We start from the raw sequence: 57,671 nt of genomic DNA, 5'->3' as shown, positions 1-57,671 counted from the left end.
ACTTTTAATGCGGCTTTAATTAGACCTGTTTGATTGATACCATCACTACCCGCTTCAGACTCAAGCTCAGGTAATGGCGACTTCGTTACAGAAAAAGCAAGCACACCAATAAATAAACCTAAACCAATGTATGGCGTAATTAAACTATTAGCCATGCCATCAATTTGCTCTTGTGATAACTCAGTACCTACTAAACCAGAAAAGCCACTCAAAATTAAAGCGCTAAATACGATAGGAGCAACAACACCTGCACCTTTATTTAAAATACCACAAATACTGACTCGCACAGCCGCTGATTCTTCTGGCCCACATTTTACAATATAAGGATTTACAGCGGTCTGCAGTAATGTTTGGCCTGCGCCCATTACCAGTTGAGCAACAAGAAACAATGCAAACATTTGGGTTTTAGCAGCAGGAATAAACAAGAAACACGCAAACATCATGGTTGCTAAACCTAACGCCATGCCTTTTTTGTAACCTACTTTTCGAATAATTGCAGATGAAGGTAACGCAGTAAATGTAACTGCAATATAAAAAGAGAATAGTATTAATGAAGCTTGAAACGGACTTAATTGTAATACTTGTTTTAAATAAGGCATTAAAGAGCCATTCATCCAAGTAACAAAACCAAGTATAAAGAATAATCCCGCTACAATGACCATCGGAATGGCATTGCTTTTTGAATTGATTTGAGTATCCACTGTCGCTTCCATAAACTTCTTCTTATTTAACATTTGAGTTTAAAACAATTAACTTAAAATCTAGAGAAAATTTTAAATTTGATTGCCGTTAAAGTGTTTTAGCCATTTTATAAAATTACTTAATTCATAAAAGAATCACAGTATTAACACAAAATGACAGCGCTATCATAAAACTTTACGTGAAAAAATGTTGTTTTACTAGCTTAAGATGAATAATTATTCGCCAAGAAAAAGGGGCAATGTGCCCCTTAATTTATTAGCATTGAATTAACATATTAATTTACAAAGGTAATTCGACTAACAACTTCATCATTCAAGCGGCTTCTTAGCGCTACTTTTTGTTGCTCTTTAACACTGATCGGAGCAGTGTATAAATTCCAAGAAGCCCCATTGTCTAAACTATATTCAATTGCCAAATAATCAAATGCAGCATTGGCCTTCAGTTTCCCCTGCTCAATCACGCCACCAGGTACAGGTAGATTAGGTTTCACCCCACCTTTAGCCATTTTTGTTAATTCTTTTACTGCAAGTGCGGCAGAAAATTCAGCAAAGTCTTTACTGCGCGCAATCGAATCAGGTTTTTGACCTTCCCAATCGGCTTTATGCCAAGCACGCTCTGCCACTGACAATAAACGAGGGAAAATCATTGCTAATACTTGGTCTTCAGTACGAATTGTTTCAGACCAAACTTGCCCTTGGATCCCTAAAATATTTTCAGGTTTCTCCAACTTAGGCATAGGGCGGCCCACTAACGCCTCTAAATTCTCTATTTTTTCACCTGTGCGAGTAAAATCCGCATTCGCGTAAACATCATCAGGCATGTAACCAAATGCTTTTTCTGTATTTGTGGCGCGCGTTGCCCAGTAATAACCGCGCTCTTCAGGGTGCGCTTCATAAGGGTGATCAAAATATAAATGCGTGCCGTGTGACATCACAACTTGGTAACCCGCATTTGCTAAACGATAAGCCCGATCTGCAACCCCCCATTCCCAAATGTTATCCCATACGTTAGCGGTAAACACAGGATTTGGCATTTCATCACGATTAAATGGATTAGTGCGGTCATACATTAAACCATCTTCCCATGCGCCGGGTGCAATACCACGCTTGTAAAGCATTTTAGCTATTCGCTGGGTAAAATAAGGTTTTAAGTCAGCAACTCCCGATACACCATTGTTTGGATCAGCAAAAATAGCCTGACACGCAGGTGATCCAGTCCAAGATCCAGCACCGACTTCATCGCCACCAAAATGTAGATTCGTTAAACGCACACCTGCTTCACGGTACATTTGCTGTAATTCATAAGTCACTTTATCAAAAAATTGATAGCTCGAATCTAAACACACATTTACCGAATTATCTTTGTATAGCTGTACAGTTTCATAAATAGAAGTATCGGCTGGATCACTTAACAAATAAGCAGTTGCTGCTGATGACTGTAATACCCCGCCTTCGGCATCAGTTGCAGTTGCTTTAATTGAACCCACTCGTAATTCTTTTTCTTGTTTTAACAATTTACGATAACGCGCTTCCATCGCTTTAATTGAAGCACGAGCATGTCCAGGCCCTTCAATTTCAGGAATAATATTGACATGACGGGCAGCTGCAAATTTAAGTAATTCAACAAATTCAGCGCGGGTTAAATAACCATTTCCAGACCCTGATTTATGTGGCCCAGTGCCAAGTTGTGTTAACAAACATTCGTTTTCAGCCAAATCAAAACAACGATATGCGCCAATTTCAGTTAGCTCAGGCAAGCCTGGGATTTCTAAGCGCCAACCTTCATCTTCAGAAAAGTGCCAGTGTAATTTATTAAGCTTATAACGCGCCATTTGCTCAACCAGCTTAAACATTGCGTCTTTGCCATGATAATTACGCGCATTATCGTAATGCATACCACGCCAGTCATAACGAGGGCTATCTTGAATCTCAACACGGGGCAGTGTCACTGAGCTGCTAGCATCGGCAGGGATCAGTGCTAATAGACTTTGTAAACCATAAAATGCGCCTGCGTTATCACTGCCAATAATAGTAATTTTATCTTTATCAAGGTTTAAACGATAACTTTCACTTTTGCCCTTATTCACTTTGGCGTCAACTTTAATGTCAATTACAGGGTGATTATTGACTGCTATATGATCTGGTTGCGCCGTTAGCGTCAGTTGATGATTTTTAGTTAAATCCTCAACAAATACCGCAACCTCTGCTGTCAAACGCCCTGCAAAACGTATCTGCCAGTTATTATCTAAAGTCACTTCTCCACGATTAAAATCAACTTGCTGGGGCATTGGGATTATGCGTTTAAGTGCAGCTTCTTGTGACACAGTGTATTTTTTATTAACTAAATTTGCTTGATAGCGATTGGCAGCATCTGCAATCACTGAAAGATCTTTTGGCTGGTCGAATTTTTTAAGCTGATTTTCACGCTCAAATGGCGCAACAAACGCTTTCATATCTTCAGTATCAGTATTGGCAAATACTTCTGTTTTATTACCCGAAACCATAAAAGCACGAGGCATAAAATCGGTATAAGACACGATATAAGCACCTGCTTCATAGTTAAAACGCAGCGTTGCACCTTTAGCCAAACCAGCAAACTGTTTGTTCGGTACAATACGGTGCAAATCACCATTAACATGCTCTATCTTTAAACCTGGATTATCCACTCGAGTAATTTTACGAATTGAGTGAATATAAATTTGCCAATCACTTTCACCTTTAGGTAATGCAACGTTTGAACCATTCGCAAGGCTTATTTGGCCAATAAAACCGCCATCTTTATTATGAAAATTATCGACGACAGCAAATTGAAATTGCGTATTTTGAGTAAACTCTTGTAATGCTTGCTGACTTAATTGACCTTGTGCAAACAAAGGTGCCGAAACAAACAAGCTTGCGATAATGCTTTTTTTAAAATGCATTAATGGAGCCTCCTAAAGGTGTAGTGCGCTCTAAAATTAGAGTCACTATAGATGATATATAATTATTGGTTTGATTCATCATAAACAAATCAAAATGACAGCGCTATCTTTGAAAGGCAAATAAAAGCTGATTTTTTTCTGAATCAGTAAAGAAGATAAATAAAATACTCTTTATAAAATAAATAGTTAATAAATATTTTTTAAAATTAACTATTTATATCTCCCCTTTGTAAGTAACTAAAACTTATCTGCAAGACTAAAATTAGTTTTAGAATATTAAGCAGATAAAGTAGGACGTGGATTATTGTGATATCACCGAGCATCTCCACTTTTTTATTTGCTAATAAAAAGCCCAACTTACGTTGGGCTAATAACTAAATCGATAATAAAAATAAAAGATTACCAAATTTTAACGCGCTGCTCTGGCGCAACGTACATTTTATCTTCTGCTTTTACTGCAAATGCTTGATAAAACTCAGGCATATTAGACAAAATACCAATAACACGGTATTGGCTTGGTGAATGCGGATCGGTCATTAAGCGATTGCGAAGTTCTTCATCACGATAATTACGACGCCATACTTGCGCCCAACCCATAAAGAAGCGTTGTTCACCCGTAAAACCATCTATTTCAGGCGCTTTATTGCCTGATAGTGACATTTGGTACGCTTTATAAGCAACAGTTAAACCACCTAAGTCACCAATGTTCTCACCTAATGTTAAAGAGCCATTTACATGCGCATCATCAAATGGTTTGAAGCCATCATATTGAGCTATCAGTTTTGCGCCACGCTCTTGAAACTGAGCTAAATCGGTTTCATTCCACCAATCGCGTAAATTGCCATCGCCATCATATTTTGCACCTTGATCATCAAAACCATGACCAAGCTCATGACCAATCACCGCACCAATTGCACCATAGTTAACCGCATCATCCGCAGCTAAATTAAAAAATGGCGGTTGTAAAATAGCGGCAGGGAAAACAATTTCATTATTCACTGGATTGTAATACGCATTAACCGTTTGAGGTGTCATGAACCACTCACTCCGATCAACTGGTTTACCTAATTTGCCACTCATATCGGCATAGGCCCACTGGCTATGACGAATAAAATTACCAACTAAATCACCAGCTTTAATTTCAAGCGCAGAGTAGTCTTTCCATTTATCAGGATAGCCAATTTTTGGCGTGAATTTATTGAGCTTTTCTTTGGCCGCAACTTTAGTTTCGGCACTCATCCACTCTAATTCATCAATCGCAACCCCGTAAGCCTTGATTAAGTTATTAACCAATACACCCATACGTTGTTTTGCTTCTGGTGGAAAGTTATCTTTTACATAAACTTTACCCAAGATTTCACCCAGCACATCATTTGCCGAATCAACCGCTGTTTTCCATCGAGGTTGCTGCTGCTCAACCCCACGCAGTGTTGTGCTGTAAAATGCAAAATTTAAATCAACAAACTCATCACCCAACTTACTTGCATAGGTATTTACAAAGTGAAAGCTTAAATAATCTTGCCAAACCGTTAAGTCAGTTTCGGCATAAATACCTGCAAGAGCGGCTAAATAACTAGGCTGACTAACAATCAACTCTTTTACATTCAGATTCGATTGCGCTAAAAACGCCGCAAAATCAAAATCTCCAAGTAGCGTATCCACTTCTGCTGTTGTTAACTTGTTATATGCTTTGGTTGCATCACGGTTTTCAACTCGAGACCACTGTGCAGTCGCAAGTTTAGCTTCAAGTGCAATAATATTTTTTGCAGCATCAGCAGCATTTTCATCGCCAGCTAGCGCAAGCAGTTGAGTAATATATGTTTGATATTGTTCGCGAATTTTTGTGAATTTCTCATCATTTTTAAGATAATAATCACGATCAGGTAATCCTAAACCCGATTGAAAAACATATAGCGCATATTCGCTTGATTTCTTCTCATCGTTATTCACATACCAAGCAAATGGGGTATTACTGCCTTTAATTCGCAGTTCAGCCATTAAACCAGCAAGCCCTTTTTTATCTGTTAGCGCTGCTATATTAGCTAAGTCGGCTTTTAAAGGGTCGAATCCTAATTTATTCGCTGTCGACTGGTCCATAAAGCTTTTATAAAAATCACCTAGCTTTTGCTCATCGCTACCAGCTTTAACCGTGGCATTTGCTGCTGCAGCTTCAATTACTTTTTTAAGTGCTGCTTGTGAATTATCATACAACTGAGTAAACGAGCCATAATTAGATTTATCGTCTGGAATTTTTGTATCACGCAGCCATACACCGTTTACATGCTGGTAAAAATCATCTTGTGCACGCACAGCGTGATCAATATTTTCTAACTCAATGCCCGATACAAGCGCGGCTTTAGCCTCATTAACAACCATAGTATTCGCTGTTTTTGTTGCTGTTGCTGTTGCTGTTGCTGTTTTAGCTTGCTCACCACACCCGGTAAGACCTAATGCTAAGGCGACACTGGTCGCTAAAAAGGTAACTTTTTTCATTATTATAAAATCCTAGAATGAGTTATTAATCGACATTCAATTAATAGCAAATCATCATAAAGAGAAATAACAACACTGGAAACGATTTTTTTACATTGTAAAAAAATCAAGGCTGGTTATGGCTTTCGACCTGATAAAACTCATACTTTTTAAGCAACTGCTGATAAGCGTCTGAGCCTTTATAAATGTTTAGTTTCTCGTTAAATAAATCTTTTAACGCACTGTTTTTAAAACCTAGCTGATACTTGCTGACAGGGAATAAAGTATGCACATTAACCTTATCCATTTGATTTTGATTTGAATAAGCGCGGCTTAAATAATTAAAAATATTAATATCCATCACTACAACGTCGGTACGACCTTTAAGCAGCATCTCGACCTGATGCGCTTGGTCTGGCAACTCCTGATAAAACAGTGATTGTTTCACTGCTCGGCCATACTCATACCCTAAAACTACCTTAGCATTTTGAAACGCAACGACAGAGTAGTTAGCCAAATCTGCAACAACATTAATAGTTAAGTGACGTTCTTTTAGGCTTATCGCCACATTATGATAGCTGATATAAGGAATACTTAACTGCTGCTTTTTGATATCCATACGAGGGTTAATTGTCATTGCCAAATCAGTTTCCCCCTGATTGAGTAAATAGGGTGAGCGGGCAAAAGGTACATAAATAAATTTAAGCTGATAGCCCAATTGATTAAAAATAGCTTTAACCAATTCAATTTCGAAACCACTATCATCTTGCTCAATGACATAAGGAGGCTTTGACCAACCAACGCTGACATCCAAAATCGGTTGTTCTGAAGCGATTGCCGATGCACCCAAACTAAGCCATAACATCGCCAAAATAACGTAATTAAATTGCCTCATGCTTATTTATGGTGTCCCTATATAATTTATCAGCAGCATAGAAGATTATTATGGCACTAAAAGATAAAATAAAATGATTATTTTATCAGTTCAATGAGCTTTGCTAAAATTGGTACATTAGCAGCTGGAAATTGAAAGTTATCAAGTTTATCAATCGCTACCCATTGACCCTGCTGACCTTCTAGTCCAATTGGCTCACCACTAAAATCTTCAACTAAATGAATATCAAGCTGTACCGCTTTATCACCATAATCATGATGAATTTCCATAAACGGACTCGAACTTTGTACATGTATATCAACTTCTTCAATTAGTTCACGTTGCAGTGCTTGCGTAACCGTTTCGCCTTTTTCAACTTTACCACCCGGAAACTCCCACTTCCCGCCTTGATGTTTATCGTCAGGCCGTTTACAAATGAATATATCTTGTTCACGTTTAATAATTCCAACCGCAACATGAACCACTTTTTTATCCGGATTTATTGTACTTTCCATTACATTCTCTAGTTAATTTTTCACAATAAAAAAGCGACCGAAGTCGCTTTTTAAACAATGGTAATGATTATTTCAATTTACCATGGCATTGCTTGTACTTTAAGCCTGAGCCACATGGACAAATATCATTACGACCCACTTTAGGTTCAGCGCGAACCATACTTGGAGCCTGTGGTGCTTCACCACCAACTTGCTCAGCTTCTTCATGCTGATACTGACGCTCAACATTTTCAGCACGACGACGTTGCGCTTCAACAGCTTCAACATCTTCTTCGGCGCGCACTTGGACTTTACTTAAAATGCTAACAACATCAATTTTTAGATCTTCAAGCATTTGCGTGAACAATTCAAACGATTCACGTTTATATTCTTGCTTTGGATTTTTTTGCGCGTATCCACGTAAGTGAATACCTTGACGCAAATGATCCATTGCCGCTAAATGATCTTTCCAATGTTGATCTAAGCTTTGCAGCATGATTGCTTTTTCGAACTGGCGAAGTACTTGAGCTCCCACCATTTCTTCTTTATGTTGATAAGCAGCTTCGACACTTTGTTCAATGCGTTCGCGTAGCTTTTCTTCAAACAACTTATTGTCTTCATCAAGCCATTGCTGCACAGGTAAATCAACTAAGAAATCAGCTTTTAAGCAATCTTCTAAGCCTTTAATATCCCACATTTCAGCCAATGACTGTGGTGGAATATAAAGATCTATCTTATTGTTTAATACGTCTTTACGAATTGCCGCAATCGTTTCAGAAATATCACCTTCATCAAGTAATTCGTTACGTTGTGAATAAACAACACGACGCTGATCATTGGCAACATCATCAAATTCAAGTAATTGCTTACGGATATCAAAGTTACGCGCTTCTACTTTACGCTGGGCGTTTTCAATGGCGCGGTTCACCCATGGATGCTCAATCGCTTCACCACGTTCCATACCTAACTTGCGCATCATATTAGTCATGCGATCACCAGCAAAGATGCGCATCAATGAATCTTCCATTGATAAGTAGAAACGGCTTGAACCTGCATCACCTTGACGACCTGAACGACCACGTAACTGATTATCGATACGGCGTGATTCATGACGCTCAGTCGCAATAATATGCAAACCACCAGCAGCGATTACTGCATCGTGAGTTTCTTGCCATTGTTGCTTAATTTTTGCAATTTGCTCGTCAGTTGGGTTTTCTAACTTAGCAATTTGTGCTTGCCAGTTACCACCTAACACGATATCAGTACCACGACCCGCCATGTTAGTGGCAATCGTTACTTTACCTGGTAAACCAGCGTCAGCAACAATATCAGCTTCTTGCGCATGGAACTTAGCGTTTAGTACATTATGTTGAATTTTTTCTTTACGTAAGAACTGTGACAAGTACTCGGAGCTTTCGATTGAAATAGTACCAACAAGAACAGGTTGGCCACGTTTTTGACAATCGATGATATCTTTTAAGATTGCTTCGTACTTTTCTTCTTGAGTTAAATAGACTAAGTCAGCGCGATCATCACGGATCATTGGCTTATTAGTTGGAATAACCACAGTGTCCAATCCATAAATTGATTGGAACTCAAACGCTTCAGTATCTGCAGTACCCGTCATACCCGACAGTGTATTGTAAATACGGAAATAGTTTTGGAATGTAATTGATGCTAATGTTTGGTTTTCATTTTGAATTTTTACACCTTCTTTTGCTTCAACAGCTTGGTGTAAACCTTCAGACCAACGACGCCCTTCCATTGTACGACCTGTGTGCTCATCAACAATGATAATTTCATTGTCTTTTACCACATAGTCGACATCTTTTTGGAATAATTTATGAGCGCGTAAAGCCGCATAAACATGGCTTAACAAGGTAATGTTTGCCGCAGAGTAAAGCGACTCACCATCTTGCATTAATCCACGCTCAAGCAACAAGTCTTCAACTTTAATTTGACCACGTTCGGTCAAATGAATTTGCTTACCCTTTTCATCAATCGTGAAATCACCATCGCCTTCAACCCCTTCTTCGTCTTCTTTTTCTTGACGAGTTAAGAGTGGAACGATTTTATTAATTTCAATGTAAAGCTCTGAGCTATCTTCTGCAGGGCCAGAAATAATTAATGGGGTACGTGCTTCGTCGATTAAGATTGAATCCACTTCATCGATAACAGCGAAGTTGAGTGCGCGCTGAACACGCTCTTCAGGTGAAAACGCCATATTGTCGCGTAAGTAATCAAAACCAAACTCATTGTTAGTACCGTAGGTAATATCAGCTTGGTAAGCGATTTTCTTTTCGTATGAGTTCATACCCGGAACATTACAACCAACACTTAAGCCTAAAAACTCAAACAATGGACGGTTTGTTTGGGCATCACGTTTGGCGAGATAATCATTCACCGTAATAACATGAACACCTTTACCACTTAAACCATGTAAGTAAGCTGGAAGTGATGCGGTTAAGGTTTTACCTTCACCGGTGCGCATTTCTGCGATACGACCTTGGTGCAATACCATGCCACCAATCATTTGCACATCAAAGTGACGCATATTAAATACGCGTTTTGATGCTTCACGGACAACAGCAAATGCTTCTGGCAGAATCTCGTCAAGCGTTTCACCATCATCAAAACGCTTGCGGAATTGTGCAGTTTTTGCTTTTAATTCGTCATCTGTTAATGCTTCAATTTGCGACTCTAGTGCATTAATCAGCGCCACTGTTTTTCTTAAATTTTTAATGGTGCGATCATTGCGACTACCAAAAATTTTGGTAAGTAAATTAGCTATCATGATAAAACCGTTACAACCCTTGTTTTTGTCAGCCTCTGCTAACGCCTAATTTGCACTTGTGCGATATACAGTACGTAGTGGATTGGTAGCTTCGCCATTATTTAATAACTCATAATGAACATGGGCGCCTGTCGAACGTCCCGTATTACCCAATTCAGCTATCGCCTGCCCTTTTTCAACTACATCACCAACCTTGACTAAAATGGTACGATTATGGCCATAACGTGTTGCGACTCCTTGGCCATGGTCAATTTCAACTAAATTACCATAACCACTGCGCTCGCTCGCCCATGTGACCACTCCTGCACCTGTCGTGATGACAGCATCACCTTCTATTCCAGCAAAATCCAATCCTTTGTGCATCGCAGGTTCCCCACTAAATGGATCTTTGCGAACACCAAAATAAGATGATAACCACCCCTGTGTAACAGGTTTACCCGAAATTTGTGAACTTTCTTCTATATGGTGATTCATTAACACAGATTCAAGTAGCGACATTTTATGCGCTTGACTGGCTAGCGCCAAGTCTATTTGATCAATTTCTTTGAATACATCCAATGCAACCCATTGTGAAGACGCAATATCTTCCGTTGCAGGACCACCTTGAGCTACCGATTGCAGCATATCGTATTCATTTTCGGGAATACTCGCAACCTCAGCTAATTTTTCACCCAATGCTGCAAGACGATTAACTTCACCTTGTAATTGAGCCAATTTCATTTGATACGCCAATAAGTGATCTTGGGTTTTAGCCCGCAAATTTACTACATCAGTATTATGCTGTTGATATTCAGCCTTGACTTTTTGTAGGCTTACGGCAACATGCTCTCGCTCTTTCGTTTGCGCTTGCCACTGGTAGACGTTGAGGACTACACTGACACTTAACAAGACACAGACAAAGCCGCATCCCCATGCGATCGGATTAAAGGGACGCACAGTCGCTTTTTTTACTTCAATTAAACTCATAAGTACTACGTTGCTCACTATGGCTAAAGACAGATATGCACCAAAAACCTTGGATGATCTTATGGCAAATATGTCGAGCCGAATGTCATCTTATATTGGTAAAAGCCAACAGCTTAATCACCATCAAGAACTACTGACACAGTGTGTCGGCGCCACTATGGCGCAAAAATGTCGCATAAGCAACTATCGAGATTCAATCTTAATAATTGAAGCACAGTCAGCTGCGGTCGCTATGCGCTTAAATTATATGAAGATGAGTATCTTATCTGATTTACGCAAAAATGGTTTGCCTGAACTGAGCCAAATAAAAATTCAAACCTCACCTCATGCCGCTGCCAATCAGCGTGCTCAAGAACAAAAAGCACAACCTGTGGTAAACAGCAGAGTATTAAGTCAACAAACAGCCGATTCATTACTCGAAGTGGCAGAACATGCCCCAGCATCACTCAAAGCAAAGCTCGAAAAACTAGCCGCTCATGCCAATAAAGCCAAGCGTTAATTAATCAAAGTTAATCGTTAATCTCACCTGACTTGGCATAAACCTATCATTTAGATATAAAAAAAGCTGACTAAAGTCAGCTTTTTTTATATTGCTATGAATTATGCGTGTGCTAATTCAAGACCTGGCGCAGGCATAGTCACGGACTCATCAAAGGTCGCCCATTGCCATGCCGACTCAGTTGCCATTAATTTGCGTAGTAACTTGTTATTTAAATCATGACCTGACTTAAATGCTGTTACTTTGCCAAGTAAATTGTGACCTGTCATAAATAAGTCACCAACGCAGTCTAAAATTTTATGCTTAACAAACTCATCAGCATAACGAAGTCCATTTGGATTAAGTACTTTGTACTCATCTAATACCACTGCGTTATCCATGCTGCCACCTAATGCGAGGTTATTTGCATGCATATATTCAATGTCTTTCATAAAGCCGAATGTACGGGCACGGCTTATCTCTTGGGTAAAGCTTTGTGCTGTAATGTCTAAACCGATACGTTGACGGCTGTCATTAATTGCAGGGTGATTAAAATCAATCTGAAAATCAATGTGAAAACCATCATAAGGTTCAATTTCGGCCCATTTGTCACCGTCTTCCACACGTACTTTCTCAGTAATGCGAATAAAGCGCTTGGCAACTGCCTGCTCTTTGATACCCGCTTTTTGGATCAAGTAAATGAATGGTAGCGCACTACCATCCATAATTGGCACTTCAGGACTATCTAATTCAACAACAAGGTTGTCGATGCCTAAAGCAGCAATCGCAGCAATTAAATGCTCAGTAGTCGATAAGCGCACGCCATCTTTATTGATTAAACAAGTACAAAGTTGAGTATCGCCCACGGCTTCAGGTGTCGTGTAAAAGTCCACAACCGGATCAAGGTCAACGCGACGAAATACAATCCCAGTATTCGCTGCGGCAGGTCGGAGAGTTAAAGAGACCTTTTCTCCCTTATGAAGCCCAACTCCTATGGTACTAACTAACTCACCAATTGTACGTTGTTTAATCATAGGCTAAATCGCTTATTCTATGGTTTAAAATAAATGGTCGCGGATCTTAGCATAACTAAGACCAGCTGACAATTACCCTGTCTATTTATTAATCAGCTTGTTTACGTAAAAAAGCTGGAATATCAAAATAGTCGCCTTCAGCTTGCTTTTTAGGTGCCGCTGTCGGCTCTTTCACTACAGGCGCTTCAACATTACTTGAAGTTTGCTGTGTACTGGTCTGACTTGCAAAACTAGGCACAAACATACCTGGATTTGAAGAGACATCAGAACCTGCAACTTTTTTGGCACTGCTTTCTACAATACCAAATTGTGGTCGACGATCACCGCCTAAACCAGTTGCTACAACTGTTACACGTAACTCATCGGTCATTTCAGGATCAATAACAGCACCCACTACAACCGTTGCATTTTCTGATGCAAGCGCTTTAACGTGATTACCTACTGTTTCGAACTCTTCAATCGCGATATTCATACCCGCTGTGATATTAACTAAAATACCTTTTGCACCAGTTAAATCAACGTCTTCTAATAATGGGCTTGAAATTGCAGCTTCTGCAGCCTCTTGCGCACGATCAGGACCTGTTGCTGATGCCGTTCCCATCATCGCAGTTCCCATTGCTGACATAACAGTTCGTACGTCGGCGAAATCCACGTTAATTAAACCTGAGCGGGTAATTAGTTCTGCAATACCTTGCACAGCACCATAAAGCACATCATTCGCTTTTGCGAATGCATCTAATAATGTCGTACCTTTGCCCAAAACCTTAAGCAATTTATTGTTAGGAATTGTAATAAGTGAATCTACAACTTCCGCAAGCTCCGCAATACCTTGATCTGCGGCGGCTGCACGTTTTTTACCTTCAAAGTCAAATGGGCGAGTGACCACTGCAACGGTTAAAATCCCCATCTCTTTTGCAAGTCTTGCAACCACAGGGGCTGCACCTGTACCAGTACCACCGCCCATACCAGCGGCGATAAAGACCATGTCAGCACCTTCAAGACTGGCACGAATGGTATCAATGTCTTCTTCAGCAGATTGGCGACCTATATTTGGATTGGCGCCCGCTCCTAATCCAGACGTAATTTTAGTACCCAACTGCACCGTAATATCAGCAGACGATTTACGTAACGCTTGAGCGTCCGTATTTGCAGTAATAAAACGCACGCCTTCAATTTGGCGTTTCACCATGTGTTCAACAGCATTACCACCGCCACCGCCCACACCGATGACTTTAATGACAGCTTCTTCGCTGTGCTGTTCCATATAATCAAACATATTCACTCTCCGACTAGAGTTTAAAATTCACCTTGGAACCATTTAGTGACACGGTTCCACCAATTTGCGCTTGTACTTTCTGTAGATTTTCGCGCATTGGCTACTTGCATCGTACGGCCATATTGTAAAAGCCCTACTGCTGTAGCAAATGACGGATCATTTACATAGTCTGAAAGACCAACCATCCCGATTGGACTACCGACACGTGCAGGCATTTGAAAAATTTCTTCTGCTATTTCCAACGCATAGGCCATCTTTGCTGTACCACCAGTAAGAACAACACCGGCAGCTATTTGTTCTTCTAGGCCTGAGCGGCGGATTTCTTCCATCGCTAATTCAAATAGTTCTCTAAAACGAGGCTCAACAACCTCCGCCAAAGTATGACGCGACATGATTCTTGCAGGTCGCCCACCCACACTTGGGACTTCTATAGTATCCTCTGTGCTAGCCCTTTGGCTACTTGCACATGCATATTGCACTTTAATTGCTTCTGCGTGTGAAATTGGGGTACGAAATATCTTTGCGATATCACCCGTTACCTGATTTCCAGCAACAGTAATTACGGCCGAATGACGTAACGAGCCATTGGTATAAATTGTGATATCCATGGTGCCACCACCAATATCAATCACCGCAACCCCTAATTCTTTTTCATCTTCAGTTAATACTGAATAACCCGATGCCAAAGCCGAAAATATAAGTTGGTCTACCTGCAAACCACAACGCTCAACACATTTCTCAATATTTTTCGCCATATCATTAGAGCAGGTAATAATATGTGCTCGGGCTTCCATACGTACACCACTCATACCGAGCGGGTTTTTAATACCTTCTTGCATATCGATACTGTATTCTTGTGGCAAAGCATGCAGCATTTTACGCTCAGCAGAAATTGGTACTGATTTTGCGATATGTATGACATTTTCGATGTCATCAGGACCTACTTCAGCATTATTTATTGCGACAACACCATTTTCGTTTTGACACTGAATATGCTTGCCAGAAATACCTAAATAAACCGAACTAATACGACAGTCAGCCATAATTTCGGCGGCATCGATTGCACGTTGAATTGATTCTGATACTAAGTTCAAATCATTCACGCCACCTTTGTCCATACCGTGCGACACTTGTGTGCCAACACCAACAATACTTATTTTGTTATCTGCTGTAATTTCGCCAACCGTCGCAACGACCTTAGATGTGCCCACATCAAGTCCAATTACTAGATTACGCTCCGCTGACTTCGTCATGCTTTACTCTTTTGTTGTTGTAATTGTTGAGATGACAATGGCTTCCAGCTCACTGCCAATCCAGTATCATACCTTAAATCGACCACATCGACCTCTGCATCCTTGCGTTTTAACATATAGGGATACAAATCGATAAATCGCTGTACCCGCTGCGCTTTTTCTTCGCGACCTAAATTTAACTTTATGCCGTTATCTAACCAAAGCTGCCATGAGAAACGCTCAGACAACGCTAAACTGATTAGCTTAAAATTATTGATATAAAACAGTTCATGAAACTGCTGAAACGTTTGCCACGCTTCTTGCTCGCTACCTTCTGGACCAAATAAGCTAGGTAAACTTTCTTTTATCGAGCTTTTGGGCGCTTGAAATGCTTCACCATAATTATTTAATAATTGGTCATCATTCCAAATTGCCACAGGTACGTGTTCTACCACGTACACTTTTAATGTATCTGGCCATTGTTTACGAATGGAAGCGCTTGCAACCCAAGGTAATTCAACAACTTGCTTTTGAACTTCGTTCACATCTAGCTCAAAAAAGCTCGATAAATCTGCTTTTCGGATCGCAGCTAAAATTTGTTGCTCCGATGTATGCTCTGGCAAACCTAATACAGTTACTTGTTTTATCTGACTATTTTTATCACTTGCCATCCAGTTACTGACCGCAACAAAGCTTTGAGCAAGTAAAATCACAATAAACAAAAAGAAACCCAATCCAAAAACCAGCGACCAATCGATGCGCTGTTTTAAGTGATTTAAGGTTTCTAGAAATTGTTTCATATTAAAGCGTTTGCTCCAATATATTTATAACTAATTGACTGAAATTCATACCATTTGCCTTTGCTGCCATAGGTACTAACGATTTCTCTGTCATGCCTGGCACCGTATTTACCTCAAGCAGGTAAAATTGCCCTGCCTGATCGCGCATTGCATCAACTCGACCCCAACCACTGGCACCAACTAACTTAAATGCGTGCTGTGCTAACAGCTGTAAATTTTCCGTTTCTGATTGGCTCAGCTCTGCGGGGCAATAATATTGTGTACTGTTCGCTTGATATTTTGCTTCATAATCATAAAAACCACGCGGCGTCACCATTTCAACAATCGGTTGTGCGACTCCTGAAATCATAGTGACGGTAAATTCGCGCCCGGTAATCCACTTTTCAAGCATCACAGTGTCATCAAAACGAAACGCATTACTGATGGCTTCATTTAATTCACTGGCGGTTGCTGCCTTTGCCATACCAATGCTTGATCCTTCATGAGCTGGCTTTACCATTACAGCGCCAAATTCGTTAATAATGGCTTGGCTATCAAACTGCGCACCTTGCTCAACTACAACAAACTCAGCCGAGCTTAAACCGCGGGCTTTAAATAGCTCTTTGCAACGTACTTTATCCATTGCTAATGCTGAACCTAAAACACCACTACCGGTGTAAGGTAAACCTAAAAACTCAAGTGCACCTTGAATGGTGCCATCTTCACCACCACGGCCATGCAAAGCAATAAAGGCCCTGTCGGTTTGTAAACTCTTAAGATCGAATAAATTGCGCTCTGCAGGATCAAAAGCAAATGCATCAACACCTTGCGATATCAAAGCATTTAATACAGCTTGGCCCGAACGTAATGAGACATCGCGTTCTGCTGAACTACCACCCATTAGTACTGCTACTTTGCCAAATTGTTGTGGATTCATGCCTTCACCTGTTTTAATTTTTCAATATCTAATTGTGTTTCTGCCAGCACTTTAACTAACTGACCAATATTCCCCGCTCCTTGAGTGAGGACTAAGTCATTGCCTTGCAGCACTTCGCTAAGTACCGATGTTAACTCGCTAGGGCCTGAAATATACACAGGCTCTTTGCCACGTTGGCGCAAACTACGACACAAACTTTTACTGTCTGCACCAGCGATTGCTTGCTCGCCTGCAGGATAAACTTCAAGCAGCAGTAATAAATCAACTTCAGCTAAAACCTGCACAAACTCTTCATATAAATCACGGGTGCGAGTATAACGATGAGGTTGATAGGCCATCACTAAACGTTTATCAGGCCAACCTTGACGGGCAGCTTTTATAGTCGCAGCAACTTCCGATGGATGATGGCCATAATCATCAACCAACATGATATCTCCACGCTCGGTTGCAAAATTACCATAATGCTCAAAACGACGGCCAATGCCTTCGAATTTGGCCAATGCACGAATAATTGCATCGTCTGCTATGCCTTCATCTTTAGCAACTGCTATGGCTGCAGTTGCATTAAGCGCATTGTGTAAACCGGGCATATTCAATTTGACATTTAAGCTATGCCCCTGCTTATCAGTCACCACAAACTGACTTGTATTGCCCGATTGAACAAAGTCACTCATGCGGTAATCCGCTTGGCTCGATTGACCATAAGTTAAAAACTTTCGACCAAAACGCGGGATCAACTCTTTGACCACTTCATCATCACAGCACACTACAGCTAAGCCATAAAAAGGTAAGTTATGGATAAACTCAATGTAGGTATCTTTCATATTTTCGAAATCACCTTGATACGTATCCATATGATCCGCCTCAATATTGGTGATAACTGATACCATTGGCTGTAAATGTAAAAATGAGGCATCACTTTCATCGGCTTCAGCAATTAAAAAGCGGCTTGAACCAAGCTTCGCGTTTGTGCCAGCGCTATTTAATAATCCGCCAATCACAAACGTAGGATCGAGCTCTGCTTCGGCAAATACACTCGCAATCAAACTGGTCGTGGTTGTTTTTCCATGCGTGCCCGCGATGGCAATACCATGGCGAAAACGCATTAATTCGGCCAACATTTCAGCTCGGCGTACAATGGGCGTGCGGTTATGTTGCGCAGCAATTATTTCTGGATTTTTTTGATCAATTGCACTTGAAACCACCACCACACTTGCGTCATCAACATTACTTGCCTGATGACCAATAAAAATTTTGGCGCCAATGCCGGCTAGTCGTTTAGTCATGGCGTTATCGGCAATGTCTGAGCCGGTAATTTTATAGCCTTCATAGGCGAGTACTTCTGCAATCCCACCCATACCCGCGCCACCTATGCCAATAAAATGGATAGATTCAACACGTCGCATCGCGGGTAATTTACTTATTTGATTCACTTAATTCTCTTTCTCTTTTTAATGGCTCAATTGTTGACAAAAATTCGCAACTTGCTCAGTTGCATCGAGCTTAGCTAATGCTTTAGCTCGCACGGCCATTTCACTAATTAATTCATTATTTTCAACATAGGGTCTGAGCATATTCACTAAGACCCCGGTTTCCATATCACGCTGTTGCAATAATAATGCGGCTTGATTATCCACTAAATACCCTGCATTTGCAGTTTGATGATCATCCACAGCGTGCGGAAATGGAATAAATAATGCCATTTTACCTGCCGCAGCTATTTCACTCACAGTGAGTGCACCCGCTCGGCAAACCACAATATCAGCCCATGCATAAGCAAGGTCAATATCATCAATAAACTGCTCCACTTTGGCTTCCAGTGCTAATTTATTATATTGCTCAGTTACCCCACCAAGCTGGCCTTTACCGGTTTGATGCCAAATTGATAAAGGTTTTACTTGTTGAAGTTCTGCAAATACTGCAGGCAGTTGTTCGTTCAACGCACTGGCACCTAAAGAGCCACCTACCACTAAAATTTTGCAATGCTCTGACTCAAATTGATGACCAATTGCTGATACACTCCTTCTCACCGGATTGCCAACCAAAGTAGCAACTCCGTCTTCAAAGGCACTTGGAAAAGCAGCACACACTTTGTTCGCCATTTTGGCTAATAATTTATTACTTAAACCGGCGACTGCATTTTGCTCATGCACAATCAGCGGGATACCTAAACTTTTAGCAGCAATACCAGCAGGACCTGTCACATAACCGCCCATGCCTAGTAATACATCTGGGCGCTCTTGTTGCATAACTTTACGCGCTTGCCAAATTGCTTTTAACACCATAAAAGGAGCAACGAATAGGCGTTTTAAACCATTTCCACGCACGCCTTTAACTTCAATAAAACGGATTGCGATATCGTGTTTAGGAACAACTTGCGCTTCCATTCTATCAGCGGTGCCAAGCCAAACCACTTGCCAACCTTGCTGTTTTAAATACTCTGCAACCGCAATACCTGGGAAGATATGCCCACCAGTACCACCTGCGACGACCATTAGCTTTTTGGTCATTTCTTTCGCCCTCCGGTCGCTTGGCGTGTTGCCATATTTACTTCAAAATCAATGCGAAGCAGCACACCTATCGCTATCGTCATTACCATTAAACTCGACCCACCATAAGATACAAAAGGTAACGTTAATCCCTTGGTTGGCAATAAACCGGCACTTGCACCAACATTAACTACACTTTGAAATGCAATCCAAATACCGATAGCCAAGGCTAAATAACCTTCGTACTCTTTGCCCGCTTTTAAAGCTTTTTGACCGATATTAAATGCGCGATAAACCAAAGTACCAATCACTAATAAAATACTGACCACACCAATAAAACCAAGTTCCTCGCCTATCACTGCAAAGATAAAATCGTTATGTGCTTCAGGTAAATATTGTAACTTTTGCACACTATTACCTAAGCCTTGCCCAAACCAACCACCGCGGCTGTAGGCCATTAAGGACTGAACTAACTGATACCCTTTGCCAAATGGGTCATCCCAAGGCTCTAAAAAACTTACAACTCGCGCCATACGGTATGGTTCAAAAATAATTAGCAGCGTCACTAAGCCTGCACCAGTCATAATTAGGGCTAAAAACTGCCATACTTTTGCGCCAGCTAAAAACAACAAACCCACGGTAGTGACAAACATCACTAATACCGTGCCTAAATCAGGCTGCATTAAAATTAAAAAGGCATATACCGCAAATACAATCATAGGCTTAGTGAAACCTTTGATATTTTCTTGCACCTCTTCACGTTTACGTACTAAATAACCAGCGATGTAACTAAAGAAGCAAAGCTTGGCAACCTCAGCCGCCTGCAAGCCAACAGGGCCAATAGGGATCCACCGTTTTGAGCCATTTACTTCACGCCCAACAATTAAGACTAAAATCAATAAACCCAAGCCTACGAATAACAAAGGCATGTTAAAGCGTTTCCACCACGTCATTGGGATGCTGGTACTAAACCAAAATAAGATAAAACTCATACCTAAAAACATGCAGTGACGAGTGGTAATGTGGTACGGATTATTATAAATGCGCTCAGAAACAGGCATTGATGCGCTATTAACCATCACAAAACCAATCCCAACAAGTAGCAGCACGCAATACACCAAACTTGTATCAAACAAGCTATCTGATTTTTTTGCAAAAAAACGGGATTGAATTTGCTCAACTAAGGTCATAATTCTTCCTCAGTCACACAGTGGACAAAATCATCACCTCGCGCCATGTAATTGCTGTACATATCTAAACTCGCACAGGCAGGTGCCAGCAGTACATTATCACCTGAGGCTGCGAGTTTTTTGGCACACGCCACCGCTTGAGCCATCGAGCTGACAAAATGCGAACCGGCTTTTAGCGCAGCTAATGCTTTCCCATCACGGCCAAGACAAATTAGCTCAGTGACTTGCGCTGCAAAATAATACTGAAGTGGACTAAAATCGGCACCTTTACCGTCACCACCGACAATTAAAATCAAACGTTTATTTGGACTGTATAAACCTTCTATCGAACTAATACACGCGCCTACATTGGTCGCTTTTGAGTCGTTGTAAAAGTTCACGCCATCAATTTGAGCCACAAATTGGCAGCGATGGGCAAGCCCGGTAAAAGCCTTAAAACTAGTTGAATAAACAAATGAATCGATATTAAACGGTTTCAATAACGCCATCACAGCAAGGGCATTAAGCTGGTTGTGTTTGCCAACAATCGTCAAATCGCTTACAGGTAAAATCGTTTGCTGTTGATAGGCAAAAAATGAGCCTGACTCATCATGTTCTAAGTGATAATCGCTACCAGATTCGCCAAAGCTTAACGTGGCTTTAGCCTCATGTGGATACGTCAGTAAATCAGCTTGGTTATACACTGCCCATTGTGCATTACGATAAATAGTCTGTTTTGCGGCGTAATACTCATCCATGCCAGCATATCTATCCATGTGATCTTCACACAAATTAAGGATGGTCGCACTGATAGGAGCCAAACTAGTAGTGGTTTCTAATTGAAAACTTGAGAGTTCAAGTACAAATACATCAATCTCACTGGCAAATAAATCCAGTGGCGAAATACCAATATTACCAGCTAAACCAACGTTGTAACCGGCATCAGCCAAGACCCTAGCAGCCAATGTCACCACGGTTGATTTACCATTAGAACCGGTTACTGCAACAACTGGTTTATCGTTTATACGCGCAAACAGCTCAATATCACCTATCACTTCGACATTAGCAGCGATTGCTTGTTGTACTTCATGAGTACTAAGAGCAATGCCTGGGCTGATAATGATCATATCAACCTCTGTCAGTGGTGCTTGCGATAAAGAGCCAAAATAGCAAACCAAATGAGGAGCCTGGGAGGTTAACCATTCAGCTCCTGGCGGCTTTGCGCGACTATCAACTACAATCGGATTAATCGTTTGACCTAGCAGAAAACGCACTGTGCTCAGACCGGAAACACCGAGCCCAAGCACAATTATTTTTTTTGTTTTCAACCGCGTTAAGTAATTCATTTATCTTATCTTTAACGTCGCCAAGCCAGCTAAAACCAAGACCACGGAGATAATCCAAAAACGCACTATCACCCGAGGTTCAGGCCACCCTTTTAATTCATAATGATGATGTATCGGAGCCATTCTAAAAATTCGTTGCCCCCTTAATTTATAGGAACCAACTTGTAAAATAACCGACACGGCTTCCATCACAAACACACCGCCCATGATGATAAGCACTAACTCTTGGCGCACTAAAATAGCAATAATTCCCAAAGCACCTCCTAGCGCAAGCGAACCAACATCACCCATAAATACTTGCGCTGGATAAGTATTGAACCATAAGAAACCCAATCCCGCGCCAACAATAGTGGTACAAACAATCACCAGCTCACTGGCTAGAGGAATATGCGGAAGGTGTAAATACGCTGCATAATTAATGTTACCGGTGACATAAGCAATAAACGCTAATGCTCCCGCTACTAAAATTGTTGGCACAATTGCTAAACCATCTAATCCATCGGTCAGGTTTACTGCATTTGAGGTACCGACAATCACAAAATAACTCATCACAATAAAGAAAATACCCAGTTGCGGTAGTAACTCTTTAAAAAATGGCACCACCAGTGATGTTTCTGCGCTTAATGTTGCAGTGCTGTATAAAAATATCCCTGTTGCTAACGCAATGACTGATTGCCAAAAATATTTCCACCGTGCAATAAGGCCTTTACTGTCTTTACGCACTACTTTGCGATAGTCATCAACAAAACCAACTACGCCTAACGATCCAATCACAAATAAAGTCACCAATACATATTTGTTACTTAAATCAGCCCATAACAAGGTGCTTGAAAAAATTGAAGCCAAAATCAAGATCCCACCCATAGTAGGAGTTCCTGATTTAACTAAATGGGATTCCGGGCCATCGGTGCGAACCGTTTGACCTATTTGCATATCTTGCAAATAGCGAATGACTTTAGGACCAAAATATAACGAGATAAGTAAGGCAGTTAAAATGCCTAAAATAGAGCGGAATGTCAGGTATGAAAAAACATTAAAACCTGAATAGTACTGTGTTAAATATTCCGCTAACCAAACTAGCATGGTTGTGCTCCATTATTATTTTTATGTTGAGCACTGGCGACAATATCTTGTACCAATAACTCCATTCGTGAACTACGAGAGCCTTTTACCAAAATAGTAATCGGTCCTTCAACGTGAGCAATGTCATTTAAAATCGCTGCTAATAACTGTTGGCGAGAAGAAAAGTGCAACCCTGCTTTTTGATAAACATCACTGGCATAACGGCTTAATACCCCTAAGCTGTAAAAAGTATCAATTCCCTTTTGCTGCGCATAAAGCCCAACTTCCTCGTGGTACTGACGCGCATCAGCCCCCAATTCACCCATATCACCAAAGGCAAAAATTTGATGACCTTCAATTTGGCCAAGTAAGTCTATCCCTGCTTTAACCGACTGCACATTCGCATTGTAGGTATCATCAATCACAGTCAAGCTATCATTAACTTCAATTAAATTAACTCGTCCTTGTACCATGGGCATAGATGCCAAGCCTTGGGCAACGTGTGCAAGCGTCACACCTAAGGGTAAGGTCAGCGCACAGGCAATCAACGCATTGGTTATATTGTGCTTTCCAGCAATAGGAAGTTGCACCGCAATACGCTCTGTTGGAGTGCATAAATCAAAACCTGCGCGACCTAATTTATCTAAATGAATATTTTCAGGCCAGACATCAAGTTGTTGGCTCATTGAAAATTGGCATAGAGTGCTTTTATCAAGACTTGTCAGCCAATAGTCGACATAAGGACTATCTGCATTAATAACCGCTATACCACCAGCTTTCAAACCGCTAAAAATCTCACCTTTGGCTTGTGCCACCCCATCTAAACTACCAAAACCTTCAATATGAGCAGCGGCAACATTACATACCACGGCTACATCTGGTTTAACCAAATCGGTAGTGTAAGCAATTTCACCAATATGATTTGCGCCCAGTTCAATCACCGCATATTGATGTTTAGGCTCAAGGCGCAATAACGTTAATGGCACACCAATATCGTTATTAAAATTACCTTTTGTAGCCAAAACCTCACCGTGCTGCGATAAAATAGCGGCACACATTTCTTTGACTGTGGTTTTTCCGACACTTCCTGTAATTGCGATGGTTTTAGGATTTACTTCGGCCATAACAGCAGCCCCTAATTTCCCTAATGCCAACCGAGCGTCGGGCACAATAAACTGCGGTACTTGAACCTTAACTGAATGATCAACAATCACAGCAACAGCACCTTGTGCAACGGCTTGCTCAACAAATTTATGACCATCAAAATTTGGCCCTTTAATTGCTAAAAAAACCTCACCTGCTTTTATCGTGCGTGTATCGGTGTTGATATTTAAAACTTGCTGATTTTGCCCTTCGAAAGACACAGCCAAAACGCTTGCAATCCAATTTAAGTCCATTGGGATCATTGGCCATATCCTTTTAAATATTTTACTACTTGAGCTCGATCGCAAAACGGCAATACTTGCGTTCCGATCAGCTGATAATCTTCGTGGCCTTTACCTGCAATTAAAATGACTTCCTCAGGCTCTGCCTGTTCAATCGCCATTTTTATCGCCTGCTCACGATCTTCTTCACTTAAAACATGAGTGGTGTCATTAAACCCTGCCAAAATATCCGCAATGATAGCTTTTGGGTCTTCATTACGCGGATTATCACTGGTGACAATTATTTTATTTGCAAAACGCTCGGCAGCCTGCGCCATCAGTGCTCGTTTTCCTTTATCGCGATTACCACCGCAACCAAATACACACGTCACTTTACCTGGTACATGTAGCTGTAACGCTTGCAACGCCAGCGCTAAGGCATCAGGAGTATGGGCATAATCAACCACACAAGTTGGTTTGTTCGCTTCGCTAAATGGCTGCATTCGCCCTGCTACAGGTGATAATTTACTCACCGCCTGAGCTAACAAATCGATTGAATAACCAAGCGCCAACAAGGTCGCAAATGCAGCGGCGAGATTATAAAGATTAAATTGGCCATATAAAGGGCATTTTATCTCTGTATTACCCCAACTGGTGTAAAACTGTGCACTTAAACCATCCCCGCTGTATTGCACATCATCAAATAAAACATAACGCCCAGTATGGGTAGTCGTTTTACCTTGCCCATAAACTACAGCATCCATAAGTTCTGGTTGCATCAACCATAACTTGGCAACTTCATCATCTTGATTTATAACTGATATTTCAGGATTACACTCAGTAAACAGCATAAGTTTAGCATCAGCATAACTTTGCATATCACCATGATAATCAAGATGATCGCGTGATAGATTACTAAATACTGCCGCTTTAAATCGCGTACATGCAACACGCCCTTGCACTAAACCATGAGAAGAGACTTCCATCGCAACCACTTGATGACTTGCTTGATGCAGTTGCCCCAAAATAGCTTGTAACTCAACTGACGATGGCGTGGTATTGGCAAGCGCATTTAGTTTATCGGGATGACCCCAACCTAATGTGCCAATCACCGCACTTTTACTGCCACAGACTTGTGCTAAATAGGCAATCATGCTGGTAATTGTTGACTTACCGTTGGTACCCGTTACGCCAATTAAAGCTAATTCTTCACTCGGCTTGCCATAAAACTGAGCACTCAATTGCGCCAGTTTTTTATCTAACTGAGCCACTCTAATTATTTTATCGGAAGCAAAAGTGCATTCGCATTGCTCATCAACTAACGCAATCGCCGCACCATTAGCCAGTGCAGACTCAACAAATAAACCACCATCTTGGCTATGGCCTTTAATGGCGATAAAGGCATCACCGGTTTTTATTTTACGGCTATCGAGCACTAGATGTTGCACATCTATGGATTCATGGCTGATAGCAAAACGCGCTAATATTGGGGCAAGATCAGCCATCATTGCTCTCCGAATCTAAAGTGGCAAATGTTTCAAGATCCGGTGCTACATTAAGCATACGTAATGCACCTGACATAATTTCCGCAAAGGCTGGGCCTGAAACAGCACCACCATAATACACATCACCACCGGGCTCATTAACCATCACAACCACAGCTAAACGCGGGTCTGATACTGGACCAACACCGGCAAAATAACCTACATATTCATCACCATAACCACCCGCTACGGCTTTTATCGAGGTACCAGTTTTACCCGCTACACGATAACCATCAACCTTAACGTTGGGCGCTGTGCCGCCTTGTTCAAAAACACTTTCCATCATTTGAACGACAGCTTTTACATTATGCTCTTGCATAATGCGCTCTCCAGGCATGGGGTCTTCTTGCTTTAAAATAGTTAGAGGGCGAGAAATACCACCAGAGCCGAGCGTGGCATAAACACGCGCTAATTGTGCAGTACTAACAGAGACCGCATAACCATAAGATAAAGTAGCTATTTCAAAGTCAGACCATCGACGATCTGGCCGATACAACCCACTACTTTCACCTACCATGTTAGTGCCGGTATCTTCGCCAAAACCCGCTTTTTGAAAAAAACGCACTAGATAGTCTTTTGGCAATGTTTGTACAATTTTAGCAACACCCATGTTGCTTGATTTTTTTAAAATTTCGCGCAACGTCATTTCTTTATTATTACGAGGATCGGTGACAAGACGACCACCTACCCGCATCCAACCCGGATGAGTATCAATCACTTCATCAATCGCAATCGAGCCATATTCAAGCCCAGCTAATACCGATAAAGGTTTTACGGTTGAACCTGGTTCAAATAAATCGGTCACAGCTCTATTACGACGTTTATGCGGCGCAGAGTCAGCTAAATTATTCGGATTAAATGATGGGCTGTTCACCATAGCCAATATTTCGCCAGTTTTAACATCCACCACCATCGCAGAGCCCGATGTAGCTTTAAAACTGAGAACCGCTGATTTCAGCGCTTTATAGGCAATTCCCTGAATACGCTGATCAATACTTAAGGTAATATTTTCAGGCTCAATACGCTCGCGCTCATCAAGCACTTCTATTTCGCGCCCTTGCGCATCTTTTCGTACTGTGCGACGGCCATCAGCACCGGTTAATGCTTTATCAAATAAATTTTCAATCCCTTCAATCCCTTCGCCATCAATGTTAGTAAAACCAACAACATGAGCAGAGACTTCACCTGCAGGATAATAACGCTTCGATTCATCTAATAAATGAATACCAGGAAGGTTTAAATTATCGATATAGTTGGCAACAGCGGGAGTAATTTGGCGTTTTAAATATACATAACGGCGACTTAAGTCATCACGTAAACGATCATTAATTTCATTTTGTGGGCTTTGCAAAACTTCAGCAAGTTCACGCCAACGCGGGTCATTGTGATAAATTTCGGCGCTGCGTTTAGCTAATTCGGTCGAATTTTTTTGCAATGCATCAATATTTTCACCCTGCTTTTTGGCAAGTTTTAATACTTTTTGTTGCAATGATTTTTCAAGCGCTTTTGGGTCTGCATACACACTTACAACCGGCACACTGACAGCAAGCTCTTTACCATGACGATCAAAGATCATCCCACGCTGGGCATGTAATGCTTCAACCCGTAAAGTACGTTTATTATTTTCATCGATCGCCATATCCGGTTCTAAAATTTGGATATAAGCAGCACGAGAAGCCAAAGCAACAAAAACAGCAGCTATAACAATAGAGACGAGGAAAAACCGCCATGCTATAAAGCTTGAAGCTACTTTTTTTCGTTGGCCGTCTGTCATGGCAGCATTACCACCTGTTCATCTTTACTATCGGGTCGTTTCATTTGTAATTTTTTACTAGCGATCTCTTCGATACGCGCATGTTGTGCATAAAACTCTTGCTCAACTAATAAGTAACGCCATTCCAAATCAAACTCATCACGTTGTTGTAATAACTTGTCTTGCTTCATCAGCTCTTGGCGGGAAAAGTGCGTCACTTGCACCACCGCCAAAGCAGATAAAAGAATAAGAAAAAGCAGCCCCGAAGTGAACTTCTCCCTAAAAAGTCTCCCCGCAATTTCTGCAAAGAGGTTGGGTTGCCGAATTATCGGTTTTTGGCTCACCCTAACCTCTCGGCTATGCGAAGAACGGAGCTGCGCGCACGGCTATTTCGGGCAAGTTCTTCTTCGCCCGGTTTAATCGCTTTACCAATTGCTTTTAACGTTAATTTTTGTTGTAACTGAGCATTCGTTAATGGCAAACCACGTGGTAAAGCTTCGCCTTTACTTTGCTTTTTAATAAATTGTTTAACGATACGATCTTCCAGTGAGTGAAACGAGATCACTACCAAACGACCACCGGGTTTTAATACTTCTAATGAGGCACTTAATGCCGTTGTAATCTCTTCAAGTTCACTGTTTATATAAATACGAATAGCTTGAAATGCACGCGTTGCAGGATGCTTGTGTTTATCTTTCACAGGCACAGCCTCATCAATCAACTTCGCCAGTTGTGCTGTGCTTGTGATAGGGGTGTGCACGCGCGTTTCTAAAATTTTATGCGCAATACGACGACCAAATTTTTCTTCACCGTACGTTTTAATTACCCAAGTGATCTCTTCTAAATCTGCGACCGCTAGCCACTCTGCTGCACTTCGCCCTGCACTTGGGTTCATACGCATATCAAGCGGGCCATCTTTCATAAAACTAAAGCCGCGCTCAGCATCATCAAGTTGTGGTGAAGACACACCAATATCTAATAAAATACCATCAACTTTACCGATTAAATCAGCTTCTTCGGCAACCAGTTTAATTTCAGAAAAGGTATTATGTGCGATAGAAAAACGAGCATCATCAGCAAAACGTTGAGCTGCCTTGATCGCTTGCGGATCGCGATCAATGGCTTGTAATCGGCCATTTTCACCTAATTTTTTCAGTATTTCACCCGAATGACCGCCACGGCCAAAGGTACCATCGATATAAATGCCATCCGGTTTGATGTCCAATGCGTCAATGGTTTCTTCCATTAATACTGAAATATGTTGAAAATTCTCTGACATTAGTCGTTGTTAGCCTTATTTATAAGTTTTCGATTAAATTCAAATATCAAAAAGAGAAGTCTTGCAGGCGCTCTGTTAATTCAAAATCGCCCTGCTGCTCTTGGGCAATATCTGCCTGCATTTGTTGTTGCCAGCTATCTTCATCCCAAATTTCAAATTTGTTCAATTGACCCACTAACATCAGTTTTTTATTTAAGCCTGCGTGTGCCCGTAGCGGTGCCGAAAGTAAAATGCGGCCATTCTTGTCAACCTGACAATCCATCGCATTCCCTAATAACACTCGCTGCACTCGGCGTTCGTGTGGATTCATATTTGAAAGTTTTAATAATTTACTTTCAATAAGTTGCCACTCGCTTAATGGGTAAAGTAATAAACAAGCCTGCTGTAAATCGACCGTGCAAACCATTTGCCCTTCACAATCTGCTTGCAACAAAGTGCGGTACTTGGTCGGAATGGCCAAGCGCCCTTTATCGTCAAGACTGATTGAAAACGCACCACGGAACATAAACTGGCCTATTTGTTGTTATTCGATCCTAAAAGATCCACTTTTACCCACATCTTACCACGAAAGTACAGTTTAGGGCTTGACAAGCCAATTTGTCAAGCAATCAAAAAGTGAAAATCGCCCTGCTAAGCCAGAAAAAATAAGGCTTCTAGCGAAGCTTATGAATTAAGTGGAAAAAAGTGGAGTGATACTAAAAAAGAAGGCTTTTGACGTTTTTTTATTCGAAGGACTGGATTTATCGCACCTAGTTTTTAACTTTAAAGTGCTTTACTTTAAATAAATGTAAATGAAAGTGAATATACGCTTTTAGATCTTGGGCTTAGCGTGATTACGCTACGACTTATTTAATACAAAATGCCATCAACTGTTAATTGCTCGATTTAAGCCAATTTGCTATGTTTTCAAAATAACAACAAAACTTAGGGGTTATTATGTTAATAAACAATAAAACAGCCGCCACTCTTTTACTTTCGACTACAGCATTGGTATTAGTAGGCTGTGGTGGAGGTGGCAATAACGGTACAAATAATACTCAACCTCCCGCAAGCAATTCGATTGCTTGGACTCCTGGAAGCTTTCAAGCAGCAACTAACTTTGCCCACTTTTGTCAAAACCCACGCACAGGAAACGATCCGTATAATCAAAACCAGCCTTACCCAGATAAATCTGGCAGTCAGCAACATGAGAAAATGTGGTTACGCAGCTGGAGCAACGATACGTATTTATGGTACCGCGAATTACCCGATAATGATCCGGCTAATTTCACTGTCGCCCAATATTTTGATCAACTAAAAACGAAAGCAACAACCGCATCAGGTGCTAAAAAAGATCAATTTCATTTTGCCAGAGATACTGCTGACTATAAAAAAGAAACCCAATCAGGTGTCGTTTCTGGTTATGGTATTGAATGGTCAGTAACTAACACATCACCACCTCGTGACTTTAAAGTAGCTTATGTTGAGCCTAATTCACCTGCAGCAATTGGCGGTATTGAACGAGGTTATAAGTTAACACAGGTTGATGGGGTTGATTTTATTTATGATAGTACTTCAAGTGGTGTTGATAAACTCAACAAAGCGTTGTTTGCTAGTGCTGCGGGTGAAACTCATCAACTGACATTTACTAACCGCACAGGGCAAAGCGAGCAATTCAGTTTAGTTGCCGCAGATGTAGACTCAAGCCCTGTACAAAATGCCAAAGTCATTGAAACTGCCAAAGGCAAAGTCGGATACGTGCAATTTAATTCACATATCGCCAAAGCGCAAAATGGGTTGATTGATGCAGTTAATTTATTTGCGGATGCAAACGTATCAGAGCTTGTAGTCGATTTGCGCTATAACGGCGGCGGATTACTCGCAATGGCATCACAATTAGCTTTTATGGTGGCAGGTGATAATACAACCCAAAACAGAGTCTTTGAAAAAACACTTTTTAATGATAAATACCCAACCATTAATCCAATTTCGGGTAAGGCACTGCAAGCAACTCCTTTTTATGACTTTAAAATTGATTATGTAGCCGGTAAAGCAACTAATACTGATTTACCTACTTTAGCGCTTTCGCGGGTATTTGTGCTCACAACGGCTAATACCTGCTCAGCCAGTGAAGCCTTTATTAATGGGTTGCGTGGCATTGATGTAGAAGTCATTCAAATAGGAGGGCAAACCTGTGGTAAACCCTATGGTTTTTATCCAACCGATAACTGTTCAACGACGTATTTTACTATTCAATTTTCAGGCATAAACGATAAAGGTTTTGGCGATTATGCCGATGGTTTTAAACCAAAAACCAGCCCTGCATTTGAAGATGAAATTAAAGGCTGCGCGATTAACGATGACTTTAGCAAATTACTGGGCGATCCTACTGAAGGCTTGCTAAATGGCGCGCTAACTTACATAGAGACTGGTAGTTGCCCTGTTAATAATGCTCAATTTCAAGCAGCACCAAAACCTGCCGCACCACTTGATGTGCAAAATGTATTTGATATTCGTTACCAGTCATTTTTACTCGAAAACAAAATTAATACACCAGTAATGAAGCAGGAAAATAAATGATGACAATCACACATAAATCGCGGTGGTTTTTAGCCTTAAGTGTAATGCTATTTGCTGTCGGGTGTCAGCAAACGCAAGCACAAATGGTCCCAGCGGTGGTGACTAATGTCAGCCCAGCAAACAAAGCACAAATACAACAAGCAATTAAGAATCTATTGAATCGTGAGATTAAAATTGCTGACAATGCATTTAGCCAAACCAGCGATATCTTAGTAGAACCTTCGATGTTAAAAGATGAAAGAGGTTTACCTATCATGGGTCGAGAGTTTGGTAATGTACTTAAACTATCGCTTGTTACTGATGGCAAAACATGCTTTTTACAATCAAGCGAAACAGGTGAAAAAACCATTGAAATAAAGGCGATTTATTGTAGTTCAACGTACTAATTAACAATTAAATCTCTAGTAGCCCTACTGAAGGGCTACTGGCTTTTATCTTAAAAGCCTCTTTTCGAACTACGAAAATACGCTATAGTACGCTCGACTAAATTCAATCTGGCAAGGCTTACTCTTAGCAAGCCCGCAGCCAATCACTTTTTAAAATCATTTAAATTATGTTTAGAGGCTCAATATGGAATTAACCGCATGGCTATCACTTGTATCTATTTGCATTTTGGGTGCTATTACACCAGGTCCTAGTTTGGCGGTGATCTTAAAACATACCATTAATGGTGGTAGAGCCAATGGTCTTTGCGCGAGCATTACTCATGGTCTTGCAATCGCTGTTTATGCCTTGTTAACGGTACTTGGTATGGCAATTATTATTACAAATACGCCATGGTTATTTAATCTAATAAAATATGCAGGCGCTGCCTTTTTGTTATTTCTGGCATTTAAAGCTTTAACAGCACAAGCTCAGAATACGACTCAAGAACAAAGACTGATACCTGTAACACTTTGGCAAAGTGGCCGTGAAGGATTTTTAATTGCATTTTTAAACCCAAAAATAGCATTGTTCTTCTTGGCTTTATTTAGTCAATTTATAGATCTTAATGCTGGCTGGCAGCAAAAACTGATTATGGTAGGAACAGTTAGTGCGATTGATACCTTTTGGTATTGTTTAATTGCAGTAGTACTATCTCGATCGGGTTTGTTAACTTCACTGAGACAAAATAGTCACATCATTGATAAAATAACTGGCATCGCGTTACTCGCCGTTACGGTAAGGGTCCTCATCTAAACTAATAGTTAAACATAAGGTTAGGGCTAATTATTTATTCCCTAACCTAATAGCAAATTAATAATTCACTGAACGTTGTGGCCCAAATATTTGGCTCAATTTAAGCCGTAAATAAACATATTTTTACCTAGTCATATGCTTTTGATTTCTCTAACCAAGCCAACACCTTGTTTATGAAAGCGCCTGGGTCTATCGGTTTGGCAATAAAGTCGTCCATACCTGCCTGAATACATGCATCTTTGTCGCCTGACATTGCACCGGCGGTCATTGCGATAATAATCACATCTTGGTAGTGCTTGCCTACAAATCCTCGGCGTATTAATTTAGTGGCTTCAAACCCATCAAGAATAGGCATTTGACAATCCATTAAAATAAGATCAAATTTTCGGTGCTCAGTATCTTGTAATAAATCCAATGCGATTTGACCATTTTCTGCCACAACTAGCTCCAGTGGCATTTGTTCAAGTAATGCAGATGAAACTACTCGATTAATCTCATTATCATCAACAATCAGTACACGGTATTGTCGGCTAAGCAATGGAAAATCATCTCTTCGCTCTACATTATTGGGGTGAACTCGAGTTTCAGTGAGCTTATTGTAAGTGTATAAAAGTTGCTCTGGTAAGATTGGTTTACTAATGTAGCCGCAGTGTGTGTCGTTTATTGTGGAGCTATTTTTTGCAATTGCACGCTCCATAATTATCAACTTTGTTTTTTCACTAATTAAATTGCTTTGAAGCCAACTACATAAAGTTTTATCTGCCAGCTCTTCATCAATCAAGATTAAATCAGCCAAAGTACCATTAAGATTCTCTTTTAAATCTTCATGATTATCAAAAAGATGAACTTCAGCTTGCCACAACTGAAATTGTCGCAGCAAAATCTCAGCTGATTTTACTTTATCACTTACGATATATATTTTTCGTCCCAAAAATAGGGGAACTCTAAACTTCGGCTCTTCAATTTTGATGCGCTCAGTGCAAACAGTAAATGTAAAAGTACTTCCTTGCTCTACCACACTGTGTATCGTAATTTCGCCCCCTAATAATTGCACTAATTGTTGAGAAATAGATAACCCCAATCCTGTGCCACCAAAATTCTTAGCTATGTTGGCGTGCGCCTGAGTAAATGGTCTAAATAATTTTGCTTGTTGTTCTGGGGTAAGACCAATACCGGTATCAGTAATTACAACTTCTAACCAAATTTGCTCTTGTGCTGCTGCATAGGTTTTTGCGCTAACCACGATTTGTCCTTGGGCAGTAAACTTAATCGCGTTGCCAATTAGATTAACTAATACTTGCTTAATGCGATAAGCATCGCTGATTAGTTCTTCATGCTGAATTTGCGTCCAATCGAAAAGTAACTCGAGCCCTTTTTCATCACAGCGCAAAGCCATGGAATTAATTACAGAGCTCATGGTTTCTATCAAGTTGAACTGAACTAATTCAATATCTAGCTTGCCAGATTCAATTTTTGATAAGTCGAGTAAATCATTAATAAGTACTGTTAATGTGGATACACTCGATTTAGCCATTTTCAGGTAATTAAGCTGTTTATCAGATAAATCTTCGCGCTGCAGGAGCTCCATCATCCCTGCAATTCCATTTAGTGGAGTTCTAATTTCATGACTGATATTGGCAACAAATGCGCTTTTAGACTGATTTGCTGCAATGGCTAATTCTGTTGCGTGTTTCAATTCTTGAGTTCGTTCAGCCACCTGTAACTCTAAAGATTGATTCATACTTTGAATTTTAATTTCATTCATTCGTGAGGCTGTGATGTCACGAATAAGAGCTGCAACCGAAGGGGCGATGACGGTGCTTTGCGAAATCACTGGCGATAAACTAATGCTAAGGATTCTTTTTTCTCCCGCATTGCTAATGCCTTCAACCTCAAACACCTGTGGTTTTTTTTGTTCAATCACACTTGTCAAAACATCAGTATCTAGCGCATTTGTTTCATGACTAAAAACAATGTTACTGATTTTTCGAACTTGCGCTTGGTTTTCTCTCAGATCAAAAAAATAAGCCGCTGAGTCGTTCCAACTTAGAATTGTACCACTTTTATCTACATTTATAATTGCATCAGAAGAGCCAGCAACAATTGCTTCATAACGCGATTGCTTGTCGTACAAGGATAAAAATTTATTTAAGTATTTTTGATAGACAAAAATTAGAATATTGAAAATAAGAAATATCACCACCATCAAAGCGATAACAGCACTACGTTGATGATGCCAAATAACCTCAACTTGCTGACTTGAAAGTGCACCCACTAAGTTTAGATAGCGATTTCCACGGGTGGATAACAACGCTTTACTGCCTACCATCCAATAATCTTGTTGCAAAAATTTCAACGCTAAAATTTGATCATATTGCGGAATGGCGCTATTGCCTGAAATTTGCTGCCAAGTTGCATCCGGTTTGTCTAAATCAAAACCAAAATTAAGCGAAGGTTTAGCTGCTGAAATAAAAAAACCTTCAGTATTTAAAATGTATAACTCAAATGCTGAATACTGAAACTGTTGCTGTAAGTTACTTAATAACTGTGTTGCATCAACATTAATAATAACGAAGCCAAAGAACTTATAATTCTCATCAAAAATAGGTTTTGCAACTCGATAAGTCGGCCAAATAGGATTTTCAATTACACCATATTCACGATTTAGAGAAATATCTGAAAGATAACTCTCATTGGGATGTAACTTTTCAATCTCTTGGTAATAATCTGTTTGTCCTTTTTGCTGTAATAATTCCTCTGGTGTAATAACGACCTGACCATTACGACGTTCTACGCGAACCAATTCTTTCCCCCCGTTGTTGTGCGTAATATAACGGATTTGCCGAATCTCCGGGTTCGTCTCGATAAATGCAGCGAAGATTATTTGTAATCGCTTATTCCATTGCTGCAACGTAGTATCATCATAAGGGTCTACACCATCATGAAGAAAAGCACGACCAATTCCTGAAACTGGTGGCGTTGAATGTAAGAATTGTACTTTATTGCGGCTTGTAGCGAAGCTTTCTTCTAAGGTTAATAATGTTTTGTCTGTAAGTTGCTTTAATGATTTTCGATGCTGCTCGGCAATGCTTTCTTTTGCGTAAGAACTATAAATAAAGTAAATACTTAGACATAAAAACAAGGTTACAGCCACACCTATAAAGGGTAACCAGCGATTATTTCGAAAAACCAATGTGTTTCTCAAATCCATTACTATCTAAATTCCTTAATAAGCCAACTCATCGTTGAGTTTTAAACAGCGAAAAACACTTACGATCCAATCTTTGATAAAAATAGAACAAGAAAACAAGTCTTAATTTATGGTGATATCTAAAGTAAAGCTGCATTTTTTATAATGTAATTTCACACTAAATCATCGAGGTATAACTAAAATACGACTATTTTTAGCAGCTTAACTAACGATTTATTATTCATCCGATTTAATGCCATTTTTACTGACTCTGAATCAATATTTTTATATTTTTCAAATGAAAAGATTAGCTTATAAATAAAATAATAATAGCTTTATAGCAAAAGTTACTATGCTTTAAGTTGTTAAATAGCTCCTGATTGATTCAAAAGGATTTAGCAATGTTTGGAGTAAATTTTAAAATAGCATTATCTAAAACGAGTAAATGGTTTTTACTTTTTTGTTCTATTACTTTAATCATAGGCATATTGAGTGCAAATTATTACTGTCAGAAAATAAAAAATGAAAACAAACTAGATCTAGAACAAAAAATAGCGCTCGAATTAAACAAAATAAGCATTAATGTACAAGATGCTATTCATCGCTATGAGTATGGCTTACAAGCACTTCGGGCGGCTGTTCAAACGGTAGGTTTTAGTGATTTTAAATATCAAAACCACTTAACCTACTTTAAAAGTCGTGATTATCACAAAGAGTTTCCTGGTGCTCGGGGGTTTGGTGTCATAAAAAAAATATCAAAAAAACAGCTACCTGAATTTTTAGCTCAAGCCAATGCCGAACGTAGCAAGCCGTTTGAGCTAAAGCAGCTCGATTCACCACAAGACCTCCTATTTATCATTCAATACATAGAACCCGAGGAGTTTAATTTACAAGCTATTGGACTTGATATTGGCTCTGAAAGTAACCGTCGGTTCGCCGCAATAACCTCAGCAGCATCAGGATTTGCCCAGCTAACAGGCCCCATTACCTTGATGCAAGCCGATGAGCAAAAACTCCATGGATTTTTATTATTGCTACCGATATTTTCCAATAATGATCAGCACACTTTACTCGGCTGGGTATTTAGCCCTTTGCTTATAAATGAAATTTTAGATGTTGTTGCTGATAACAACGTTCATTTTAAAATTGAAATCGCCGATAGTTATCTTAATGAAAGTACATTGTTTTATGCCGGGGATATAGATACAACAACGAAGAGTGCATTCAAAATCAGTAAAACAAACTCGATTTACGGTCGCCAATGGAATATTAGCATCACGCCTACCAATGATTTTATTCATTCCCTCAACTATCGAGATCCGACTCAAGTTTATTTTCAAATTATTGCTTTGACCTTTATAGCTTTAGTTTTTGTGTTTTTTCTTACCCAACTCATCGCTAGACGAATTGAAATTATTAAACAAAAACTAAGTTATGAAACTGTCGTGAAAAACGCTTCCGAATCCATTATTGGCGTAGATGCCTATTTTGCGATTTTGCACTGGAATGCTTCAGCCGATCATTTATTCCAATTCACACAAAAAAATGCTCAACACAAACCTTTAATCAATTGGTTAAGTTTATTTATCAATCACGATAAGTTAATAGCTATTTACAAACAAGTGGCACGGGGGGAGCAGATCACCAACATGGCTTTTAGCCATATGGGTATCGAAAGCACATCAGATAAATTTTTACTTCTAAACTTTATTCCTATGGTACGGGCGGGTACATTTATTGGTGCAACAATTAGTATTTCAGATATTACAGCAATAAAAACGCTCCAGACACAACTGGAAAATCACAATAAACAACTTGAAAGCAAAGTAACAGAGCAAACCCAGCTACTTGAACAAAAATCAAATTTCCAAAAAAGCGTATTAAATAGTAGTCAAAATGCCATTATTGCGACCGATAAAGAAGGAGTAATCACTTTATTTACTCAAAGTGCTGCACTGCTACTTGGCTTTGAAGAAGCACAAGTGATTGCGAAAAAAAATATAATGTCATTAATTTCAAGCGATAAAAGTACGTTAAAACAAGATACATTCAAGCTTTGGGTGGATAAAACAACAGACTCAACATGCCCCTCATTATGTTTCTTTCAGACAAAAGATGGACTCGATATTCCTGTTAGTATAACCATATCTGATATATTAGATGAACACTCTGAGCTTTCAGGATACCTTATTGTTGCAGATAACCTGACCGAGAAAAAATCACTAGAACATCATATTTCACTCGTCAACGCTGCGCTTGATAACTCTCAAGATATGCTGCTTTGGCTCGATGAGTCAGGTCATCTTTTACATTCGAATCCTTATGCTTGCGTACTCCTTGAATACACTCAAAATAACTTCAATCAGCAAAATATTCATACTCTTTTAAAATTTGAACAAGGTGAAAATTGGGCTCACCTGAAACAGAAAATCATTAAAACTCAACGTTTAAGCTGCGAAAGAAATTTTTTAAAAGCGACCGGCACCACAATTCCTATGCTTATTTCAGCCAGTGTTTTAACGATTGATAAAAAGACTATTATTTATTTTGCAGCAAAAAATATTACTGAACGTTTAAAAGAAGAAGCAGAATTGAAACTAGCACTTCATCAAGCCGATGCAGCAAGTAAAATAAAAACCGATTTTATCGCCAATATGAGTCATGAACTTCGCACGCCACTAAACGCGATTAATGGTTTACTACAAATATTAGAACTCAGTAAATTAACCCAAGAACAATTGAGCACTTTAGACTCAGCTAAAGCCGAGGTGATAGGTTTAAATCAAACAATTAACGATATTATGGATTTAACCTCAGTTGAACGTGGTGAGTTAATTTTAGAGGAGCAAGATTTCAATTTAGACGAGTTACTCAATACAATTGGCACACAACTCAATACCCTTGCTGATGATAAGCCAATTGAAATACACTTTTCACTAACCGAAGACCTCCCTTTAGCGATGCACGGTGATGCGAATAAGCTAAAGCAAATACTGTGGAATATCGCCAGTAATGCCGTAAAATTCAGCTTAAAAGGTGAGGTCGTACTAAGTTTTTCTGTGACTATTAGCAATCGAAATAGTTTTTGGCTTAATATTGCTATCTCAGATACTGGTATCGGCGTAAACCAAGACAAATTAGAGCAAATTTTTGATTTATTTACTCAAGTTGATAATTCAAATACCCGACAATATGGCGGTTTAGGCATAGGTTTAACCATAGCTTCTCAGTTAGTGAAGTTGATGGGAGGGTCAATTAAGGTTTGCAGTCAATTAGATGCGGGATCGACATTTAGTTGCTCCGTTTTAATGCAACCAGCAAAATCCTACGTACCTACTAAGCTGACTAATCCACATCTATTAAATATTCTTATTGTTGATGACAATCCCACATCACTCAATATATTGGCCAATACCGTTCATTTGTTAGGCTGCAATGCCACATTGGCACAAAGCCCAGAAAAAGGATTAGCGCTATTTAAAGCGGCTCTCGCCAAAAAACCGATATTTGATTTAGTACTATTAGATTGGAAAATGCCTGATATTGATGGCTGGCAACTCGCAGAACAAATTAGGCAATGCACCACAGATGAATATCTCCCGTTACTGATTATGGTTTCAGCTCATGGAAGACAACTACTTGCACAAAAAAACAATCAGTCTAATCAATTATTAAATGGGTTTCTATCTAAGCCAGTAACTAGAGTCATGTTACTTGATGCCATATCTGATGCAATTGCCGCCGCACAGCATACAAGTTTAAAGACAAAACTTATCTCACATCAACAGCCATTATTGAATAAACGAATTTTGCTGGTTGAAGACAATCCAACAAATCAACTCATTGCAAAAACGTTATTAGATAGTCAAGGCGCAAATACTGTTATTGCTAATGGTGGGCGCCAAGCCTTAACGGAATTAGATAATAGCTTGTTACCTTTTGACTTAATTTTAATGGATATTCAAATGCCTGATATTGATGGCTATGAGACAACTCAGCTCATTAGGGCTAATACCAAATATGGTAATTTGCCTATTTTAGCTATTACTGCAAATGTGATGGAAAATGATAAAAAGAAATGCTTAGCTTCTGGAATGAATGGCCATATTGCCAAACCTTTTCAGCTTGAAGAGCTCATCCAACATATCGTAGCTGCAACCTTACCCCCCTCAGAAGTTGAACCTCTTGCAGCAGCCAAAACGATTGACCATAATATCGATGAATCTGTGATGCTATTTTGTCAAAAAAATGCCATCAACATTAAACAAAGCCTCTATTTATTTAACTTTTCAATCCCACTCTATATTAAAACAATCTCATTATTTCTAGATGACTTAACTCATTATAAAACAGTTTTAAATCAACCAACTGAGCAGTTATCCCACAAGGAAATAAAACTTATTTTTCATACTTTAAAAAGTACTGCAGAGTCACTAGGCTTTACTGATTTAGGCGCCTTTGCTAAAGAGATAGAAAATCAGCTAAACGGTGAGGACGAGCCCGATCAGCTGCTAGTATCACAGCAATTACATACTTTTAAATCGCTCAATGAACAAGCACTCCAAGCTATTCCCACACTTTTGCAGCTTCTTGATCCTAATAGCATTAAACAAGCTATAGTTAACCATGTAACTGAGCAAAAAATAAACCCTCACGCTTTTGCTTTACTGGTTGAAGAGGTTAGAACATTTAATATGAGAGCAATTGATAGTTTTCAAAAAATCTCAACTCCATTACGTGCCGTTTCGAATGAATTGTGCGATGAATTAGCTACTAACTTAAATAAGTTAAAATTTAAAGAGGCTAAGATAATATTAGAGCAGTTAAGGATATTAATTAAAGGACTACATTAATGCCTATTTTCCAACTCAATGACAATGCTGATATCGATCTGAGCCGTTCTAAAGTTCTTGTTGTTGATGATCAACCAATTCATATTCAGCAAATTTACGATATTTTATCTGGCCAATACACCGTACTTGCAGCCACAAGCGGCGAAGAAGCTTTAGAAGTATGCGAATTAAACACCCCTGATTTAATTTTACTTGATGTTGAAATGCCCAATATGAGTGGTATTGAAACATGTAAGCTATTAAAAAGTAATATGATAACTTCCGAAATACCGGTAATTTTCGTCACTACATTTACAAAACAAGAAGATGAAAATGAATGCTGGCAGTGCGGTGGAATTGACCTAATCGCCAAGCCAATTAATCCAATGACAGTTAAAAATCGAGTCAAAGCTCATTTAACCATTAAATTACAACGCGATATGCTTTTACAGCTCGTTTATGTTGACGGTTTAACTTCTATATATAATCGAAGGTATTTTGATAACCATTTAATAAAGATAGAAAATAATGCAATTAGAGAACACATAGATAATGCGCTAATTCTTATCGATATAGATCATTTTAAACGTTTTAACGATTGCTATGGTCATGTTCAGGGCGATCACATACTAAAAGAAGTCGCTAAAACAATAAAAAATACCCTAAAACGTCCAATTGACTTTGTGGCCCGATATGGCGGTGAGGAATTTGTAGTCTTATTGCCAAATACCGATTTACATGGCGCGCTCAAGGTTGCAGCTCAAATCAATCAGGCGATCTATGACCTATCTATTGAACACTGTGGATCAGAACATAAATTTATCACTATCAGCTTAGGTGTTTCGACCAGCACAGTTAGCAAACAACAACAACGCTCTTTAGTTGAAGATGCCGATTACCACTTGTATCAAGCCAAGAAACAAGGAAGAAATACGATAGCCTCTCGCATTGATACCGCGCAGGTAATTAAACAAATTTACCCTCATGCTTGAAGTAACATGAACATCATTCGCAATATTTTAAAATCACTAGCGTAATTAAAACATGACTAGTCTAAAAAATATGCTTGTTTTATTTAAGTAAAATAATAGTTAAAAATGATGCTGGAAGATCCAAATCAGCAAGATAATTTTGAGTATAATAACGGGGAATAAAAACGGAAATTCAGATAACCGCTTGTTTAATATGCGATTAAACAAGCGGTTTCTAAAATTGGTGAGTCGGCCAATAAGCCGGGTTCTGTGCTTTCCGAAGAAAGTGATAATCATTCGTCTAGGCCTAAAATCGCTCTTAGGCTCAAGCAACCTACCCGGTTCTCACGTGGGCCACGCGTTCATTATTTAAAATGATAGAACCCTATTTGGTCTTGCTCCGGGTGGAGTTTACCGTGCCACGGACTGTTACCAGCCGCGCGGTGCGCTCTTACCGCACCCTTTCACCCTTACCTGATCCTTACAAGAAGGCCATCGGCGGTTTGCTCTCTGTTGCACTTGTCGTAGGCTCGCGCCCCCCAGTCGTTAACTGGCACCCTGCCCTGTGGAGCCCGGACTTTCCTCCCCCTGATCATTTTCGTCACAGGCAGCGATTATCTCGGCCAACTCGGGCGGCATTATACGCAAATAAGCATTAACTTACAGCTTTATTTGTTGCCTTGAAGGCGTTTACTCTTCGTCTTTATCGGCAAGCACTGCTTTATAAAGTGCATTCTTTTTAATGCCAAAATAGTCAGCTACGATCCCACAGGCTTTTTTCATCGGCATTTCAGCTTCAAGCAAGCTTAACATTCGGCGTGCATCTGCAGGAATTTCTTCAGGTTGTTTTTCTTTACCTGGCAGCATCAGTACAATTTCACCACGCTGACGAGTTGGATCTTCGGTAAGAAACTCTCTAAGTTCAACGACAGTACCACTAAAAAATGTTTCGAAGGTTTTTGTTAACTCTTTAGCGAGCACCACTTGCTGCTGCGCGCCTAATACATGTTCAATATCGTCAAGGCTTGCCATAATACGATGGGTACTTTCGTAAATAATACTCGTCATACCGCTTTCATAAGCAGATAAGAAAAAGTCTTGTCTGGCTTTACTTTTAGCAGGGCTAAAACCTAAAAATTGAAAGCGATCGGTTGGCAGTCCTGAGCAACTAACAGCTGCAATCGCGGCACATGCGCCCGGAACAGGAGTTACTTTTGCACCTTGCTCACGGCATAAACTCACCACTGAATAACCAGGATCACTAATTAAAGGTGTGCCTGCATCCGAGACCAATGCGACATCCAACCCTTCATTTAACCAATTTACGATTTGTTGCGCTTTTTGCTTTTCATTATGGTCGTGCAAAGCAAAGGTTTTAGCCTTGATCGATAAATGGCTTAGCAACTTTCCAGTATGGCGAGTATCTTCGGCTGCAATTAAATCAACACTTGAAAGCGTTGCAATAGCGCGCTGACTAATATCATCTAAATTACCTATCGGGGTTGCTACCACATACAAGGTACCAATTTTGTTCGATTTATCCCCATTTAACATTGAGGTCTCCTACATCAGTCAGTAATATACACATATCGCGTTACTAGTTGAGAAAATTCTGTGCGACTTAAACATTCTAGCTTCATTTTGTTATTTTCCTTGTTATCGGCATGTAGTACAACCGACAAAACAGCAATTGCCCCACAAACGGTAGAAAAACCAACAAATAAAGTCGCAAATAAACAATTTGATGCTCAAGCTCTTTACGAAAGCACCCGATTAAAACGTGGCGTAGATAAAATTCAGCTTTTATATGCCGCCAGAGATAAAGCAATTGATGAACAAAAATGGTCATTGCTTGAAATCATTAGCAACGAACTGATTAAAAGCCAAGGTGTTGACCGCACCCAAAACACCCTTTATTTAGCATTAGCGCAATTTAAACAGCGTCAATATGCAAGTGCGCTGAGTTTACTTGATGAGCAACAAGATAAAATGACAAGTCCGGTGCATTTTTATTGGCATCAATATATATCTGGGCAAATTTATGCAGCTCAGGCATTAACATTACAAGCATTGCCATTTTTGTTTCGCGCCTCTGAAACCGCAGAAAAACATCAGCTCCCAGCGCAAGATCTCAACCGCTTGGTGTGGCAACAAATCACACAGTTACCAGCATTCACGTTACAGTCTTTGCAACAAGGCTCCAACATTCAACAAGGCTGGGTTAACTTAGCCTTATATAGCCAACTTTATGTTGGCAATCCAATTGCTTTGCACAGTGCAATGAATAATTGGCAACGACGCTATCCTCATCATCCAGCTAGTTTTGCCTTACCTGAAAAAATGCAAAACTTATTAGAAATAGAACCCTTTGCAGTGAAAAAGTTAGCTGTACTATTACCACTCAAAGATGAAAAAAATCGTCGTAATAGCGAAGCGATAAGTAACGGAATATTGGCCGCCACAACGTTTAATCAAGGCAACGAAGTTCACTTTATTGACTCAGAACAAAATAGTGACGATTTAAAATTACAGTTATCACAACTACAGCCTGATTTTATTGTTGGACCTTTACTTCGTGAGAACATTAGCCGTTTGGAAAATGACGGTGTCTTAACAGACTATCCTGTTATTTTTCTAAATAGTTCAGAGCAGCCACAAGCTGCATTCGAACACTTTTATTTTGCGCTTTCTCCTGAACATGAAATCAATCAAGCAATTGAACACTTTTTAACTGAACCGTATAAAAAGCCGTTAATTTTAGCGCCGCAAAATCGCTCTGGTACACGCTTAATTGAATATTTTCAAAATCAATGGCAGCAATATTCCGAAGTAAAGCCTGAAGTCGCCTTGTACAGCAGTACAAAAGATTTACAGCAACAGGTGCGTCAATTACTCGAGGTAGATAAAAGCCAGCAAAGGATCAGTACCATCAACTTAATGTTTAAAGAAAAATTACATAGCGAGCCCCGATCTCGCCGCGATTTTGATGTGATTTATATCATTGCTGATGCAGTCAAAACCCGATTACTTAAACCCTATTTTGATGTCAGTATTAGTACATTCGCCGAACAAGTACCTATCTATGCGATGTCACGCAGCCACAGTCCACAAGTAGATAAATCTGACAAGCGCGACTTACAAGGCCTTTATTTTACCGATATGCCTTGGATGATTCCCAATACTCATACCGCAGCAGAATTACGCAGTCAGTTCGATTCTCTATGGCAAGATAATAATGATTTACAACAACAACTTTTTGCAATGGGATATGATGCCGTCAAGCTTATTCCTGAACTACGTCAACTTAACGCACTCCCAGGAAAAGGCGTGCAAGGCTTAACTGGGCGACTTTCGGTCAATGATGCAGGAGCAATTGAGCGCCAACTGCAGTGGGCGCAATATCAAAAAGACTCCATTATCACCGTTGAACGTGTGCAACAAAAACCAACACCGCTTTTTATGTTGGAACCACTTTTAAATTCGGTGCAGAACGACATCGAAGCACCATAAACATCCAGATATCACCATAACAGTTCGTTTTTGCGACTATGCTTTAGTAAAAAAGGCCAAGCAGGTTGCAAGGATGAACTGGTTTAGTACTGTATTTCAAAATAGCCGAGACAAAGGGCAATATTACGAACAGCTAGCGCAAAAATACCTCATTTCACAAGGCCTTACCCCAGTAACGTGTAATTTTTGGTGTAAACTAGGCGAAATTGATCTAATCATGCAAGATAAAAAAACGTGGGTATTTATTGAAGTGAAATATCGTAAAAGTCAACGTTATGGTGGTGCCAATGTCGCCTTTACAACACAGAAGCAACAAAGGTTACGACGAGCCATTGAGCACTACATCCAATTAAATCAATTGCAAAATTCGCCGTTAAGAGTCGACTTTATAGCAATAAATGGGCAAAATCCCTATCAATTTAATTGGTTCAAAAATGTCCTGTGAGTTAAACCAAGATGCAAGAGATAGTTAAAGAAATTTATACCGAAAGTATTCAAGCACAAATTGCTGCTGGAGAAGTACTGCCGGGCGCACTTGAAACTGCGGCATTTACTGTGGCGCAAAGCCTAATTAATGGTAACAAGCTATTATGTTGTGGCGCTTCAAGCTGCCAAATGCTCGCCGATCATATGGCCAATCTTTTGGTTAATTTTTATGAAACCGAGCGACCATGTTTACCCGCAATTGCCCTCAACCCAGTTTTAACCCACTTAAGTAGCTATGCTGAGCAAAACGATAGCGATGCATTTGCTCGCCAAGTGCGCGCATTTGCCCAACAAGGTGATTTATTGATGGTGTTTTCTATCAATGGTAACGAAAAAATCGTTATTTCTGCCATTGAAGCGGCACTAACTAAAGATATGAGAGTCATAGCCTTAGTGGGGGATGATGGCGGCGAGCTTTCGGGGTTGTTAGGTCCTAATGATGTTGAAATTCGTGTTCCCTCTAAGCGTCCAAGTCGCATCGTCGAATCCCATTTATTTAATATTCACTGCCTGAGTGAATTAATTGATATGACGCTATTTCCACAGGATGAACATTAATGATAAAAAAAGTTGCTCTACTCGTTAGTATCTTAGCCTTACAAGGCTGTGCTGCTGCAATTGTTGCTGGCACCGCAGGCGCAGTATCTGCTGCAACCGACCGCCGTACTATTGGCAGCCAAATTGATGACAATAATATTGAAATTAAAGCCACACTCGAAATAAAAGCACAAGATGAACTGGCTAAATTTGCCAACATTAGCGTGGTAAGTCTGAACGGAGTGGTATTACTCTTAGGCCAAACGCCAACCGAAGAAATGCGCGCCACAGCCGAACGGGTGATCAAAAACGTGATTGGGATCACAAAAATCCATAATCAGATCCGCATCGGTAATATTACAGGGATCACCACGCGCACTCATGATTCTTGGTTAACCTCAAAAGTAAAAACTCGCCTTTTAACTGAGGATACCATTAGTGCAAATGATATTAAGGTTGTGACCGAAAATGGTGAAGTCTTTTTAATGGGTTTAGTATCTCAGCAAGAAGCGAATTTGGCGGTTGATTTGGCCCGAAATGTTTCAGGTGTTGTTAAAGTAATAAAAGTATTCGAATACCTGTAATTATTTAGTAAAGCAGCGTTAAGTTATGACTTAACGCTGCTTTACTTTTGTTCTTCTGATTTAAACTCCTCTTAGTATTTTAATTTTCTTTGTCTTAAAGAGCTGTGTTACTGTTAACGACACGTTAATTGTTATTTTTCTTGCTGAACAATGAAAAAGTATCTGTTTATTCTCTTTTTTTTAAGCCCGCTGTGTAACGCTTTAGATTTGGTCACAGCTTACAGTGATAATATTTACCATACACAAAATCTCAGAGCGATGGCGAAAGCCTTAAAAAGCGATGATGTTGAGATCACCCTCCACCCTGCTGCAAGCCTTTATAAAGCAAACGAGATTTACCGGGCAGTAAGAACAGGCCAAGTAGCGATGGGCGAAATTTTTATTGGCTTACTCGCAAATCAAGATCCGCTTTATCAACTCGATAACTTGCCATTTTTAGTTGAAAACTTCGAACAAGCTCAACAACTTTGGCAACTTTCTCGCCCTTTACTTGCACAAAAGTTAATTGAAGATGGTCTTATTTTACTCTTTGCAGCGCCTTGGCCGCCACAGGGGCTGTTTAGCCAGAAAACAATCAACTCCATAGAAGACCTAAAAAATAGCAAGATGAGGGCTTACAGTGCTATTACCGCCGATTTAGCCAGCCTTTTAGGGGCGAATCCTGTTTCAATTCAAGCAGCCGAGATTGCGCAAGCCTTTAGTACAGGGATGATTGATAACATGTTCACTTCCCCTTCAACAGGAGTGAGCAGCCGAGCGTGGGACTTTGCACAGCACTATACTGATACTCAAGCTTGGATCCCAAAAAACATGTTAGTGATCAATAAAGCTATTTTTAACGATTTAAGCCCTGCAGCAAAACAGAGTATTTTACTTCAAGCCAAAGAGTTTGAGCGCAAAGCGTGGTTATTGGCAGAACAAGAAACAGCGATTAAAACAGCAATACTGGTTAAGAACGGTATGGTAGTGAGCAAGCCAACACCACGTTTAGAAACACAATTAAATCAAATTGGCCATTCAATGCTTGATGATTGGCTTGAGATAAGCCCTCAAAGCAGCCATGACATGATCAAACACTTTCTTCATAAAAAAACAGCGATGCAATCACATGACTAAACTTTCGCGCTTATTTATTTTCTTGGCTTCAGCCTGTATCGCACTGATTTTTATCTTAGTATTGCTGCAAATTACCTTACGTTTATTCAACATTCAATTACCATCAATTGAAGATTTTAGCGGCTACTTACTCATCACAAGTTGCTTTTTAGGCCTAGCTTATACTTTCGAACAACATGGACATATCAGGGTTAGCCTATTTTTAAATCTGCCATATAAAAAAGCCACACAGTTGCTTGATAGTTTTGCCCATCTACTTGGAGCGGTGCTCAGCATGTTTATGGTTTATGCGTGTGCTCGCTTAGTGATTGACTCTTACTTACATCATGAACTCACAACAGGCCAAATAGCCCTTTCTCAGTGGCCTTTACAACTTCCTATGGTGCTTGGTTCTGCCATGTTATGTATTTCAATCATTAAACAGCTACCTAAAATTTGGAGCCAACATGGATAGTTTATTACTTGCTGCATTGCTGGCTGTTGCATTATTAAGTCTTTTGGCAATGGGGGTTTGGGTTGGTTTTAGCCTAATCGCTATTGCCTTATTAGCTTTATTCGTTAATAACAATTATGCGATTGATTTAGTTTTTGCCACCACGTCTTGGGGGCATTTAACCAGCTGGTCTTTAACGGCGCTCCCCCTTTTTATTTGGATGGGAGAATTACTTTTTAGAGCGAACATTGGCCAAGACTTATTTGATGGTTTAGCCCCTTGGTTAAAACGTTTTCCAGGACGCTTACTGCATATCAATGTACTCGGATCTGGTATTTTTGCGGCAGTGTCAGGCTCATCTGCTGCCACAGCAGCAACCATTGGCCGCATGACCTTACCAGAATTAAGTAAACGAGGTTATAGTGACAATTTAAGTATTGGCTCATTAGCAGGCTCTGCCACGCTTGGGTTGCTCATCCCACCTTCTATTATTTTAATTGTCTATGGTATTGCCAGTGAAGTATCAATTGCACAACTCTTTTTAGCCGGAATTATTCCAGGCTTAATTTTAATCAGCCTATTTATGCTTTATATCGCCTTACACAGTTTAGTTTATCCAAGCGCTCAATTAGCAGAAACTACGTTACTCAAAAAACGTGCAACCCTAACTAAGCTCATTCCGATAACATTATTAATGCTGTTAGTAATAGGCTCGATTTATAGCGGCATTGCAACGCCAAGTGAATCCGCCGCTTTAGGGGTATTGGGTGCACTGATTATTTGTTATCGGAAAAATAGTTTATCGGTTGATCTAATCATACAAAGTTTAATTACTACGGTAAAAACCAGCACTATGATTTTATTTATTTTGCTGGGGGCTAGTTTTTTAACTATGGCAATGGGCTTTTTACAAATTCCTGCCGACTTAGCGCATTGGGTGGCGAGTAAAGAGTTATCCGCTACTCAACTACTGATTTATCTCACTTTAGTTTTTATCGTGCTAGGTTTATTTTTAGATGGGATTTCTATCGTCATTTTAACCAGCTCAATTTTATTACCTTTGGTAAAACAAGCAGGATTCGACCCAATTTGGTTTGGTATCTATTTAGTGATAGTGGTTGAAATGTCACAAATTACACCACCAGTAGGTTTTAATTTGTTTGTAATTAAAGGATTAATACAAGATAAGAGCTTATGGCTAATCGCTAAAGCGGCGTTTCCTTTCTTTTTAATTTTGATATCTAGTTTAGTATTGTTTTACCTTTACCCGCAGCTGGTACTAGGCCTAACCTTTTAAACAAAAAACCTGCATATAGCAGGTTTTTCACTCATTCTAAAAGCTAGAGCAGGTTATTTAATTACACGAAGATGAGAGCCCTTTTTCTTATCTGCTGGCTTAACTTCCGACTCTGCAACTTGCACCTCAATATGATCTTGATTTTCGTCTTCATCATCAAAGTAATCATCTTCATCAATAAGGTCTTGAGTAAAAACAGTACCTTCTCCATTTTCACGCGCATAAATAGCAAGCACAGCACCAACAGGAACAACCACTCGCATCGGCTGCCCACCAAAACGAGCATTAAAACTAATTTCTTGGTTATCCATAGCAAACTGAGCAACTGCGCTTGGGCTGATATTTAATACAATTTGACCATCTTGAACAAACTGCGTTGGAATAGTGGTATTTGGATACGTTGCATCAACCACTAAATGAGGCGTGCATTGGTTATCTACGATCCAATCAAAAAATGCGCGTAATAAATAGGGGCGGTTTGGAGTCATCAAACTGAATTCCTTACTAAAAACCAAGTTGTTTGGGATAAATCATCAATTGAAATACACTACGGAACATCAACCGCAAGAATTTAAGAGATTTGAGGGTATCGTGAACACTGCACTGATGCAAGATTAGGCATAAAAAAATAGCACTCGATTCGCTATTGAATCTAAGTGCCATTTCATTTAAACGTAATTATTTAATAACGTTTTTAATTATAAACGAATTTCACGTTCAGCTTCAGTCAAAGATGCTTGGAATGACTCACGCTCAAATAAGCGCATCATATATTCTTTAAGCTCTTTGCTTCCTGCACCGATAAGCTCAATTTCAAGCTCAGGCAAACGCCATAATAGCGGTGCTAAATAACAGTCTACTAGGCTGAATTCTTCACTCATGAAATAAGGCGCTTCTTTAAAGAAAGGAGCAACACTTAACAGTGCTTCAGTTAACTCTTTACGAGCTTGTGATGCATCAGCACCACCTTGATAGATTGTGTTGGCCAAAGAATACCAATCCGTGTCAATACGGTGCATCATTAAACGACTGCGACCACGCATCACTGGATAAACTGGCATTAATGGAGGGTGTGGAAAACGTTCATCAAGGTACTCCATGATGATGTTTGCCTGGTAAAGTCCTAATTCACGATCAATTAAAGTAGGAACTGTGCCGTAAGGGTTAATTTCGTGTAGCGCTTCTGGCAGATTTTCCTTCTCAGCCATATGAATATCTACACTTACACCTTTTTCTGCAAGTACGATACGTACTTGATGGCTATACATACAGTTTTCGCCAGAAAAAAGAGTCATTACAGGGCGTTTATTGGCAGCAACAGCCATGCCTTCCTCCATCTATTATTGCTAGAGACAGCAAAAGGGGCTAAGGCCCCTATTGCTCATATTCACTAAAAAGCGTTCAAATTAATGAACATCTCTCCAGTATTCTTTTTTCAGTAAGAACGCTAAGATAAATAGAATAAATAAGAATCCAATTACCTTAATACCGATTGCTTCTGATTCCAAGCGTGATGGTTCGCCCACATAAGCTAAGAAATTAGTAATATCTCTTACTGCGTGGTCGTACTCATCTGTACTCATTTCACCAGAACCATCTGTTTCAGTGCCTACTATTTTCGTAACCTTGTGGCCATGCTCTTCTACTTCATGAGTAACAGGCGTTGGTAACCCCTGTAATTCTTGCAGTACATGTGGCATACCGACAGATGGGAAAACAATATTATTTACACCAAACGGGCGCGTTTCATCTTTATAAAATGATTTTAAATAGGTGTAAACCCAATCTGTACCACGAACTCGATCAACTAAGGTTAAATCTGGTGGTGTGGCACCAAACCATTTAGCTGCATCTTTTGGATCGATGGCATTTAAAATGTGGCTACCTACTTTAGAACCATCAAAAATTAATTGTTCTTGTCCAATTTCAGTTGGAATACCGATATCACGAAAAGTACGTTCATATCGTTGATACTGCATTTGGTGACAACCTAAACAGTAATTCAAGAATAATTTAGCGCCACGCTGTAATGATGCCTTATCTGTGATGTCGTTATTGGCGTGCATCAAAGGCACTTCCGGTCCGGCAGCAACAGCTAGAGTAGAGGCAACAGATGCAGAAAGAGCAAATAAACCGATAGCTAGCTTCTTGATCATTTCGTCAACCTCTCTGGCAATGGCTTAGTTTTTTCATTTTTACTGTAAACAAACAATAAAACGAAGAACATGAAATAAGTTACGGTTGTAATTTGTGATAACAATGTTTTGAAATCAGTTTGAGGAGTCGCACCCACCCAACCTAAAATCACAAACGTTACAACAAATTGAGCGATATTCCATTTATGGAATGCACAACGGTAGCGAATAGAGCGCACTGAACCACGGTCAATCCAAGGTAAAAGAGCAAGTACTACAATTGACGCACCCATTGCAGCAACACCAATTAGTTTATCTGGGATTGCACGTAAAATCGCATAGAAAGGCGTAAAATACCAAACTGGGAAAATATGCGCTGGGGTTTTAAGTGGATTTGCAGGTTCAAAGTTTGGACCTTCTAAGAAGAAACCATTCATTGCCGGAGCAAAGAAAACAACCCAACAGAACAAAATTAAGAAGCCAACTACACCAACAATATCTTTTACTGTGTAATAAGGGTGGAAAGGAATCGCATCAACGATATCTTTTTTATCCGTGTAATATTCATGGAATTTAAACTTAGGTTTGTCTTCTTCAGCAACAGAACCTTTTTTACGTTTAATTTCAACACCATCAGGGTTATTTGAACCTACTTCATGTAATGCAACAATGTGTAAAAACACTAAAATTACAATTACAAGTGGTAAAGCAATAACGTGAAGCGCAAAGAAACGGTTTAAGGTTGCACCCGAGATAACATAATCACCACGGATCCAAAGTGTTAAATCATCACCAATTACCGGAATAGCACCAAATAACGAAATAATTACCTGAGCACCCCAGAATGACATTTGACCCCATGGCAATAAATACCCCATGAATGCTTCAGCCATTAACGCTAAGAAAATAAACATACCGAATAACCACAGTAATTCACGAGGCTTTTGATAAGAGCCGTAAATCATACCGCGGAACATGTGCATATACACAACGATGAAGAATGCTGAAGCACCTGTAGAATGAAGATAACGAAGCAGCCAGCCATATTCAACATCACGCATGATGTATTCTACAGAGGCAAAAGCACCTTCAGAAGAAGGAACGAAATTCATTGTTAACCAAATACCAGTGACGATTTGGTTAACTAGTACTAACATGGCTAACGAACCAAAAAAGTACCAAAAGTTAAAGTTTTTTGGCGCAGGATACTGTGCAATATGCATGTTCCATACACGTGTCATTGGAATGCGTTTATCAATCCAATCAACCAAATTTGCAAACATTAGGCAGCCCCTTCTTCAGCACCCACAACAATTGTGGTTTCGTCTGTAAAAATATAAGGCGGGATTTCTAAATTTAATGGCGCAGGGACCGATTGGAATACTCGACCAGCTAAATCAAACTTAGAACCGTGACAAGGACAGAAGAAACCATCGTCTGTGCCTTCAACTTTTTCACCAAAACCACCTTGTAGGAAGCTTGGAGAACAGCCGAGGTGAGTACAAATACCCACAGCAACAAAAATTTCTTCACGCTTTGAACGGTAACCGTTTTTCGCGAACTCAGGTTGTTGAGGCTGTTCTGATTGCGGATCACGAAGTTGACCTTCATGCGCTTTCATTTGCTCAAGCATTTTTGGTGTGCGATATACAACCCATACAGGCTTGCCTCGCCACTCTACACGAATTAATTGTCCTGGCTCAAGTTTGCTGATATCCACTTCAACAGGCGCACCTGCAGATTTGGCTCGCTCACTTGGATTCCATGACGCAATAAAAGGAACAGCAGCTCCGGCCGCACCAACACCACCTACAACAGAGGTAGCGATGGTTAAAAAGCGACGTCGGCTATTGTCTACAGGCGCATTGCTCATCCACTCATCTCCACTATGATTCTCAACACTTGCTATATCGAGAATTCAGTTACAGCAGGTTAAATTTTGAAGTTACAAAATAGAAGCGATCATAAATAAAACCCTTGATTAAAACAAGGATATTGAAGGCTGCGTACACGAATAAAGCCATATTTCTGTTAGTTTTTAAACCTAATGAGCATTATTCGCAACGGACCCAGCCTCAGTCGGTTAATGCTAGCAATAAATTACATAACATGTACTGACCAAGATCAATTATCACTTACCCTTTTGAGCATTCTCTAACCAAGAAAAAATATCCAAAAAACTTTTTTATCACGGCTAACATGATCCGAACAATTGTAGCAAAAATTAATCGGCTTTACTGACTGATTTATCTAAATAAATAATAAATAGTTTCACTCGTTTTAAAATCGCTCAATTTCAGCAATTTATTACTGAAAAAATACGCATAAAATGGCTCTACCAGATATATTCGAACGCTAAAAACAAAAAACCCGACACAAGGTCGGGTTTTGGTATTCTTCGAAACGTAAAAAATTAACGTTTTGAGAATTGTGGACGTTTACGCGCTTTGTGTAGACCCACTTTCTTACGCTCAACTTTACGAGCATCACGAGTAACAAAACCTGCTTTACGAAGTGCTGGACGTAATGATTCGTCGAACTCCATAAGTGCACGTGTAATACCGTGACGGATTGCACCAGCTTGTCCTGTATTACCACCACCTGCAACAGTGATGTATAGGTCAAACTTTTCAACCATACCAACTAACTCTAATGGTTGACGAACAACCATGCGAGAAGTTTCGCGACCAAAATATTCTTCAATAGAACGTTTATTGATTACGATGTTGCCAGTGCCTGGGCGTAAGAATACGCGAGCACTTGAACTTTTACGACGACCTGTACCGTAGTATTGATTTGCCATGAGTGTGCTCCTTAAATGTCTAGAACCTGAGGCTGTTGTGCAGCATGGTTATGCTCAGTACCAGCGTAAACTTTAAGTTTACGGTACATTGCACGGCCTAAAGGTCCACGTGGTAACATGCCTTTAACCGCTTTCTCGATAATCATTTCAGGCTTGTGAGCTTGAAGTTTTTCGAAAGTTGTCGATTTAAGACCACCAGGGAAACCTGTGTGAGCATAGTACATTTTAGCCGCAGCTTTGTTACCAGTTACAGTAACTTTCTCTGCATTGATAACGATGATGTAATCACCAGTATCTACATGCGGAGTATATTCAGCTTTGTGCTTACCACGTAAGCGAGAAGCAATCTCAGTAGCGATACGACCTAAAGTTTTACCTTCAGCGTCAACTACGTACCAGTCACGTTTTACAGTTTCTGGCTTAGCAACAAACGTTTTCATTTATTAAAAATCCAATGTTTACAATTAAAACCACAGGCAGTATATAAACTGCCGCTCTAAGTTGATGCTTGAACCCCTTCGAGTAAAAGACTTGAGTCAAAATTAGTGGCTAAGCTAATGATGACAATAGAACGCAACGTGGCAGAGGCGGGATTATAACAGCGCTTTTTTAAAAATGCATGTTTTTTCTACGCCAAATACCACTTTAATTTAAATAAAAATTTAAGCTAAATGCGGTTGCGATAAATATTCCAATGACTGCATTTCTTGCAGGCGACTAATACAGCGTTTAAATTCAAAATTTAATAGCCCTTCGCTGTATAATTGCTCGATAGGTAAGGCCGCAGAGATAATCAAGGTGACATTACGTTCATAAAATTCATCGACTAGTGCAATAAAACGCCTTGCAGCATCATCGTTGTTTTGTCCCATCTGTTTTACATTAGATAAAAGGACGGTGTGATAAATCCGACTTATTTCCATGTAATCGACTTGGCTGCGAGCCGTTTCACAAAGTTCACTAAAATCAAACATCACAATGCTATCTGCTTCCATCCGGGTTTTAAGCGTGCGGCCTTCAATTTTAACCTGCTTATTAGCAGTGCCCGGCTCTGGCGATAACTTTGCAAAATATTCAAATAAGTTTTTATCAGCCTGCTCATCAAGCGGACTATGATAAATTTCTGCTTGCTCTAACGTACGCAAACGATAATCAATCCCAGAATCAACATTAACGACTTCGGTATTGGCCAACACTAAAACAATTGCGGGTAAAAAACGCGCCCGTTGCAAGCCATTACGATAAAGATCATTTGGAATGATATTAGAAGTAGCCACTAAAATAATATTTCGCTTGAACAATGCTTGCATCAAACCACCGAGCAACATTGCATCTGTGATATCTTGCACAAAAAACTCATCAAAACAGATAATATCAACTTCACTTTTAAACTTGTCCGCGATGGTTTCAAGCGGGTTTTTAACATCGTGTAATAGTTTTAATTCTTGATGTACACGGTGCATAAAACGATGAAAATGCACACGCATTTTTCGCTCGCCCGGCAAGGCATCAAAAAAGGTATCAACTAGGTAAGTTTTACCTCTTCCCACTCCCCCCCAAAAATATAAACCTTTGATTGAACGAGTCGTTTTCTTCTTGAAAAATTTATCAAAAAAACCCGTCTCTTTTGGCTGCGATGTTGTAAGATCATCATATAGACGCTGGAGATGACGCACTGCATTTTCTTGAGCTGCGTCGTAAAGAAAGTCTTCGCGAGTTAAATCTTGCTGATATTTTTGCCAAGGAGTCATAAGAATAGTTAATAAAACAAGCGTTAATCTAGCCTTACATCTTAACACGAGCCCTTACTGAGCGTATATTGAAAGTTATTAAAACATCGCTCAACTTTACCTAGTTTCAGGAGATTTATATGACAACAGCGATTTGGTTAACCGTAGTTATTATTGTTGCGTTCAGCTGTTTTTTTCTTGGTGTTGTACTAACAAAACGCCAATACGAACACGATGAGCTCGAAAAAGAAGTCGAAAAAGCCCAGCACAATCTTGAACAATATAAACAAGATGTTGCCGACCATTTAGCGAATACGAATAAACTCGTGACAAAAATGCGCGACAACTACGAGCAACTAGTGAATCACGTGCAAGAAACCAATCGAATTTTACTGACAGAGCAAACAAAGGAAACCATTCCCTTTTTCTCAAAAGAAACAACCGAGCAATTACATGCCTCGTTAGATAAATTAGAAAAACCAAAAAGCAAACCAGAGGCTCTTGAAAGCCAACCAACAGATTACGCTGAAGGTAAATCGGGACTTTTTGTCGACAATCGCTCAAATAAGAAGCAAACAGAAAAAGCTTGAGGAACTTTTTTTTGACCCCATAGTCTTTAAGAGTAACCAATAATCTGGAGTACACCTTTGACTATGAAAACAAAATTATCCCTTTTGAGTGCAATTATGCTTTCTTCAAGTCTGTTGATTGCACCCTCTATTTCTTATGCAAAATTACCAGTTGCAGTTGATGGTCAGCAACTTCCAACACTTGCACCTATGCTCGAAAAAGTCACACCCGGTGTCGTGAGTATTCAAGTTTCAGGTGCAAAAGAAGTACGTCGTCGTGTTGACCCGTTTGACTTCTTTTTTGGAAATCCCCAGCAGCGCCAACCACAAAGTCAAAAACAACCTTTTAATGGTTTAGGCTCCGGCGTTATTATCAATGCTGATGAAGGTTATGTTGTTACCAACAATCATGTAATTCAAGACGCTGAAAAAATTATTATTACCCTCGAGGATGGCCGTGAATACGAAGCCAAGCTAATAGGCACAGATCAAGAAGCCGACATCGCATTACTGCAAATTAAAGCTGAAAATCTAACAGCATTAAAATTAGCAGATTCAGACAAACTGCGCGTGGGTGATTTCTCTGTTGCAATTGGTAACCCATTCGGTCTGAGCCACACAGTAACATCAGGTATTGTCAGTGCGCTAGGTCGTAGCGGCCTTAACATTGAAGGTTTTGAAGACTTTATTCAAACAGACGCTGCTATCAACCAAGGTAATTCAGGTGGTGCATTAGTAAACCTTAACGGTGAGCTTATCGGTATTAATACCGCTAT

Annotated in this window: 48 protein-coding genes and 1 other RNA gene (2 of these 49 only partly in view); 15 read left to right on the top strand and 34 right to left on the bottom strand. The window is 39.9% G+C overall.

The window, feature by feature from the left end; all coding sequences use genetic code 11:
• The 7 genes from nagP to PTUN_RS02495 all read right to left on the bottom strand — a co-directional run.
• Positions 1–713: the 5' portion of an N-acetylglucosamine MFS transporter NagP gene (gene nagP / locus PTUN_RS02525; RefSeq protein WP_009838118.1), read on the bottom strand. Its footprint begins 628 nt before the window's first position; only the first 713 of its 1,341 coding nucleotides appear in the window; the start codon lies at positions 711–713; the stop codon falls past the left edge of the window.
• Between the two features lie 263 nt (positions 714–976).
• Positions 977–3,622, bottom strand: coding sequence for a family 20 glycosylhydrolase (locus PTUN_RS02520; RefSeq protein ID WP_009838117.1), 2,646 nt, complete (start codon positions 3,620–3,622; stop codon positions 977–979).
• A 399-nt stretch (positions 3,623–4,021) separates the two neighbouring features.
• Entirely contained in the window at positions 4,022–6,115 is a 2,094-nt protein-coding gene (locus PTUN_RS02515; protein ID WP_009838116.1) for a M13 family metallopeptidase, read from the bottom strand.
• 106 nt (positions 6,116–6,221) lie between these two features.
• On the bottom strand, positions 6,222–6,989 hold the full coding sequence (locus PTUN_RS02510) for a substrate-binding periplasmic protein (RefSeq protein ID WP_009838115.1): 768 nt from the start codon (positions 6,987–6,989) through the stop codon (positions 6,222–6,224).
• Between the two features lie 77 nt (positions 6,990–7,066).
• Positions 7,067–7,483 carry an 8-oxo-dGTP diphosphatase MutT gene (gene mutT, locus PTUN_RS02505; protein ID WP_009838114.1) on the bottom strand — a complete coding sequence of 139 codons (417 nt, stop codon included), beginning with the start codon at positions 7,481–7,483 and terminating at the stop codon, positions 7,067–7,069.
• Between the two features lie 67 nt (positions 7,484–7,550).
• Complete coding sequence (gene secA / locus PTUN_RS02500) at positions 7,551–10,256, bottom strand: preprotein translocase subunit SecA (RefSeq protein WP_009838113.1); 2,706 nt, start codon at positions 10,254–10,256, stop codon at positions 7,551–7,553.
• Between the two features lie 45 nt (positions 10,257–10,301).
• The gene (locus PTUN_RS02495) at positions 10,302–11,222 is read right to left on the bottom strand and encodes a M23 family metallopeptidase (protein WP_009838112.1); all 921 of its coding nucleotides are present in this window, start codon (positions 11,220–11,222) and stop codon (positions 10,302–10,304) included.
• 19 nt (positions 11,223–11,241) lie between these two features.
• On the opposite strand from PTUN_RS02495, the gene PTUN_RS02490 reads away from it, so the two are divergent.
• Positions 11,242–11,721, top strand: a complete 480-nt coding sequence (locus tag PTUN_RS02490) for a DUF721 domain-containing protein (protein ID WP_009838111.1) — start codon at positions 11,242–11,244, stop codon at positions 11,719–11,721.
• Between the two features lie 101 nt (positions 11,722–11,822).
• Here the strand turns inward: PTUN_RS02490 and lpxC are convergent, their stop codons facing one another.
• From lpxC to mraZ, 16 genes are all read right to left on the bottom strand, one after another.
• A complete protein-coding gene (gene lpxC / locus PTUN_RS02485) occupies positions 11,823–12,734 on the bottom strand; it encodes a UDP-3-O-acyl-N-acetylglucosamine deacetylase (RefSeq protein ID WP_009838110.1) in 912 nt (303 codons plus the stop codon).
• An 88-nt stretch (positions 12,735–12,822) separates the two neighbouring features.
• Positions 12,823–14,010 (bottom strand): cell division protein FtsZ, encoded by a 1,188-nt coding sequence (gene ftsZ / locus PTUN_RS02480; protein WP_009838109.1) that lies wholly within the window; start codon positions 14,008–14,010, stop codon positions 12,823–12,825.
• A gap of 20 nt (positions 14,011–14,030) precedes the next feature.
• The gene (gene ftsA / locus PTUN_RS02475; RefSeq protein WP_009838108.1) at positions 14,031–15,263 is read right to left on the bottom strand and encodes a cell division protein FtsA; all 1,233 of its coding nucleotides are present in this window, start codon (positions 15,261–15,263) and stop codon (positions 14,031–14,033) included.
• The gene (locus tag PTUN_RS02470; RefSeq protein ID WP_009838107.1) at positions 15,260–16,042 is read right to left on the bottom strand and encodes a cell division protein FtsQ/DivIB; all 783 of its coding nucleotides are present in this window, start codon (positions 16,040–16,042) and stop codon (positions 15,260–15,262) included. The genes ftsA and PTUN_RS02470 overlap by 4 nt, the downstream gene beginning before the upstream one ends.
• A gap of 1 nt (position 16,043) precedes the next feature.
• Positions 16,044–16,958, bottom strand: a complete 915-nt coding sequence (locus tag PTUN_RS02465) for a D-alanine--D-alanine ligase (RefSeq protein ID WP_009838106.1) — start codon at positions 16,956–16,958, stop codon at positions 16,044–16,046.
• The gene (gene murC, locus PTUN_RS02460; protein ID WP_050760031.1) at positions 16,955–18,364 is read right to left on the bottom strand and encodes a UDP-N-acetylmuramate--L-alanine ligase; all 1,410 of its coding nucleotides are present in this window, start codon (positions 18,362–18,364) and stop codon (positions 16,955–16,957) included. The genes PTUN_RS02465 and murC overlap by 4 nt, the downstream gene beginning before the upstream one ends.
• A gap of 45 nt (positions 18,365–18,409) precedes the next feature.
• Positions 18,410–19,468, bottom strand: coding sequence for an undecaprenyldiphospho-muramoylpentapeptide beta-N-acetylglucosaminyltransferase (gene murG / locus PTUN_RS02455; protein ID WP_009838104.1), 1,059 nt, complete (start codon positions 19,466–19,468; stop codon positions 18,410–18,412).
• Positions 19,465–20,637: a cell division protein FtsW gene (gene ftsW / locus PTUN_RS02450; protein ID WP_009838103.1), complete on the bottom strand. Its 1,173-nt coding sequence runs from the start codon at positions 20,635–20,637 to the stop codon at positions 19,465–19,467. The genes murG and ftsW overlap by 4 nt, the downstream gene beginning before the upstream one ends.
• The gene (gene murD / locus PTUN_RS02445) at positions 20,634–21,962 is read right to left on the bottom strand and encodes a UDP-N-acetylmuramoyl-L-alanine--D-glutamate ligase (protein ID WP_009838102.1); all 1,329 of its coding nucleotides are present in this window, start codon (positions 21,960–21,962) and stop codon (positions 20,634–20,636) included. The genes ftsW and murD overlap by 4 nt, the downstream gene beginning before the upstream one ends.
• Positions 21,963–23,045, bottom strand: a complete 1,083-nt coding sequence (gene mraY / locus PTUN_RS02440; RefSeq protein ID WP_009838101.1) for a phospho-N-acetylmuramoyl-pentapeptide-transferase — start codon at positions 23,043–23,045, stop codon at positions 21,963–21,965.
• Complete coding sequence (locus PTUN_RS02435; protein WP_009838100.1) at positions 23,039–24,430, bottom strand: UDP-N-acetylmuramoyl-tripeptide--D-alanyl-D-alanine ligase; 1,392 nt, start codon at positions 24,428–24,430, stop codon at positions 23,039–23,041. The genes mraY and PTUN_RS02435 overlap by 7 nt, the downstream gene beginning before the upstream one ends.
• Entirely contained in the window at positions 24,427–25,893 is a 1,467-nt protein-coding gene (murE, locus tag PTUN_RS02430; protein ID WP_040643802.1) for a UDP-N-acetylmuramoyl-L-alanyl-D-glutamate--2,6-diaminopimelate ligase, read from the bottom strand. Before murE ends, PTUN_RS02435 begins: the two co-directional genes overlap by 4 nt.
• Positions 25,886–27,706: a peptidoglycan glycosyltransferase FtsI gene (locus tag PTUN_RS02425; protein ID WP_009838098.1), complete on the bottom strand. Its 1,821-nt coding sequence runs from the start codon at positions 27,704–27,706 to the stop codon at positions 25,886–25,888. Before PTUN_RS02425 ends, murE begins: the two co-directional genes overlap by 8 nt.
• Positions 27,703–28,029, bottom strand: coding sequence for a cell division protein FtsL (gene ftsL / locus PTUN_RS02420; protein WP_040643800.1), 327 nt, complete (start codon positions 28,027–28,029; stop codon positions 27,703–27,705). Before ftsL ends, PTUN_RS02425 begins: the two co-directional genes overlap by 4 nt.
• Complete coding sequence (gene rsmH / locus PTUN_RS02415; RefSeq protein ID WP_009838096.1) at positions 28,026–28,964, bottom strand: 16S rRNA (cytosine(1402)-N(4))-methyltransferase RsmH; 939 nt, start codon at positions 28,962–28,964, stop codon at positions 28,026–28,028. The genes ftsL and rsmH overlap by 4 nt, the downstream gene beginning before the upstream one ends.
• Positions 28,965–29,010: 46 nt before the next feature.
• A complete protein-coding gene (mraZ, locus tag PTUN_RS02410; RefSeq protein ID WP_009838095.1) occupies positions 29,011–29,469 on the bottom strand; it encodes a division/cell wall cluster transcriptional repressor MraZ in 459 nt (152 codons plus the stop codon).
• Between the two features lie 431 nt (positions 29,470–29,900).
• Between mraZ and PTUN_RS02405 the strand changes: the two genes are divergently transcribed.
• From PTUN_RS02405 to PTUN_RS02395, 3 genes are all read left to right on the top strand, one after another.
• Positions 29,901–31,523 (top strand): S41 family peptidase, encoded by a 1,623-nt coding sequence (locus PTUN_RS02405; protein ID WP_009838094.1) that lies wholly within the window; start codon positions 29,901–29,903, stop codon positions 31,521–31,523.
• On the top strand, positions 31,520–31,909 hold the full coding sequence (locus tag PTUN_RS02400) for a hypothetical protein (protein WP_009838093.1): 390 nt from the start codon (positions 31,520–31,522) through the stop codon (positions 31,907–31,909). Before PTUN_RS02405 ends, PTUN_RS02400 begins: the two co-directional genes overlap by 4 nt.
• Positions 31,910–32,093: 184 nt before the next feature.
• Positions 32,094–32,702, top strand: coding sequence for a LysE family translocator (locus PTUN_RS02395; protein ID WP_009838092.1), 609 nt, complete (start codon positions 32,094–32,096; stop codon positions 32,700–32,702).
• A gap of 127 nt (positions 32,703–32,829) precedes the next feature.
• Here the strand turns inward: PTUN_RS02395 and PTUN_RS02390 are convergent, their stop codons facing one another.
• A complete protein-coding gene (locus PTUN_RS02390) occupies positions 32,830–35,913 on the bottom strand; it encodes an ATP-binding protein (protein WP_009838091.1) in 3,084 nt (1,027 codons plus the stop codon).
• Between the two features lie 380 nt (positions 35,914–36,293).
• Here PTUN_RS02390 and PTUN_RS02385 point away from each other — a divergent pair, with 380 nt between their 5' ends.
• Both PTUN_RS02385 and PTUN_RS02380 read left to right on the top strand, forming a co-directional pair.
• Positions 36,294–40,745: a response regulator gene (locus tag PTUN_RS02385; RefSeq protein ID WP_009838090.1), complete on the top strand. Its 4,452-nt coding sequence runs from the start codon at positions 36,294–36,296 to the stop codon at positions 40,743–40,745.
• Positions 40,745–41,716 (top strand): diguanylate cyclase, encoded by a 972-nt coding sequence (locus PTUN_RS02380; RefSeq protein ID WP_009838089.1) that lies wholly within the window; start codon positions 40,745–40,747, stop codon positions 41,714–41,716. Before PTUN_RS02385 ends, PTUN_RS02380 begins: the two co-directional genes overlap by 1 nt.
• 220 nt (positions 41,717–41,936) lie before the next feature.
• Here PTUN_RS02380 and rnpB read toward each other — a convergent pair.
• An RNA gene (gene rnpB, locus PTUN_RS02375) (RNase P RNA component class A) lies at positions 41,937–42,326 on the bottom strand.
• Positions 42,327–42,385: 59 nt separating this feature from the next.
• Positions 42,386–43,249 carry a 16S rRNA (cytidine(1402)-2'-O)-methyltransferase gene (gene rsmI, locus PTUN_RS02370; RefSeq protein WP_009838088.1) on the bottom strand — a complete coding sequence of 288 codons (864 nt, stop codon included), beginning with the start codon at positions 43,247–43,249 and terminating at the stop codon, positions 42,386–42,388.
• 60 nt (positions 43,250–43,309) lie between these two features.
• On the opposite strand from rsmI, the gene PTUN_RS02365 reads away from it, so the two are divergent.
• The 7 genes from PTUN_RS02365 to PTUN_RS02335 all read left to right on the top strand — a co-directional run bounded on the left by PTUN_RS02365 (position 43,310) and on the right by PTUN_RS02335 (position 49,658).
• Positions 43,310–45,205 (top strand): penicillin-binding protein activator, encoded by a 1,896-nt coding sequence (locus PTUN_RS02365; protein ID WP_040643798.1) that lies wholly within the window; start codon positions 43,310–43,312, stop codon positions 45,203–45,205.
• Between the two features lie 73 nt (positions 45,206–45,278).
• Positions 45,279–45,650, top strand: coding sequence for a YraN family protein (locus PTUN_RS02360; RefSeq protein WP_009838086.1), 372 nt, complete (start codon positions 45,279–45,281; stop codon positions 45,648–45,650).
• 11 nt (positions 45,651–45,661) lie between these two features.
• Positions 45,662–46,249, top strand: coding sequence for an SIS domain-containing protein (locus PTUN_RS02355; protein WP_009838085.1), 588 nt, complete (start codon positions 45,662–45,664; stop codon positions 46,247–46,249).
• The gene (dolP, locus tag PTUN_RS02350) at positions 46,249–46,812 is read left to right on the top strand and encodes a division/outer membrane stress-associated lipid-binding lipoprotein (RefSeq protein WP_009838084.1); all 564 of its coding nucleotides are present in this window, start codon (positions 46,249–46,251) and stop codon (positions 46,810–46,812) included. The genes PTUN_RS02355 and dolP overlap by 1 nt, the downstream gene beginning before the upstream one ends.
• Positions 46,813–46,962: 150 nt before the next feature.
• On the top strand, positions 46,963–47,928 hold the full coding sequence (locus tag PTUN_RS02345; RefSeq protein WP_009838083.1) for a TRAP transporter substrate-binding protein: 966 nt from the start codon (positions 46,963–46,965) through the stop codon (positions 47,926–47,928).
• Positions 47,921–48,382 (top strand): TRAP transporter small permease, encoded by a 462-nt coding sequence (locus PTUN_RS02340; protein WP_009838082.1) that lies wholly within the window; start codon positions 47,921–47,923, stop codon positions 48,380–48,382. Before PTUN_RS02345 ends, PTUN_RS02340 begins: the two co-directional genes overlap by 8 nt.
• A complete protein-coding gene (locus PTUN_RS02335) occupies positions 48,375–49,658 on the top strand; it encodes a TRAP transporter large permease (RefSeq protein ID WP_009838081.1) in 1,284 nt (427 codons plus the stop codon). The genes PTUN_RS02340 and PTUN_RS02335 overlap by 8 nt, the downstream gene beginning before the upstream one ends.
• Before the next feature lie 53 nt (positions 49,659–49,711).
• On the opposite strand, the gene PTUN_RS02330 is transcribed toward PTUN_RS02335, so the two are convergent.
• The 8 genes from PTUN_RS02330 to zapE all read right to left on the bottom strand — a co-directional run bounded on the left by PTUN_RS02330 (position 49,712) and on the right by zapE (position 56,347).
• Entirely contained in the window at positions 49,712–50,146 is a 435-nt protein-coding gene (locus PTUN_RS02330) for a ClpXP protease specificity-enhancing factor (RefSeq protein WP_009838080.1), read from the bottom strand.
• A gap of 210 nt (positions 50,147–50,356) precedes the next feature.
• Positions 50,357–50,983 carry a stringent starvation protein SspA gene (sspA, locus tag PTUN_RS02325; protein WP_009838079.1) on the bottom strand — a complete coding sequence of 209 codons (627 nt, stop codon included), beginning with the start codon at positions 50,981–50,983 and terminating at the stop codon, positions 50,357–50,359.
• A gap of 81 nt (positions 50,984–51,064) precedes the next feature.
• On the bottom strand, positions 51,065–51,814 hold the full coding sequence (locus tag PTUN_RS02320) for a cytochrome c1 (protein WP_009838078.1): 750 nt from the start codon (positions 51,812–51,814) through the stop codon (positions 51,065–51,067).
• Positions 51,811–53,076 (bottom strand): cytochrome b, encoded by a 1,266-nt coding sequence (locus PTUN_RS02315; RefSeq protein ID WP_009838077.1) that lies wholly within the window; start codon positions 53,074–53,076, stop codon positions 51,811–51,813. The genes PTUN_RS02320 and PTUN_RS02315 overlap by 4 nt, the downstream gene beginning before the upstream one ends.
• Positions 53,076–53,666, bottom strand: a complete 591-nt coding sequence (petA, locus tag PTUN_RS02310) for a ubiquinol-cytochrome c reductase iron-sulfur subunit (RefSeq protein ID WP_009838076.1) — start codon at positions 53,664–53,666, stop codon at positions 53,076–53,078. Before petA ends, PTUN_RS02315 begins: the two co-directional genes overlap by 1 nt.
• 540 nt (positions 53,667–54,206) lie before the next feature.
• Positions 54,207–54,596, bottom strand: a complete 390-nt coding sequence (gene rpsI / locus PTUN_RS02305) for a 30S ribosomal protein S9 (protein WP_009838075.1) — start codon at positions 54,594–54,596, stop codon at positions 54,207–54,209.
• Between the two features lie 11 nt (positions 54,597–54,607).
• Positions 54,608–55,036: a 50S ribosomal protein L13 gene (rplM, locus tag PTUN_RS02300; protein ID WP_009838074.1), complete on the bottom strand. Its 429-nt coding sequence runs from the start codon at positions 55,034–55,036 to the stop codon at positions 54,608–54,610.
• A 222-nt stretch (positions 55,037–55,258) separates the two neighbouring features.
• The gene (gene zapE / locus PTUN_RS02295) at positions 55,259–56,347 is read right to left on the bottom strand and encodes a cell division protein ZapE (RefSeq protein ID WP_009838073.1); all 1,089 of its coding nucleotides are present in this window, start codon (positions 56,345–56,347) and stop codon (positions 55,259–55,261) included.
• 119 nt (positions 56,348–56,466) lie between these two features.
• Between zapE and PTUN_RS02290 the strand changes: the two genes are divergently transcribed.
• Both PTUN_RS02290 and PTUN_RS02285 read left to right on the top strand, forming a co-directional pair.
• Entirely contained in the window at positions 56,467–56,916 is a 450-nt protein-coding gene (locus tag PTUN_RS02290; RefSeq protein ID WP_009838072.1) for a Z-ring associated ZapG family protein, read from the top strand.
• A gap of 63 nt (positions 56,917–56,979) precedes the next feature.
• On the top strand, positions 56,980–57,671 hold the 5' portion of the coding sequence (locus tag PTUN_RS02285; RefSeq protein WP_009838071.1) for a Do family serine endopeptidase. 664 nt of this gene lie beyond the right edge of the window; 692 of the gene's 1,356 nt are visible here — the first part of the coding sequence; it begins with the start codon at positions 56,980–56,982; its stop codon lies beyond the right edge, outside the window.

Source organism: Pseudoalteromonas tunicata (genome assembly GCF_002310815.1).
GTDB classification, from domain to species: domain Bacteria; phylum Pseudomonadota; class Gammaproteobacteria; order Enterobacterales; family Alteromonadaceae; genus Pseudoalteromonas; species Pseudoalteromonas tunicata.
The sequence above is the reverse complement of the archived record's forward strand: the minus strand, read 5'-3'. Positions and strand labels throughout refer to the sequence as shown.

Coding starts and splice junctions, on each gene's coding strand:
- PTUN_RS02520 (WP_009838117.1), bottom strand. CDS start 3,622: ATGCATTTTAAAAAAAGCATTATCGCAAGCTTGTTTGTTTCGGCACCT.
- PTUN_RS02515 (WP_009838116.1), bottom strand. CDS start 6,115: ATGAAAAAAGTTACCTTTTTAGCGACCAGTGTCGCCTTAGCATTAGGT.
- PTUN_RS02510 (WP_009838115.1), bottom strand. CDS start 6,989: ATGAGGCAATTTAATTACGTTATTTTGGCGATGTTATGGCTTAGTTTG.
- mutT (WP_009838114.1), bottom strand. CDS start 7,483: ATGGAAAGTACAATAAATCCGGATAAAAAAGTGGTTCATGTTGCGGTT.
- secA (WP_009838113.1), bottom strand. CDS start 10,256: ATGATAGCTAATTTACTTACCAAAATTTTTGGTAGTCGCAATGATCGC.
- PTUN_RS02495 (WP_009838112.1), bottom strand. CDS start 11,222: ATGAGTTTAATTGAAGTAAAAAAAGCGACTGTGCGTCCCTTTAATCCG.
- PTUN_RS02490 (WP_009838111.1), top strand. CDS start 11,242: ATGGCTAAAGACAGATATGCACCAAAAACCTTGGATGATCTTATGGCA.
- lpxC (WP_009838110.1), bottom strand. CDS start 12,734: ATGATTAAACAACGTACAATTGGTGAGTTAGTTAGTACCATAGGAGTT.
- ftsZ (WP_009838109.1), bottom strand. CDS start 14,010: ATGTTTGATTATATGGAACAGCACAGCGAAGAAGCTGTCATTAAAGTC.
- ftsA (WP_009838108.1), bottom strand. CDS start 15,263: ATGACGAAGTCAGCGGAGCGTAATCTAGTAATTGGACTTGATGTGGGC.
- PTUN_RS02470 (WP_009838107.1), bottom strand. CDS start 16,042: ATGAAACAATTTCTAGAAACCTTAAATCACTTAAAACAGCGCATCGAT.
- PTUN_RS02465 (WP_009838106.1), bottom strand. CDS start 16,958: ATGAATCCACAACAATTTGGCAAAGTAGCAGTACTAATGGGTGGTAGT.
- murC (WP_050760031.1), bottom strand. CDS start 18,364: ATGCGACGTGTTGAATCTATCCATTTTATTGGCATAGGTGGCGCGGGT.
- murG (WP_009838104.1), bottom strand. CDS start 19,468: ATGACCAAAAAGCTAATGGTCGTCGCAGGTGGTACTGGTGGGCATATC.
- ftsW (WP_009838103.1), bottom strand. CDS start 20,637: ATGACCTTAGTTGAGCAAATTCAATCCCGTTTTTTTGCAAAAAAATCA.
- murD (WP_009838102.1), bottom strand. CDS start 21,962: ATGAATTACTTAACGCGGTTGAAAACAAAAAAAATAATTGTGCTTGGG.
- mraY (WP_009838101.1), bottom strand. CDS start 23,045: ATGCTAGTTTGGTTAGCGGAATATTTAACACAGTACTATTCAGGTTTT.
- PTUN_RS02435 (WP_009838100.1), bottom strand. CDS start 24,430: ATGATCCCAATGGACTTAAATTGGATTGCAAGCGTTTTGGCTGTGTCT.
- murE (WP_040643802.1), bottom strand. CDS start 25,893: ATGGCTGATCTTGCCCCAATATTAGCGCGTTTTGCTATCAGCCATGAA.
- PTUN_RS02425 (WP_009838098.1), bottom strand. CDS start 27,706: ATGACAGACGGCCAACGAAAAAAAGTAGCTTCAAGCTTTATAGCATGG.
- rsmH (WP_009838096.1), bottom strand. CDS start 28,964: ATGTCAGAGAATTTTCAACATATTTCAGTATTAATGGAAGAAACCATT.
- mraZ (WP_009838095.1), bottom strand. CDS start 29,469: ATGTTCCGTGGTGCGTTTTCAATCAGTCTTGACGATAAAGGGCGCTTG.
- PTUN_RS02405 (WP_009838094.1), top strand. CDS start 29,901: ATGTTAATAAACAATAAAACAGCCGCCACTCTTTTACTTTCGACTACA.
- PTUN_RS02400 (WP_009838093.1), top strand. CDS start 31,520: ATGATGACAATCACACATAAATCGCGGTGGTTTTTAGCCTTAAGTGTA.
- PTUN_RS02395 (WP_009838092.1), top strand. CDS start 32,094: ATGGAATTAACCGCATGGCTATCACTTGTATCTATTTGCATTTTGGGT.
- PTUN_RS02390 (WP_009838091.1), bottom strand. CDS start 35,913: ATGGATTTGAGAAACACATTGGTTTTTCGAAATAATCGCTGGTTACCC.
- PTUN_RS02385 (WP_009838090.1), top strand. CDS start 36,294: ATGTTTGGAGTAAATTTTAAAATAGCATTATCTAAAACGAGTAAATGG.
- PTUN_RS02380 (WP_009838089.1), top strand. CDS start 40,745: ATGCCTATTTTCCAACTCAATGACAATGCTGATATCGATCTGAGCCGT.
- rsmI (WP_009838088.1), bottom strand. CDS start 43,249: ATGTTAAATGGGGATAAATCGAACAAAATTGGTACCTTGTATGTGGTA.
- PTUN_RS02360 (WP_009838086.1), top strand. CDS start 45,279: ATGAACTGGTTTAGTACTGTATTTCAAAATAGCCGAGACAAAGGGCAA.
- PTUN_RS02355 (WP_009838085.1), top strand. CDS start 45,662: ATGCAAGAGATAGTTAAAGAAATTTATACCGAAAGTATTCAAGCACAA.
- dolP (WP_009838084.1), top strand. CDS start 46,249: ATGATAAAAAAAGTTGCTCTACTCGTTAGTATCTTAGCCTTACAAGGC.
- PTUN_RS02345 (WP_009838083.1), top strand. CDS start 46,963: ATGAAAAAGTATCTGTTTATTCTCTTTTTTTTAAGCCCGCTGTGTAAC.
- PTUN_RS02340 (WP_009838082.1), top strand. CDS start 47,921: ATGACTAAACTTTCGCGCTTATTTATTTTCTTGGCTTCAGCCTGTATC.
- PTUN_RS02335 (WP_009838081.1), top strand. CDS start 48,375: ATGGATAGTTTATTACTTGCTGCATTGCTGGCTGTTGCATTATTAAGT.
- PTUN_RS02330 (WP_009838080.1), bottom strand. CDS start 50,146: ATGACTCCAAACCGCCCCTATTTATTACGCGCATTTTTTGATTGGATC.
- sspA (WP_009838079.1), bottom strand. CDS start 50,983: ATGGCTGTTGCTGCCAATAAACGCCCTGTAATGACTCTTTTTTCTGGC.
- PTUN_RS02320 (WP_009838078.1), bottom strand. CDS start 51,814: ATGATCAAGAAGCTAGCTATCGGTTTATTTGCTCTTTCTGCATCTGTT.
- PTUN_RS02315 (WP_009838077.1), bottom strand. CDS start 53,076: ATGTTTGCAAATTTGGTTGATTGGATTGATAAACGCATTCCAATGACA.
- petA (WP_009838076.1), bottom strand. CDS start 53,666: ATGAGCAATGCGCCTGTAGACAATAGCCGACGTCGCTTTTTAACCATC.
- rpsI (WP_009838075.1), bottom strand. CDS start 54,596: ATGGCAAATCAATACTACGGTACAGGTCGTCGTAAAAGTTCAAGTGCT.
- rplM (WP_009838074.1), bottom strand. CDS start 55,036: ATGAAAACGTTTGTTGCTAAGCCAGAAACTGTAAAACGTGACTGGTAC.
- zapE (WP_009838073.1), bottom strand. CDS start 56,347: ATGACTCCTTGGCAAAAATATCAGCAAGATTTAACTCGCGAAGACTTT.
- PTUN_RS02290 (WP_009838072.1), top strand. CDS start 56,467: ATGACAACAGCGATTTGGTTAACCGTAGTTATTATTGTTGCGTTCAGC.